Consider the following 54,837-nt stretch of genomic DNA (forward strand, 5'->3'; position numbering starts at 1 on the left):
TCATCGGCTCCATGTTCCAGTCGGAGATCACGAGGCCGTATTTCTTGTCGCGCATCTTCGAGATGGCGGCCGTGCCGTCCGAAGCATCGTCGACGTTCTCGAAGCCGAGCTGCTTCAGCAGGTTGCGGATGATGCGGACCATCGTCTGGTAGTCGTCGACGACGAGGATCGGCATGGACGGGTCGAGAGCCATTCTGATGCTCCAGGCATGACGGTTGCGGTGCTGGAAGATACCAGCGCCGTGCCGCTCGCCTGAGTAGATAGCTGCCGCGCCTTGCGAAGCGGTTAATCCGATTGCGAACTAACGTAAGGGCAGGTTGGTGCGCCGCACCAAAGTCCAATTGCGCTGATGTTGCGGTTGCGAGATGCTTAACTCGATTGCAGACAGGAGGGCACAGGCCCACGGGCCGCGCGGGACCCATGACAGTTCAGCCGATATCTGGCGGGCTCTACACCGTCCACGCTTTCGAGGATCTGGCCATCGGCCGCAGCGAAAGCCTGATGCGGACCGTCATGGAGCGTGACGTCGCGCTCTTCGCCGAACTCTCGGGCGACGCCAACCCGATCCATCTCTGCGACCATTTCGCCGCCGGGACCAAGTTCGGCCAGCGAATCGCCCATGGCATGCTGACGGCGAGCCTCATATCCGCCTTGCTCGGCACGCGGTTGCCGGGGCCGGGCGCCGTCTATCTCTCGCAGACCCTGACCTTCCTGGCTCCGGTCAAGATCGGCGATGTCGTCACAGCCCGCGTCGAGGTCGTCGAGCTGGTGGCCGAGCGCCGCCGGGTGCGCTTCTTCTGTGAATGCCTCGTCGACGGCAAGGCGGTGATGGAGGGCGAGGCCTGGGTCGCCATGCCGCCGAAGCCGCGCGGCTGAGGCCTTTTCGCGATCCGGCGACCTTGACGCCCCGCCGGCCTTCGCCGCAAAGACGGTCAACGCCCGTGTTTCAAGGGCAGGTGGACGTTCCCGATTGATGCCATCCCAAGCCGATGAGCCGCCGCGCCCCGAGCCGACGGCCGTGGTCCTCGACCTCGACAAGCCCGTTCCCGAAGCCTTGCGCGGCGCCGTCCTGGCGCTCGGCAATTTCGACGGCGTCCATCGCGGCCATGCTGAGCTTTCTCGTCGCGCCGCGTCGCTCGCCGCCGAGCGCGGGGCTCGGCCCGCGGCCTTCACCTTCGAGCCGCATCCGCGCAGCGTCTTCCGCCCGGAAGAACCGGTCTTTCGGCTGACCTCGCCGCAGCTCAAGCTCGAAGGGTTGACGGAGGCCGGTTTTGCTCAGGTCTTCGTCCTGCCCTTCGATCGCGACATCGCCGCGATCCCGGCCGAAAGATTCGTCGATGACCTGCTGATCGGCAGGCTCGGTGCCACCGGCCTCGTCTGCGGCTACGACTTTCATTTCGGCAAGGGCCGGACCGGCTCGCCCGAGATGCTGCAGGCCCACGGCCTGGCTGCCGGCATTCCGGTCGCGGTGGTGCCGCCTTTCAGCTGGAAGGGCGAGCCTGTCTCCTCGACGCTGATCCGCACGGCGCTGGAAGCCGGCGATGTCGCGCGCGCTGCGGAATTCCTTGGCCGACCCTGGCTGGTCCGCGGGCTGATCGCCCATGGCGACAAGCGCGGGCGCGAACTCGGTTATCCCACCGCCAACATGCAGCTCGCCCGCGACTGCAGGCTGCGCCATGGCATCTACGCGGTCCGGATGAAGATCGACGGCATCTGGCATGATGGTGTCGCGAGCTTCGGCCGCCGCCCGACCTTCGATGACGGTGCGCCGCGGCTGGAAACCTTCGTCTTCGATTTCTCCGGCGATCTCTATGGCCAGCGCGTCGACGTCGCCTTCGCCGACTGGCTGCGCGGCGAGGAGAAGTTCGATACGCTCGAGGCCCTGATCGCCCAGATGGACGCCGACAGCGCCCGCGCACGCGACATTCTGGCGAAGACGCCGGCCTTCCTTCCTTGAGCCGCGCCTGCTAGAAGCCCTCCATGCCCGCAGAACGCGCCATGCTGATCGATTTGTCCCGGCGAATTACGGGCCCGGCTGCCGCCTCGCGCTAGACAAGCGCGGGCGCTTGCGCAGTCCGGGTTGAAGACCGCTTTTCCCGTTTCAAGAGTGGACGCCCGAGGCCCCTGACCGGCCCGCCGTCCCGACTGTCCGAGCCGGATGATGACCGACAAGACCAACACCGCCAAAGCCTCCGAGACCGCTGCCGACGGCGTCGACTATTCCCAGACGCTCTTCCTGCCCCAGACCGAGTTCCCGATGCGGGCCGGCCTGCCGCAGCGCGAGCCGGAGCTGCTCGCCCGCTGGGCCAAGATGGATCTCTACCGCAAACTGCGCGAAGCGGGGCAGGGGCGCGACAGATTCGTGCTCCACGATGGCCCTCCCTATGCCAACGGCAACATCCATATCGGCCATGCGCTGAACAAGGTGCTGAAGGACCTCGTCACGCGCTCGCAGCAGATGCTGGGCTATGATTCCAACTATGTCCCAGGCTGGGACTGCCACGGCCTGCCGATCGAATGGAAGATCGAGGAGCAGTACCGCGCCAAGGGCCTGAACAAGGACGACGTTCCGGTCGTCGAGTTCCGTAGGGAGTGCCGCGCCTTCGCCGAGCACTGGGTCGATGTCCAGCGCGAGGAGTTCAAGCGCTTGGGCGTCGAGGGCGACTGGGCCAATCCCTACCTGACCATGGCCTACCCGGCCGAGGCGCAGATCGCCCGCGAGATTATGAAATTCGCCGAAACCGGCCAGCTCTATCGCGGCTCCAAGCCGGTGATGTGGTCGGTGGTCGAGAAGACCGCGTTGGCCGAGGCCGAGGTCGAGTACGAGGAGCATGTCAGCGACACGATCTTCGTGGCTTTTCCGGTGCAGCAAATGGTGGGTGATGGTCCTGGTTGGCCCCCGCTAGACGCGCTGCCTTTTGCGGGCGCGTCCGTTGTCATCTGGACGACCACGCCATGGACGATCCCAGGAAATCGCGCGATCTCCTACAGCCATAAGGTCGCCTACGGCCTCTATAAGGTGACAGCAGCGCCTGAGAACAACTGGGCCAAGGTTGGCGCGACCTATATCCTTGCCAAGAACCTCGCCGAGAGCGTCTTCAAGGCGGCCAAGGTCGAGGCCTTCGAACTCGTCGCGGATGTCACCGCCGAGCAGCTTGCCAGCTTGACCACCGCCCATCCGCTGCGCGGCCACGGCTATGATTTCGACGTTCCGCTGCTCGACGGCGACCATGTCACGGACGATGCCGGTACCGGCTTCGTCCACACGGCGCCGAGCCATGGTCGCGAGGACTTCGACGTCTGGATGGCGAATGGCCGCCAGCTCACCGAACGCGGCATCGAGACCCGCATCCCCTACACCGTCGACGCCGATGGCCGCTTCACCAAGGAAGCACCGGGCTTCGAGGGCGCGCAGGTCATCACCGACAAGGGCGACAAGGGCAACGCCAACGACGTCGTCATCAAGGCGCTGGTCGAGGCCGGCAACATCATCGCGCGTGGCCGCCTGAAGCATCAGTATCCGCATTCCTGGCGCTCGAAGAAGCCGGTGATCTTCCGCAATACGCCGCAATGGTTCATCGCCATGGACAAGCCGATCGGCTCCTTCCCTTCTCCCCTTGCGGGAGAAGGTGGCATCGCGTCAGCGATGACGGATGAGGGGTCTCGCGACGCTTCTGGTGAGGTCGGCGCGACCCCTCACCCCAACCCTCTCCCGCAAGGGGAGAGGGGGCAGGTCGCGCCGGGGCATAACGCCGACACGTTGCGCAACCGCGCGCTGAAGGCGATCAAGGAAACCGAGTGGGTGCCCGCCGCCGGCGAGAACCGCATCACCGGCATGATCGCCAACCGGCCGGACTGGGTCGTCTCGCGCCAGCGCGCCTGGGGCGTGCCGATCACCGTCTTCGTCCAGAAGGAAACGAAGGACATCCTGGTCGATGACCGCGTGAACGCGGCCATCGCCGAGGCCTTCGAGGCCGAGGGCGCGGATGCCTGGTTCACTGATCTCGACGGTGCCCGCTTCCTCAAGCCCTTCGGCTATGATCCGGCGCAGTACGAGCGCGTCACCGACGTGCTCGACGTCTGGTTCGATTCCGGCTCGACCCATGCTTTCACGCTGGAGAAGCGCGCCGACCTGCGCGCGCGCCGCCGTGGCGATGGTGGCAAGGACCGCGTGATGTATCTCGAAGGCTCGGACCAGCATCGCGGCTGGTTCCATTCGAGCCTGCTCGAGAGCTGCGGCACGCGCGGCCGGGCGCCCTACGACATCGTCCTCACCCATGGCTTCTGCCTGGACGAGAAGGGCGAGAAGATGTCGAAATCGAAGGGCAACGTCACCGCTCCGCAGGACATCATCAAGGATAGCGGCGCCGATATCCTACGCCTCTGGGTCGCGGCCGCCGATTATTCGGACGACCTGCGCATCGGCAAGGAAATCCTCAAGACCTTCGTCGAGACCTATCGCAAGCTGCGCAACACCATGCGCTGGATGCTCGGCACGCTCGCCCATTTCAGCGAAGATGTCCGCGTCTCCGACTTGCAGACCATGCCGGAGCTGGAGCGGCTGATGCTGCACCGCCTCGCCGAGCTTGGCCCGCAGGTCGAGGAAGCCTACCGCGCCTACGACTACAAGAAGGTCGTGTTCCTGCTCTCGCAGTTCATGAACACCGAGCTTTCGGCCTTCTATTTCGACGTGCGCAAGGACGCGCTCTACTGCGATCCGCTGTCGAGCCATGTCCGCAAGAGCGCGCTCACCGTCGTCGACCATCTCTTCCGCTGCCTGACGACCTGGCTCGCGCCGATCCTGGTCTTCACCGCCGAGGAAGCCTGGCTCGATCGCTACCCCGACCAGAAGGCGGGCGAGGGCTCGGTCCATCTCGAGCGCTTCGTCACGGCCAAGGCGAGCTGGCTCGATCCGGAGCTGGCCGAGCGCTGGGCCAAGATCCGCCGCGTGCGTCGCGTCGTCACCGGCGCTCTGGAACTGGAGCGTGCGGCCAAGCGCCTGGGCTCCTCGCTGGAGGCGGCGCCGCAGGTCTTCGTCTCGGACGCCGACCTCTACGCGGCCCTGTCCGGCGCCGATCTCGCCGAGATCAGCATCACCTCGGGCATCCGCGTCGAAAGCGGTGAGGGGCCGGCCGATGCCTTCCGCCTCGCCGACGTGCCGGGCGTCGCGGTCGTGCCGCATCGTGCGGCCGGCATCAAATGCGCCCGGTCCTGGAAGTATTTTGATCCGGCGACGGCCGACAAGGCTTATCCCCAGGTCACGCCGCGCGATGCGAAGGCGTTGAAGGAGCTGGGAGTGCGCGCCTGATGACGCCCGCCCGTCGCCTCGGCCTCGTCGTCGTCCTGGTCGTCTTCATCGCCGATCAGCTCCTGAAGTCGTGGCTGCTCTACAGCGTCGGGCTGGCCGAGAACGGGCCGTACGATCTGACGTCCTTCCTGACGATCGTACTGGCCTGGAATCGCGGCATCTCCTACGGCCTGTTCCAGCAGGGCACCGATCTCGGCCGCTGGTTCCTCGTCGTCATCTCCTTCGTCGCGGCGATCTGGCTCTGGCGCTGGATGTGGCGCGAGCCGCAGCGCTTCTCCGTGTTCAGCCTCGCGCTGATCATCGGCGGAGCGCTCGGCAACGGGGTCGATCGCGCCGTCTATGGCGCGGTCGTTGACTTCGTCCATTTCCACTGGGGCAGCTTCAGCTGGTATATCTTCAACATCGCCGACGTTGCGATCGTTGTCGGAGTGCTCGGCCTGCTATATGAGTCCTTCCGCCCAAGCGTGGAAAAAGCAGCTTAACGACGGTTTCGCCATTGTTTTGCCGTTCGTCTGGGGTTTGAGACGGGGCGAGATTGTCCGAAGGGAGTTTTGACATGGCCAAACGCATCCGCGTGGCTCATCTGCTCATCGCCGGCGGGCTTGTGCTCGGGGCGTCACCGGCCTTCGCGCAGGAAGGCTCGCTCATCTACAACTTCATGCAGGGCGTCTTCGGCAAGGGCGAAGGGGCCGATATCGACTATCGCGCTCGCGCGCCGCTGGTTGTCCCGCCGAATTCGACGCTGCCGCGCCCGCAGCAGGCGGCCAGCGAGCGCAACGCCGCCTGGCCGAACGATCCGGATGTCCAGCGCCGCAAGGATGCGGCCAATCCGGCGCCTTACGTGGAACCTCACGGCCTCCGGAACAACGCCCGCCTGTCGGCTGAGGAGATTCGCCAAGGTCGGACGACGCGTCAGTCGAGGGGACCTCTGTTTAGCGAAGACGACAGCAACTACAACAACATCATCAAGCCGATCGTGGTCGGTCGCGAGATGGCAGCGCGTCAGGCCAAGGTCGACGAGAACGCCGCCGCCTATGGCTCCGAGCCGCCGCGTCGCACGCTCGCGGAGCCGCCGGCGGGCTATCGTCGCCCGGCTGCGACGGCCGCCGTCGGCCCGGGTGCGCGTGGTCCGGTTGAAGATACGCAGGATCCCGGCATCCGCGAGTTCGCGGCCGGGCGTGGGCCGGTGATGCGGCCGTAGGCCGCCATCGGCGAGAGCGTGATCGTCTGCTGCGATCGCCCCTTGCCGAAGCAGGGTCGCCCGACCAAGTTGTCATGAAGGGCGGGCGCGTCGCGCTCGCCCTTTTTCGATCGAGGAGACGGCATCAGGTGAACATCCATGCGCACCGGACCGACCAGGCGGAGCCGGTCGAATCCTTCCGGTTGGCCAATGGCCTCGATGTCGTGGTGGTCAGGGACCGGCGTGCCCCGGTCGTCACCCACATGGTCTGGTACCGCAACGGTTCGGCTGACGATCCGGCCGGCAAGTCGGGCATCGCACATTTCCTCGAGCACCTGATGTTCAAGGGTACGAAAGCCTGGCCGGCCGGCGAGTTCTCCAAGATCGTCGCGGGTTACGGCGGTCAGGAGAACGCCTTCACCTCCTTCGACTACACCGCCTATTTCCAGCGCGTGCCGAAGGAGCATCTGCGCGCGATGATGGATTACGAGGCCGACCGGATGACCGGCCTCTCCTTCGACGAGAGCGTGGTCGCCCCCGAGCGCGACGTGGTGCTGGAGGAGCGGCGCATGCGCGTCGATTCCGATCCCGCCGCTCAGCTCGGCGAGGAATTCTCGGCGACGCTGTTCTTCCACCATCCCTACGGCACGCCGATCATCGGCTGGGAGCACGAGATCGAGCGCCTGAGCCGGGATGATGCCTTCGCTTATTACCAGCGCTTCTACACGCCCGAGAACGCGATCCTCGTCGTCGCCGGCGATACCGATGCCGCCGAGGTCCGCCGTCTCGCCGAGGAGACCTATGGCAGGATCGCGGCCCGCGGCGCGGCGCCCATCCGCTCCCGCCCGATCGAGCCGGAACCCCGCGCTTCGCGCCGCGTGCAGCTCAACGACCCGCGCGTGCAGCAGCCCTCTTTGCGGCGCGGCTGGCTGAGCCCGACCTATACGAGCGGCGAGCGCGACGAGGTGTTGGCGCTCGAACTCGTCGCCGAGATCCTCGGCGGGGGCACGACCTCGCGGCTCTATCGCAAGCTCTGCGTCGAGGACGAGCTGGCAGCCGGCGCCAGCGCCTATTTCATGGGCTCGATGGTCGACCGCGCCGCTTTCCAGATCTCTGCCAGCCCGCGCCCCGGCGTCGAGATGGCGGCAATGGAGGCGGGGCTGGATGCGGCGCTTGCCACCTTCCTGGCGGAAGGGCCGAGCGAACTGGAGCTGGCCCGTGCCCGTACCCGGCTGGTGGCGGAGACGGTCTTCGCCCGCGACAACCAGTCCTCGCTCGCCCGCATCTTCGGCTCGGCTCTGGCTGTGGGCGAGACCGTCGAGGACGTGCTCGCCTGGCCTGAGCGCATCGAGACTGTGAGCCGCGATGCGGTGATCGAGGCTGCGCGCCGCTATCTCAAGCCTGATCGCAGCGTCACCGGCCTGCTGCTGCCGGCCTGACGCCGCCGTCCCTCGTTCGAACGGGCGGGCCTCGCGTCCCGCCGACAGGAAGCGACATGAACGCCCCGATTCCGACGCCGAAGCTCAACACGGCCGGCCCCGCCATCGCCGTCCAGACCGTCCGCTCACCCGGTGGGGTCGAGGCCTGGCTGGTCGAGGAGCACAGCCTGCCGCTGATCGCGGTCGATTTCGCCTTCGACGGCGGCGCCAGCCGCGATCCCGAGAATGCCGCCGGCAGCGCCTATCTGATCTCCGGCCTGCTCGACGAGGGCGCTGGCGATCTCGACGCCGAGGCCTTTCAGGGCCGCATGGCCGACCACGCCATCAGCCTCGGTTTCGACGCCCGCCGCGACGATTTCCACGGCTATCTCCAGACGCTCTCCACGCATCGCGACACGGCTTTCGACCTGCTCGGGCTGGCGCTCAATAAGCCACGCTTCGATGCCGACGCCGTCGCCCGCGTCCGGGCCCAGATCATCGCCGGTTTGCAGCGCCAGGCGAAGAATCCCGAGGTGATGTGCCGCAACGCGCTCTATGCCGCCGCCTTCCCCGGGCATGCCTATAGCCGGCCCGAGAAGGGCGATATCGACAGCGTTTCCAGGCTGGAAGCTCCTGCGCTGAAGGCGCTGCGGCCCACGCTGATGGACCGTGCGGGCCTCAAGATCGTCGTGGTCGGGGATATCACCGCGGCCGAACTGGCCGGGCGGTTGGATGCACTCTTCGGTGAATTGCCCGTGGGCGAAGCGCGCCCGCGCCCCGCTCAGCCCCTGCCGATTCAGGGCCTCGGCCAGACCCATGTCATCGATCTCGACGTGCCGCAAACCGTGCTGCGCTTCGTCGGTCCCGGCCTGATGTGGGACGATCCGGATTTCATCGCCGCGAGCGTGCTGAACCACATCCTCGGCGGTTCGGCCTTCACCTCGCGCCTGTTCATGGAGGTGCGCGAGAAGCGCGGGCTTGCCTATGGCGTTTCCTCCAGCCTGATGCCGCTGCGCGAGAGCGCGATGCTGGTCGGCGGCACCGCCACCCGCAACGACCGCGCCGCGGAATCGATGAAGGTCATCCGTGAGGAGATGTTGAATCTGGCCGAGGAAGGCCCGACCGAGCACGAAGTCGAGGAAGCCAAGCGCTACATCATCGGCTCCTATCCGCTGCGCTTCGACACCTCGCCGAAGATCGCGGGCGAATTGCTGGCCTTGGCGCTGCGCGGCGACACGCCGGATTTCCTCGCCCGCCGCAACGGCCTCTTCGCGGCGGTGACGCTCGCCGATGTCAGGCGCGTCGCGCAGCGCTTGTTCGGCAACTCCGAACTGCTCGTGCAGGCGGTTGGCAGGCCTGTCGCCCTGGTCTGAACGCGAGCATCGGCCCGAAAAGTGGAGCGCGGTTTTCGGGAAGCCGATGCAGCATCAAAAAATAGAGCATCAGACTGAATATGATATTCAGTCTGATGCTCTAGCCTTCGTCTTCTCGTCGATACGGATAGGTCTACATGCTCCAGCAAAGCTTCGATCTCGCGCTCGAGTCCAAGGTCGGCAAGGGCGGCATTCCCGATGCGGCCTTCGAGACGGCGCTGGCCGATCTCAAGCCCGCGCTGGCGAAGTTGCAGGCGCAGGCGAAGGACGGTTCGCTCCCGCTGCTGAAGCTGCCGAGCGACACCGCTGATCTCGGTCCCGTGAAGGCCGCTGCCGAGCGGTTGAAATCCGGCGGCACGACCGACGTGCTGGTGCTCGGCACCGGCGGCTCCAGCCTCGGCGGCCAGACCTTGGCGCAGCTCACCGGCTACGGCATTGCCGGTCTCTCGCAGTTCGCCTCCGGCGTGCGCGTCCATTTCATCGATAATCTCGACCCGGCGACCTATGCGGCGCTGCTCGCCAAGCTGCCGCTCAAGACGACCAAGTTCGTCGCCATTTCCAAATCGGGCGGCACCGGCGAGACGCTGCTGCAATCGATAGCCGCGATCGAGGCCTTGCGCGGCGCGCATCTCTCGGATCAGCAGATCGGCGCGCATTTCGAAGGGCTTTCCGAGCCGGCCAAGCCCGGAAAGCTGCATCCCCTGCGCGCGCTGCTCGAACCCTTCGGCACGCCTTTCCTCGAGCATCATACCGATGTCGGCGGCCGCTATTCCGTCCTGACCAATTGCGGCCTGCTGCCGGCCGCCGTGCTCGGTCTCGATATCGAGGCGCTCCGGCTCGGCGCTGGCCGGGCGGTCGCGCCGCTCTTCGCCGGCAAGGACGTCCGCGAGACGCCGGCGGCGATCGGGGCCGCGCTGCATCTCGCCGCCATGCGTTCCGGCAAGAACATCGCCGTGCTGATGCCCTATGCCGACAAGCTCGCGCTGCTCACCCGCTGGTGGATGCAGCTCTGGGCCGAGAGCCTCGGCAAGGACGGGCAGGGCACGCAGCCCGTCGGCGCGCTCGGCCCCGTCGACCAGCATTCGCAGCAGCAGCTCTATCTCGCCGGCCCCAAGGACAAGTTCTTCACGGTCATCACCACCAGCGTCAAGGGCAAGGGCCCGCAGATCGACGCCGCCCTGGCGGAGAAGATCGGCCAGGCCGATTTCGCCGGCAAGACGATCGGCGACCTCGTCGCGGCGCAAGGCATCGCGATGATCGACACCTTCGCCAAGAACGGCTGCGCGGTCCGCCGCTTCCATGTCGAGCGCATCGACGAGACCAGCCATGGCGAGATGCTGATGCATTTCATGCTGGAGACGATCCTGACCGGCTACGCCATGGGCGTGGATCCGTTCGACCAGCCGGCGGTGGAAGAGGCGAAGCTCCTGGCCAAGCGCTATCTTGCCGAAGGGCGGGCCTGAGTCGCAGGCGCGCCCGTTGTCATTCCGGGGCGGTTCGCAGAGCCGAACCCGGAACCCACGACTGGGTGAGCCCTTTCCAGGCTAGCTGGATCGCCTTGCCCAGCCGTGGGTTCCGGGTTCTTCGCTGACACGAAGCCCCGGAATGACAAAGGTTGAGCGCTCCGCACCGTAACGACGAAGAAGCCATGACCGTCCGCCGCCTCGATCCCGTCCTGGTCGACCGCATCGCCGCCGGCGAGGTGATCGAGCGGCCGGCTGCCGCCGTGAAGGAGCTGGTCGAGAACGCGATCGATGCCGGCGCGCGTTCGATCGCCGTGACTATCCAGGGCGGCGGACGCGAACTGATCCGCGTCGTCGATGACGGCGCCGGCATGACGCCGGAAGACCTCGAACTCGCCGTCGACCGCCATGCCACCTCGAAGCTCCCCGACGGCGATCTCTTCGCCATCGACACGCTGGGCTTCCGCGGCGAGGCCTTGCCCTCGATCGGCTCGGTCGCAAGGCTCTCGATCGCGACGCGCCGGCGCGATGCCGCTCAGGGCTCGGGCCTCGTGGTCGAAGCCGGCGAGAAGGGCGTCGTCCGCCCCGTTGCCGCCGCGCCCGGCACGCGCATCGAGGTCTCGGACCTCTTCATCTTCACGCCGGCCCGCCTGAAATTCCTGAAGAGCGACCGGGCCGAAGCGCAGGCCGTCTCCGAAATGCTCCGGCGCCTCGCCATCGCCCATTCCGAAATCCGCTTCTCGCTCGAAGGCGAGCATATCAGCGCCTTCGACTGGCCGGCCGAGCCGATCGGGGAGGAGGGCCTGCTGCGCCGCCTCGGCCGCGCGCTCGGTCGTGATTTCCCCGAGAACGCGCTGCGCATCGAGGCCGAGCGCGAGGGCTTCCACATTTCCGGCTTCGCCGGCCTGCCGACCTTCCATCGCGGCACCTCGGCCGGCGTGCATCTCTCCGTCAACGGCCGCCCGGTGCGTGACAAATTGCTCCTGTCCGCCGTGCGCGGCGCCTATGCCGATGTCGTGCCCTCGGACCGCCATCCGGTGCTCTTCCTCGATATCGGCTGTGACCCGCGCTCGGTCGACGTCAACGTCCACCCGGCCAAGAGCGAGGTGCGCTTCCGCGATCCCGCTCTGGTCCGCGGCCTCGTCGTCACCGGCCTGAAGGCGGCGCTCGCCGCCGCCGGCCACCGCGCGACTACGACGGGCGGGGCGCGCACGCTCGATGCCTTCCGCGCCGTGCTCTCGATGGGCGGCAGCAGCAACGCGATCCCGCGCGCCTCTTTCCCGCAGGCGTCCGCCTGGAGTGCTCCTTCCCCGATCCCGACGAGCGCCCCGCAATCCGGCTTCTCCGATTTCGCCGCGCCGTCCGCCGATGCCCGCGCGCATCTCGCCGAGCCCTCGGCGGACGCGCTCGACCGGCCGCTCGGCGCTGCCCGCGCACAGGTCCACGAGACCTATATCGTCGCCCAGACCCGCGAGGGCGTCGTTATCGTCGACCAGCACGCCGCCCATGAGCGCCTTGTCTATGAACGCCTCAAGGCCGAGCGCGCCCGCAACGGCATCGCCCGCCAGCCCTTGCTGCTGCCGGAAGTGGTCGAGCTCGACCCCGTCGATGCCGACCGGCTGATAGCAGCGGGAGGCGAACTCGAAAGCCTCGGCCTCGTGCTTGAATCCTTCGGCCCCGGCGCGGTGCTGGTGCGCGAGGCGCCGAGCCAGCTTGCCGGCGGCAATCTCCAGCGCCTCGTCCGCGATGTCGCCGATGCGCTTGCCGAACATGGCACGGCCGGCTCGCTGGAGCGCCGGCTCGACCATGTGCTGGCGACGATGGCCTGCCACAACTCGGTCCGCGCCGGCCGCCGCATGCGTCCCGAGGAAATGGACGCGCTGCTGCGCGAGATGGAGATCACGCCCAATTCCGGCCAGTGCAACCACGGCCGGCCGACCTATGTCGAATTGAAGCTCTCGGATATCGAGCGGCTGTTCGGGAGAAGGTGAAGGGGGAGCGTCTGCTTTCGACCCGTTAGAGACTCTAGCGGATCGATCTTCGACGGCGCTCTCGAAACCATCCCCACAGTAACACCGCACCGCAAATAGCTATGAGCAAGTACGGAGTGGCCATGCCAAAGGCCGACTTCGCGATTGGATATGCAACCCACGCAACTATCGGGAATACAACGAAATAGCTCAAAAAAACCGTGCGGAGGCCGACGATATTGTGTTTGCCGGGCGATGGTGCCTCCTCCTGATCCGCCATGATCCCCTCTGGTCTGCCGAATATCAGATATCACCCGTTCCTAGACGAACAGCAATGTCTGCCTTCGACCCAAGCCGGCGGCACGGCTTCAACCTCACTTCAGCTTCGTCTTCGTTGTCGGGAAATCGCGCCAGAAATGCCCGCTGCCTTTCCGGATGACCACGTCCTGCGGCAGGATTTCGAAGGGCGTGTGGGCCGGCTGGGCACGCAATTCATCGAAGCGGCTGGCGAAATCGCTGCCCCTGAGCAGCTCGAACAGCTGCTCGAAGCGGTCGATGACGAAATAGCTCGCCTGGAAATCGTCGATGTAATAGCCGGTGCGCAGCACGCGCTCGAGATCGAAGGCGAGGTGGTGGGCGGAGGGATCGTCCACCACATATCTCGCTTCGCCGAAGGACGAGACGATGCCGGCGCCATAGATGCGGATGCCTTCGGGCTTGCGGATCAGCCCGAATTCGATGGTGTACCAGTTGAGACGGGCAAGGAACCTCACCCCCTTGGTCTCGACCGCGACAAGCCCGATGCGGCCGTACTCGTTCATGTAGTCGGCATAGGCGGGATTGGTCAGCAGCGGCACATGGCCGAAGACATCGTGGAAGATGTCGGGTTCCTCCAGATAGTCGAGCTGCTCGCGGCTGCGGATGAAGGTGCCGGCCGGAAACTGGCGGTTGGCCAGCATCTGGAAGAAGGGGCGCGACGGGATGAGCCCCGGAACTGCCACGACCTCCCAGCCGGTCAGCCGCCGCAGCCGTTGGTTCATGCGCGCGAAATCCGGCACGCCCTCGGGGCCGATGCCGAGCGCTGCAAGGCCGTCGAGATATTCCTGGCAGACATGACCCTTCAGGGTCCGCTGCTGACGTTCGAACAGCACGCGCCAGATGGCGTGGTCCTCGGGGGTGTAGCGCTCCCAGCCCTGGTCTATGATGCAGTCTTCGACGGTCTGCGCGTTCAGAAGAGCATGTCCGGACATCGCTTTCGCTCCTGAGAGCTGGCCCCGGCTCCAGCAGCGAGGCTCCGTATCGCCATAACGTCCGACACGGGCTCGCAGACCCGGCAGCGCCGCAATTGAAGCTACAATACCCCCTTGGCGGCTGGGCGCGAAGCGCGCCCCCGGTCAGCCCCTGCGATGGCGCTTTTTTGAAAACGAAGTTGCCACGCCCCTTGAAGCGTGGCCAGGTTCGGAAGGTCTGCCTGCGGTCAGGCGCAGAACTGTCAGCCGGCCTGCCGTGCCGTATTGGGGCCTATTCCTTGACCCGTAGCACGATCACCTGCGTCTCGCCGTAACTCCGCCGCTCCAGCTCCTCGAAGCCCTCCGGCAGGCTGATCTCGGCATCGGCAGCCTCTTCCAGCACGATCAGCGCATCCGGCGCCAGCCAGCCGCCTTCGCGGGCCGAGGTGAGCGCCTTTTCGCCCAGTCCCTTGCGATAGGGCGGGTCGCAGAAGACGAGGCCGAACGGCGCCATGCCGGTGATCGGGCCGAGCTTGGTCGCGTCGCGGCGGAAGATGCGGCTGAAGCCGGCGAGGCCGAGCGCCATCTGGTTCTCGCGGATGATGCCGCGCGCCTCGCTGCCGTCATCGACCATGAGCGCAAAGCCCGCCCCGCGTGACAACGCCTCGAAGCCGAGCGCGCCCGTGCCGGCGAAGAGATCGAGCACGCGCGCGCCATCGACCGCCTCGCCATAGGCATGGGCAAGCACGTTGAACAGGGATTCGCGCAGCCGGTCCGAGGTCGGCCGGATGCTGCCGATCCCCGGCTTCGGGCCGGCCAGAGGCCGGCCGCGCAGGCGTCCGCCGACGATCCGCATCGCTTAGCCGCGGTTGCCGCCACCGGGGCGGGGACCTTTGCCGCCGCCGCCGGGGCGCGGGCCTCGGCCGCCCGGACGCCCGCCGCCCGGCTTGCCGCCGAAGGGCCGTCCGCCGCCTGCCGGCCGCTCGGATGAACGGCCTCCGAAGCTCTTGCCACCCGGCTTGTCGCCGAAGCTGCGGCCACGAGGCCGGTCATCGCCCGGCCGGTCCGAAGACCGTCCGCCGAAGCTTTTGCCCCCGAAGCCCTTGCCGGCAGGCTTGTCACCGAAACTCCGGCCGCGCGGCCTCTCTTCGGATGAACGCTCGCGGAAGGCGCGGGCAGGGCGCTCAGCGCCGTCCCGAGGCGGACGGTCAGGACGCTCGCCGCGCGGCGCGCGATCCTCCCACGGCCGGTCGCCGCCGCGGTCGCGTCCGTCGTCCTCGCGGCGCGGACGCCGCGCCGGCCGTTCATCGCCACCGGTGCGGGTGAGGGGGCGCTGGGTGCGCGCCTCGTCGCCGCCACGCTCTTCGCGACCGCGCTCCTGGCGCGGCATGCGGTCGGGCCTGCGCTTGCTCTCCCGCTCAGGAGCGGCGCGCTCATCCGCCACCGGGGCGCGGACGCGCTCGACCAGCACGCGCCGGCCCTTCGGGTCGGCGATCGGCGTGTCGCGACGGCGCTTCACGTCGCCGGTCGCCTCGCGCTCCTGCCGCTCCAGCTTCGGATTGGCGCCGCGGCGTGGCGGGGCCTTGCGTTCGCGCTGCGGCTCGGTCTCGGCATCGCGCCAGACCGTGCGGGTCCAGGGCTTGTCGCCGCGCAATTCGCGCACCGCCTCGCGGCGGGTCTCATGCTCATCCTCGACGGGTTCGCGGCGGCGGCGCGGGCGGTCGTCGCCGCCCGGGGCCGGGCGCGGTGCGGCGGGCAGGGCGTCGCGACGCGGCGATTCGAAATCGGCACCGGCCTTGGCCGCGAGCTCGGTGCCGAGCTGGTCCTGCAGCACGCGCGAGCGAATCTCATCGACCTCGCCCTCTTCGAGCTCGCCGAGCTGGAACGGGCCGAAGGAGATGCGGATCAGCCGGTTCACCGTCAGCCCGAGATGCTCGAGCACGGTCTTGACCTCGCGGTTCTTGCCCTCGCGCAGATCGACCGTCAGCCAGGTGTTGAAGCCCTGCTGGCGCTCGAAGCGCGCGATCACTGGCCCGTAATGGACGTCATCGATGGTAACGCCGTCCTTGACCGTGTCGAGCACGTCCTGCGTCACCTCGCCGAAGGCGCGCACGCGGTAGCGGCGCAGCCAGCCGGTCTCCGGCAGCTCCAGCACCCGCGCCAGCCCGCCGTCATTGGTGAGCAGCAGCAGGCCTTCGGTGTTGATGTCGAGCCGGCCGATGGTCAGCACGCGCGGCAGGTCTTCCGGCAGCACGTCGAAGACGGTCGGCCGGCCTTCCGGGTCGAAATTGGTCGTCACCACGCCGCGGGGCTTGTGATAAAGCCACAGCCGCGTGCGCTCGCGGGCCGGTAGCGGCTCGCCGTCGATCAGCACGATATCGGTCGGCTTCACGTCGCGGGCCGGGCTGTCCAGCACAGTGCCGTTCACGCTGACGCGGCCTTCCGCGATCATCGCCTCGCTGTCGCGGCGCGAGGCGACGCCGGCGCGCGCCATCACCTTGGCGATCCGCTCCGGCTCGTCGGCCGTGATCAGCTTGCGCTCGGGCGCATCCTCGCGCGGGCGGCGCGGACGATCGTCATGGCCCTCGAAACGCGGCCCGCGCGGGCGCGAGAAACGCTTCTCGCCGTCGCGGCCCTCGCCACGCGGCGGCCGGTCGCCCTGCGGCCTGTCGCGGCCGGCAAAGGGACGGTCGCCCGTGCGGCGCGGACGCTCCTCACCGGAACGCTCGCGGAAACCGCGGCCTTCGCCCTCGGCTCTGGCGCGGACCGGCCGGTCGCCGTCGAAGCGGCGCGGGCGCGGGGCCTCGCCCTCGGCGCCGGCAGGACGCTCGAAGCGGCGGGCCGGGCGCTCGTCACCGGCAGCATGGCCGCGGAAGGGCTTGCGCTCGCCGTCACGGGGCGGCCGGTCATCGCCGCCCGAACGGCTGCGGAACGGCTTGCGTTCGCCATCGCGCGCGGGGCCGCGACCTTCGCCGCCTGAGCGGCCACCGAAGCCTTTGCCACCGGAGCCGGGTCCACGGCCGCCGGCGCCGCCGCCCTTGCGTGGGCCGCGGCCTCTGTTGTTGTCGTCGTCTTTCATGGTTGCTCCTGAGCCGGCCGAGCACAACCGCTTTGCGGGAAAGGCCTGGCTCGCTTATTCGCTATAACCGGCGCTTGTAGCAGAGGCTTTCCCTCGCTGCGAGCGCCAAAGCTGGGGTTCTTGATGTCGAAGCCGCAATCACCCTCCGCGTTAGACGCGATGGCGCTCGCCTTCGACGAGGCGAAGGCGGCTGCCTTGCGTGGCGAAGTGCCGGTCGGGGCGGTGGTGGTGCGGGACGGAACGATCCTTGCCAGCGCCGGCAACCGCACGCTGGAGCTGAAGGACCCGACGGCACATGCCGAAATGCTGGCGCTTCGGCTCGCCTGCGACGCTATCGGCAGCGAGCGTCTGATCGGCTGCGATCTCTACGTCACGCTCGAGCCCTGCCCGATGTGCGCGGCGGCGATCTCGTTTTCCCGGATCAGGCGGCTTTATTTCGGCGCTGGCGATCCGAAGGGCGGCGCGGTCGAGAACGGCGTCAGGCTCTACGAGAGCCCGACCTGCCACCATGCGCCGGAGGTTTATGGTGGCCTGCGCGAGACCGAGGCCGCGGGGCTGCTCCGGGATTTCTTCCGCGAGCGGCGCTGACGCTCAGGTATCCGACGAGGCGATGCCGAATTTCGCCGCAAGCTGCGCACGGTCCATGCAGGAGACGTCATAGGTCACCTGCCGGCCCTTGAATTCAGGGCGCTTGCCGAATTCCCGGGTCATCGTCCGGGCGATGTCGTCGATCCGCGCCTCGCAGGCTTGCGCCGTGGTGAAGCCCATTTCGCTGATGCGGCTGGTCGCGCAATGCGCCTCGCCGGCGACGCAGGCCATGATGACCATGGTGAAGGCATCCATGCGAGCGGCTCCCGTTGCTGCCGCTCGAGGCTGCGCCGGTATGGTTAGCGCCTGGTTAAGCCTGTGAACCGGTCCCACTTTGCGAAGCAAGGGCCGGACCATCAGGCAAGGCTGCGCCAGCAGAGATAGGCGCCGAGCGCCAGCAGTCCCGCGAAGAAACAGATTTTGAAGGTCGCCGGCGAGATGCGGCTGCGGATGAACTGCCCGCCGCCCATGCCGATCAGTGCCGGTACCAGAGCGAGCAGCGATTGCCAGGCGACGGTGCCGTTCAGCGCCCCGGCCCCGATCAGGCCGAAGGACAGCGCCAGCGTCGAGACGATGAAGGAGATGCCGAGCGCCTGCACCAGCTCGTCCTTGTCGAAGCCCAGCGCCTGCAGATAGGGCACGGCCGGGAGAACGAAGACGCCGGTGGCCGCCGTGACGACGCCCGTGGTGAAGCCGATGACGGGGCCGAGCCAGCCTTCCCAGCCGGGCGGGACGCGCAGTTTCGCCGCCTTCAGGCCGACCAGTGCATAGAGAATGAGCGCTGCGCCGAGCCAGAGCGTGGCGCTGCCGTCCTTCTGCTGCTGCAAAAGCCCGGCGCCAGCCCAGGTGCCCAGGCAGATGGTCGCGAGCATCGGCCAGAGCCGACGCAAGGTCGACAGCAGCTTCGGCCCGGTCGCGATCTGCCAGCCATTGGTGACGAGATTGGGTACCACCAGCAGCGCTGCCGCCTGGGCCGGGGCCATCACGACGCCGAGGATGCCGACCGCGATGGTCGGCAAGCCCAGCCCGATGACGCCCTTGACGAAGCCGGCGAGCACGAAGGTCGCGGTGACGAAGAGGAGAAGAGTCGTGTTGTCCATGTCCTGCTTGTGGCATTCCAGCGGATGGCTGTCGCGACCCGATGCTACGGCCAGCGCCGTAGCGTTCCCGCTTGCGGCAAGGCCGCGATGGCGCATCATGTGGCTATGAGTACGCAAGGTCCCTATCTCGCGGAGATCGCCCATCTGATGGGGGATCCGGCCCGCGCCAACATGCTGCACGCGCTGATGGACGGCCGCGCGCTGACGGCGAAGGAGCTCGCCTGGATCGCCGGCGTCGCGCCGCAGACGGCGAGCGGCCATCTCGCCAAGCTGATGCAGGGCAAGCTGATCGACGTCGCCGTGCAGGGGCGCCATCGCTATTACCGGCTCGCTGGCCCCGAAGTCGCGACGGCGCTGGAAGGCCTGATGGTGCTCGCCAATCTCGACGGCACCAGCCGGCGCCTGCCTTCGCGCGTCGGCGCGGAACTGAGTCAGGCCCGCACCTGCTACGACCATTTCGCCGGAAGGCTCGGTATCGGCATCCATGATGCGTTGATGACGGGCGGCCATCTCGCCGCGAGCGAGGGCGGCTATGCGCTGACGGCCTCGGGCAAGGCGATCTTCAGGGCGCTGGGGCTCGATCCCGACGCCACTGCCAGGAGCCGCCGTGCGGCACTGCGCCCCTGCCTCGATTGGAGCGAGCGCCGGCCGCATCTCGCCGGCCATCTCGCGGCCTCGCTTGCCTGCCGCTGCTTCGAGATGGACTGGGTGCGTCGTCGCAAGGATGGCCGCGCCGTGATCCTGACCGAGGCAGGGCGAGGGGTCTTGGAGGCTGCATTGCCCGGATTCCGCTGCGATGCTCCGGAGCCGGTCAGCCCGGCGCTTCGAGAGCCCGTTCCAGCGCTCGCTTGACCTCGTCCTTGGTCGGCTCGGCTGCCGCGAGGATCGCCTTGGCCTTGAAGAAGTCGAGCCCACCGATGCGGTCGGCGCCGGCCCGGATCAGGACATCCGGCGGCTCCTGCTCGATCAGGCGCTGGACCAGCGTCCGCGTCAGGATCTGCGAGGCGCCGACGAGCGCCTCCATCGCCCCGGGAATGCGCGCTTCGCCGGGCTCTGTCATGGGCGCGCTGACATCGACCGCGACCACGATGCGACCGGGCGCCAGCAACTTCCGATAGGGCAGGGGATCGATGGCGCCGCCATCGATCAGCACGCGCCCACCGAGCGCGACCGGCCGGATCAACCCCGGAATAGCAAGCGAGGCAGCAACCGCCGGCGTCAGTGGCCCGTCATGCAGCGTGACTTCGCTGTGGCGATGGTAGTCCGCGGCAACCGCTGTGAACGGGATCGTCAGCTCCTCGAAGTGATCGGGCACAGCTTCCGGCCAGAACAGGTCGAGCAGCCTTTCGCCGTCGATGAGCACGGGATTGCCGAGGCCACGCACGAGGTCGGCGAGTTTGCCGACGCGGCAGTCGAGCAGGCGCGCGATCACCCTTGCCCGGTCGCGGAAGGTCGCCAGCACATGCTCGCGCAGCTCCCGGCCGGAGAGCCCGGCGGCATAGGCCGCGCCGATGATGGCGCCGATCGAGCAGCCGGATATTCGCGCGGGCTTGAGGCCGAGCTCGTCGAACGCCTCGAGCACTGCGATATGGCTGAGACCCCGTGCTCCACCTGCTCCAAGCACGAGTGCAATCTCGGGCGCACTTCCGCTTGGCGGCGCTTCGGAGGGGCGGGAACGTGGCATGCCGATTGTTCCCCTGGACCGGCTCAGGCCGCAGCCCGCGCCAGGAACGGCTTAAGCGCCGCGAGCGTCGCCTGTGGGTTCTCCTCCGGCAGGAAATGGCCGCTGTCTATCGCCTGCCCTTCGGCCTGTGGCGCGAAAGTCTGGTGCCAGATGGCGAGCGGGCTTGCGCCCTTGGCCGGGATGCCGGCCTCGCCCCAGAGCACGAGCGTCGGACAGAGGATGCGCTTGCCCGCCGCGAGATCGGCCTTGTCGTGTTCGATATCGATGGTGGCGCCGGCGCGATAATCCTCGCAGGCGGCATGGCTGCGCGAGGGATCGCTGAAGGATTCCGCGTAGGATTGCATCGCCAGCGGGTCGAACAGGTCGAGAGTCTTCGCCCGGCTCCAGCTCGCGATGGTGCGGTCGAGCCAGCCGACCGGATCGGCCTTGAGCAGGTTCTCCGGGATCGGCTCGGGCTGGGCCAGGAAGGTCCAGTGATAGACCTGCATGGCGCGCGCCGCGTTCATGCCCTCCCACATCGAGACGGTCGGCAGGATGTCGAGCAGGACGAGACGCTCGACGCGGCCGGGATGGTCGAGCGCGAGGCGATAGGCGACGCGCGCGCCGCGATCATGGCCGATCACGCCGAAGCGGATATGGCCGAGCGCCTGCATCACCGCGACGATATCCTCGCCCATGCCGCGCTTGGTATAGGTCTCCCGGCCGCCATCGCCATGCGGCGCCGCCGACCAGCCATAGCCGCGCAGGTCGGGGCAGACGACGGTGTGCGTCTTGGCCAGCTCCGGCGCCAGCCGGTGCCATTCGGCATGGGTCTGCGGAAAGCCGTGGATCAGCACCAGCGGCGGGCCCTCGCCGCCGACGCGCGCGAAGACCTTGCCGACCGGCCCGTCGATCCAGTGCGCCTTGAAGCCGGGGAAGAGACTATCGATGTTCGCCATGCGCGGCAGCATAGCCCCCGTCACAGCGCTGTGTCAGCCTTGCTCGCGCTTGACCGCCTGCCAGCCGATGTCGCGGCGGCAGAAGCCGCCGGGCCAGTCGATCTTGTCGACGGCCTCATAGGCACGCTTCTGCGCCTCGCCGACACTCTTGCCGAGCGCGACCACGTTCAGCACGCGCCCGCCATTGGCGACGAGATCGCCATTCTTGAGTTTCGTGCCGGCGTGGAAGACGAGGACCTCATCCAGCGCCTCGGCCTTCTCGACGTCGCGGATGACGCTGCCGGTCTCCGGCTTGGCGGGATAGCCTTTGGCCGCGAGCACCACGGTCAGCGCCGCCTCGTCGCGCCAGCGCAGATCGACCTGGTCGAGCACGCCGTCGCAGGCGGCGAGCAGCGCCGGCACGATGTCGCTCTTCAGGCGCGGCATCAGCACCTCGCATTCGGGATCGCCGAAGCGTGTGTTGTACTCGATCAGCTTCGGCCCCTGCGCCGTGATCATCAGCCCGGCGAAGAGCACGCCCTGGAACGGCGTGCCGCGCTTCGCCATGCCGGCCAGTGTCGGCCGGATGATCTCGGCCATGACGCGCTCGGTCAGAGCGGGCGTCATCACGGGGGCCGGCGAATAGGCGCCCATGCCGCCGGTATTCGGGCCGGTATCGCCGTCGCCGACGCGCTTGTGGTCCTGTGCCGAGGCGAGCGCCAGCGCATGTGCGCCGTCGCAGAGCGCGAAGAAGCTCGCTTCCTCGCCGATCATCCATTCCTCGACCACGACCTCGGCCCCGGCCGCGCCGAAGCTGCCCGAGAACATCATGTCGATGGCTTCGTTCGCCTGATCCAGCGTCTCGGCCATGATCACGCCCTTGCCGGCGGCGAGGCCGTCGGCCTTGATCACGATCGGCGCGCCCTGCGTGGCGACGTAAGTCTTGGCGGAAGCCGCGTCGCTGAAGCGGCCGAAGCCGGCGGTCGGGATATTGAACTCGGCGCAGAGTTCCTTGGTGAAGCCCTTCGACCCCTCGAGCTGGGCGGCAGCCTTGGACGGGCCGAAGACCTTGATGCCCGCTGCCCTGAGATCGTCGGCGATGCCGGCGACGAGCGGCCCTTCCGGTCCGACGACCACGAGGTCGATGCCCTGCAACCGGCAGAAGGCGACGACGGCGGCATGGTCGGCGATATCGACCACGACATTCTCGCCGCAATGGGCGGTGCCGGGATTGCCCGGCGCGATGAACAGCGCGTCGCAGAGCGGCGAGGCCGAAATTGCCCAGGCGAGCGCATGCTCGCGGCCGCCCGAACCGATCAGAAGAATTTTCATGGCGCTCTCCGCTCCGTCACGGGCGCAATAGCGGCACCTAGCGCCATGGGCAACGCTTCTGCTGTCTCTTTCATCCCGCTATGGTCCGGCCATGACCAGCGAATCGCAGCAGACGACCGGCAATGCGCCCGAATGGAGCGTCTCGGACCTCTCCGGTGCGCTGAAGCGTACCATCGAGGACAATTTCGGCTTCGTGCGCGTGCGCGGCGAGATTTCCGGCTATCGTGGCCCGGTCGCCTCCGGCCATGTCTATTTCTCGCTGAAGGACACCAACGCCAAGATCGACGCGGTGATCTGGAAGGGCGTGTTCGGCCGGCTGAAGACGCGTCCGCAGGAAGGGCTGGAGGTCGTCGCCACCGGCAAGATCACCACCTTCGCCGGCAAGTCGAGCTATCAGATCGTCATCGATTCGCTGGAGCTGGCCGGGGCCGGCGCGCTGATGGCGCTGCTGGAGGAGCGCCGCAAGCGGCTCGCGGCAGAGGGCCTTTTCGCCGAGGAGCGCAAGCAGCTCATCCCCTATCTGCCCGCGGTCATCGGCGTCGTGACCTCGCCGACCGGCGCGGTCATTCGCGACATCCTGCACCGCCTTGAGGATCGCTTCCCGCGCCATGTCCTGGTCTGGCCGGTGCGTGTGCAGGGCGAGACCAGCGCGGCCGAGGTCGCCAATGCCATTACCGGCTTCAACGCGTTGCCGGCAGGCGGGCGCATTCCCCGGCCGGATGTCATCATCGTCGCGCGCGGCGGCGGCTCGCTCGAAGACCTGATGAGCTTCAACGAGGAGATCGTGGTCCGTGCCGCCGCAGCCTCGGAAATCCCGCTTGTCTCCGCCGTCGGCCACGAGACCGACTGGACGCTGATCGACCACGCCGCCGACCTGCGTGCGCCCACGCCGACGGGTGCCGCCGAGAAGGTCGTGCCGGTACGCGCCGAGCTGATGGGCTTCGTTGCCGATCTCGCCCGCCGCCATGCCGGGGCGATGCTGCGCCTGTCGGATCGCCGCCGCAGTGACTTGAGGGCTCTCGCCCGCGCCTTGCCGGGGCCGGAAGCCGTTCTCTCTGGCCCGCGCCAGCGGTTGGACCTCGCGGCGACGCGGTTGGCTCCAGCCCTTGCCCGCAATGCGCGCACGCATGAGCAGCAATTGCAGGCTCTCTCGCGTCGGCTGGAGGCGCGTTCGCCTCGCCTTGCACTCGTTCGCTTGCGAACGCAGCTCGACGGTTTCGGGCGTGCGCTGGCCGCCGCCAGAGGCAATGCCGTGTCCGGCGAACGCACCCGCATCGCCAATGCTCGCGATCGCCTCGCAACACTGGAGACGCGCGCGCGCAATGCCTTCGGCCAAAGCCTGGTCCAGCGCCGCGACCGCGTGGGCGGCTTGGCGCAGCGGGCCGAGCGAGCCTTCGGCCAGATCGTGCATCGGCGCGCCGACCGGCTCGCCTCGCTCTGGGCGCTGATCCGTTCGCTCGGGCCGGAGGCGGTGCTGTCGCGCGGTTATGCCCTGATCCGCGACGAGGCCGGCGCATTGGTGCGCAGCGTCGAGGCCGCCCAGCCGGGCAGGGCGCTTTCGGTGCAACTGGCCGATGGCAGCTTCGGCGTCACCGTTTCGGGCGGCGAAGCCGGCGGAGCGAAGCCGTCAGCGCCGCGCCCCTTGCGCAAGGCGCCGGTGCCGGGATCGCAGGGCGATCTGTTCTAGAACCTGCTTGTTTTCCGCGGAAACAAGGCGTCATCCCGGGCTTGACCCGGGATCCATGCCGGAGCGGACCCGATTGAGGTTCAGGAATGGATCCCGGATCTGCGCTTCGCTGCGTCCGGGATGACCCGCGTCGGTCAACGAAAGCCTATCGACTTCAAGGAGCGGTCAGGAAGGCCTTTACCCGCTTCAGCGCGTCCTCGCGTGCCGCCATATTGGTGCCGACCGTTGCCTTGCCGGTGCCGCTGGCGGAATAGGCGATATTCTCGCGTTCTCTTACCTCGAGGCGCGGATGGTCGAAATCGTGAAGGGCGCCGGGATAGAGGACGAGGCCGACCTCCTCGCCGCGCCCCTGCGCGGCCTTGGCGAGATGGCTGCAGGGCGCGGCCGGGGTCCAGTCGTCGGCATCGCCCATCAGGATCAGCAGCGGGATGCGGGCGGAGAAGCTCGGCGATTCCGACTGGCTGCGGCAGCTCGGATAGAAGGCCGCGGCGCGCTTGAAGTCCGGCTTGCCATCTGTCGGGGCCTGCTCCTTGCGGATCGCGGTCAGCACGGTCAGACCGCCGCTGGACCAGCCGAGCAGGGCGATCGAGTCAGGCTTGATGTTGCCGCGCTGCTGCAGCCAGGTCCGGGCCGCCGCGGCATCGGCGACGCGCTCTCGCCCGGCCCGGACCGTCAGGTCCTTCACGCCGCATTGCGAGCCGAGCCCGCGCGAGCCGTAGCTGTCCGGCATCAGCACGGCGAAGCCGGCGGCGGCGAGGCGCTCGCCCCAATCGGCATGCCGCATCGAGAGCTGGCCTTGAGAGCGCCACAAGCCGCCGCAACCATGCAGGGCGATCACCGCCGGGAAAGGCCCCTGGCCGGCCGGCAGATAGAAGAGACCCGTCAGCGTTCCCTGCTCGGAGGGAATGGCCACGCGCTCGTAGCCACCGGCGCGAGCAGCCGGTGTTGCGAGCAGCGCAAGGCTCATCAGGCACGCCATGAGGCGCAGGAGACTGGACATCGCCGACCAGAGGGTTATCACAAACCTCGGAGTATCCCGGCTTTCCGTTTCCCGATCAATGATTTGATGCAATTTTGATGAATATCAGCGAGCGTCTCCCGCCTCATGGCCCCGAAGCCGTCGTCGACTACCGCGCCGGCGACTTCCATGTCGTCAAACCGGGCGCCTTCGTGCGCTGCGCCGTGACGGGCGCGCCGATCCGTCTCGACGATCTCCGCTACTGGTCGATCGAATGGCAGGAAGCCTATTCCTCGTCGGAAGCCGCGCTGCTCAGGCTGCGCCGCGCCGGCCGCGCCTGACGACAACTCAGCTCGCCTTGCCGAGGGCGGCAAGCAGGTCGCTGATCGCAGCCGGCTCCGCGAAAGCCAGCGTAACCGGCACCACGACCAGCACGTCGCGCGCATTCCCGGGCCAGAGCGGCGCGAGCTTGGTCCAGTCCTTCTCCGTCGTCGCGATCAACGCAGCGTGTTCCCGGGCGATCGCGAGCGCAGTCGCGACATCGCTTTCCAGATAGGCGTGGTGATCGCCATGGGCCTGTTCGGCCGCGATGATCGCCCCAGCATCCCGCAAGGTCGCAGCGAATTTTTCCGGCCGCCCGATCCCTGACAGCGCCACGACCTTCCGCCCGCGCAAGCGCTCGACGGCGGTAGCGGCGGGCTTGAGGGCGGCTGCGAGAACCGGCTTCTTCGCCGCTCGCGCGACGGCGGCGACGCGTTCTCCTGCATCCCCGCCACCGATCACGATGACGGCGTCTGCCTCGCTCATCTGCTCTGCAAGCGGAGCACGCAGCGGTCCGGCAGGAAGGCACAGGCCGTTGCCGGCTCCGCTCGACCCGTCGACCACCGCGAGCTTGAGATGCTTGACCAGCGAGGGGTTCTGCAGCCCGTCATCCATCACGACGACGCTGGCGCCGAGCCCTCGCGCCAGCCTCGCGCCGGCCACGCGATCGCGGGCGATGACGGTGCGGGCATGGCGCGCCATCAGCAGCGGCTCGTCGCCGGTATCGGCCGCGCGATGCCGGTCGGGATCGACCTCGATCGGCCCGGCGAGCCGGCCGCCATAGCCGCGCATCAGCACGAAGGGCTTTTCGCCCCGCGCGTCCAGCAGGCGGGCGATGGTGATCGCCGTCGGCGTCTTGCCGGCGCCGCCGGCGATGAAATTGCCGACGCAGATCACCGGAAGGCCGGCTTCGGTTCCGGGCTGCCGCATCCGCTGCAAGGTGATCCGGCCGTAGAGGAAGCCGAGCGGCTGGAGCAGCCGGGCGAGCAGCGTTGGTGTCTCCCGCCACCAGAAGCGCGGGGCGCGCCGCAGCATCAGGGCGCGCTCTCGCGCTGGCCGATCGCGACCCGCATCAGCAGGGGCTCGATTGCATGGAGCGTGCGGTTCAGCGCGCCGCCGAGCTCGGTCGCGGTCTGCGCGGCGGCGCGCGCCGCCTGCCGGGCCTCGGCCGGGTTGTTCAGCCAGCGATGGGCTGCGCCGGCCAGCGCCTGCGCATCGGCGACCGCGCGCGAGCCGCCGTCGCGGTCGAAGGCGGCGAAGATCTCCGCATTGTTATGGACATGAGGGCCGTGCAGCAGGGCGCAACCGAGCTTCGCCGGCTCGATCGGGTTATGCCCGCCAATGCCTTCGACCAGCGAGCCGCCGAGGAAGGCGACCTGCGACAAACGGTAGAACAGCCCGAGCTCGTTGACGGTATCCGCGACATAGAGGTCGACATCGCGCTCGGGGCTGCCCCCAGTCGCGCGGCGCGAGACGGCGACGCCGTTCGCTTCCGCCAGCGCCTCGATCTCCGGGCCGCGTTGCGGGTGGCGCGGCGCGATGATGGTGAGCAGCTTCGGCAGATAGGGCTTGATCGCGAGATGGGCGGCGAGCACCAGCTCGTCCTCGCCGGGATGCGTGCTGGCGGCGATCCAGACCGGGCGGCCGGTCGTCTGGCCGTCGAGGATGGCGAGCGTGTCGGGGTCGGCGGGCGGGGCCGGCACGTCGAATTTCAGGTTGCCGCTGACGCTGACGCGCGGCGCGCCGAGCTGGGCCAGACGCTCGGCATCGCCCTGCGACTGCGCGAGGCAGGCCTCGAAGCAGGAGAGCAGGAAGCGCGAGGTCTTCGGCATCTTGTACCAGCGCGCGAAGGAGCGCTCCGACATCCGGCCATTGACCATCACGACGGGGATATCGCGGCGCTGCGCCTCGATCAGCAAATTCGGCCAGATCTCGGATTCGCAGATCAGGCACAGGTCCGGCCGCCAGTGATCCATGAAGCGGCGCATGTAGCGGGGAACGTCGAGCGGGATGTACTGGTGAATCACGCCGCCCGGCAGCCGCGCCGCCATCAGCTTGGCGGAGGTGACGGTACCCGAGGTCACCAGCACCGCGAAGCCGCGCTTCTGCAATTTGGCGATCAGGGGCAGCAGGGTCACGGTCTCGCCGACGCTGGCGCCGTGCAGCCAGACCAGCGGCTTGTTCGGGCGCTTGACGCCCGGATGGCCGCGCCGCTCCGCGAGGCGCGTGGCATCCTCCTTGCCGCGCCGCTGGCGCCAGAGCAGGAGCCCGGCTGCCGCGGGCTCCAGCAGGGAGGTCGCGTAGCGATAGCTGCGGAGGATCGCGCCCTTGCCGCTCATGCCGGGGCTCCGGCAGCGAGCTGCTTTTCACGCAGGCCGGCGCCCGGATCGCTGCTGCCGACCAGCGCATAGCCGCGGGCATGGACGTCGTCGAGGCTGGCCTGAACCGCAAGGCGCGCCGCCTCCTGCGCCGCCTCGTCGGCGTCGCGCGCGACCAGGATCGGCTCGCCGACGACGATGGCGCAGCGCCCGAAGGGCAGGCCGATCGAGGCACGGTCCCAGCTGTTGAAATCGATGCGGCGGCTGGTGACTACGGCGACCGCGCGGATCGGCCGCCCGGAAGCCCGGGCCAAAGCGATGATGCCGGGGCCGACGATACGGGCGCGCTTCGGCACGTCGGCCGTCAGCACCATGGTATCGCCCGCCGCGAGCCTGCGGACCATCGCGAGGAAGGCGCTCGCGCCGCCTTTCTCGCGGATCTTCTTGCCGAGAGCGCCCGAGCCGCGGATCGCGCCGATGCCGAGCTCGCGCAGCGCCACCGCGTTGAAGCCGCCATCGCCATGGCGCGAGACCAGCGAGCAGGCGGGCATCCAGTCCGGCCGGGCGAAGGGGATCATGATGTGCTGGCCGTGCCACATCGCGAAGATCAGCGGCAGGTCCGGCCGGACATGGTCGTAGATATCGGCAGGCTCGAAGACGATCCGGTTCGTGCGCTGCACGAGGCGCAGATAGCCGGCCAGCAGGCGGCCGAGCGTTTCCTGCGCCACGCGCGTCTTGAGGATCGAAAAGCCCATAGGTCCTGTCGTTCTAAGCCTGTCTTGGCTCAGCTCTTGGCGGTCTCGGGGTCGAGCAGCCGGTGAAGATGGACGATGAAATAGCGCGTCTGAGCCTGGTCGACGGTCTGCTGCGCCTTGGCCTTCCAGGCGGTGTGGGCGGTGGCATAGTTCGGGAAGACGCCGACGATGTCGAGCTTCGCCAGATCCTTGAAGGTAATGCCGTCGAGCGAGGCGAGTTCGCCACCCAGCACGAGGTGAAGAAGCTGTTTCTGTTCCGGTTCCGCGCTCATCGAACTCTCCTGCAGGGGCTGCTTGGCGCCCCCATAAGCCATCCCGGCGGTCCATGCGAGCGGGCCGCGCGGAAGCGTTGAAAAAAATCGTCAGACGGGCTGCGTCCGTCCGTCGCGCAGCCGCTCGATCGCGCCCTGCAAAGGCGTGGCAAGCCTGCCGTTGCTGGCCGCAAGCATGCCATGGACCGGCATCGCACGATTGTACACGACCGGGCGCCCCTCGCCGTCGGTGAGCCGCCCGCCGGCTTCGCTCAGCACGAGATCGGCAGCAGCCAGATCCCAGTCACGGGCATCGGGCGAGATCAGACCGGCATCGATCGTGCCGTCGGCGATGCGCGTCAGGCGTAGCGCCAGCGACGGAATCCGGCCGACTGCCTCGAAGCTCTCGAACTGCGCAAGCGCATCGAGCATCGGCTTGGGGCCGGCGATGCGAGCGCCGGCCAGCGTGTTCGCGGATGAGGTCTGGATGATCTCGCCGTTGAGCGTCGCGCCGCCGCTGGCGAGCGCGCGGTAGGTGGCCTGGCAGGCCGGCGCATGGACGATGCCGAGGACGGGCGCGCCCTGGTCGAGCAGCGCGACGCAGACGGCCCAGTCCGGCGAGCCCTGCATGAAGGCGCGCGTACCGTCGATCGGATCGACGACCCAGACGAAGCGGTGCGACAGCCGCTGCGCATCGTCGACCGTTTCCTCGGACAGCCAGGCGGCTTCCGGCAGCAGTTCGGACAACCGGATCCGCAGAAAGGTGTCGACGCCGATATCCGCTTCGGTGACGGGCGATCCGCCGCTCTTCGACCAGGTCCGCGCGGCCGTCGTCGCGCCCGGCCGGAACAGCTCCAGGGCGATCGTGCCGGCTTCCAGGCAGCTTTCACCGACGGCCTTCAGCAGCTCGGCCGCGATCGGTAGCGTGATGGCGTTCATGGCTTTCCTATCGGCCGTGAAAGTCGCTGTTTCAAGCCGAAAATGCGGCCACGGATCGAAAGATTCCGTCAAGCATCCGGCGGGAAAGAGCTCGTTTCGGGCCGGATCGGGGCGAAAACACCTTCCTTTAACCCAACCCCTTAAGCGCTCGGACACGGCTGGCGGCCATCCTCACAGGGCAAGCACGAGAACCCCGGCATCGACAGAGGGCTCCGTTGCAGCAGGGATTAGAGAGAGGCGTTATAACCGATGGCCAGCGTCACGCAGGCTGCCGGAGAGAGCGGTTTTGTGCCTGCTCTCTCCGGCGCTCCGACCACCACAGCGATCGTTTCCCGCAACCCGATGCCGGCCCGTCCGGTCGCTCCGGCGATCGAACGCATCGGTTCGGTGCGGATTCTGCGCGGCAAGGCCAATTGGCGCGGCGTCGCGCTGCGGCTGGCCAATCCTGCCGGTGACGACGAGCGTTTCGAACTGGCCCTGACCGCCGGCGATGGCCGCTCCATCGTCGTGGCTTCCGTGGATCAGGAGGATGCGGTTGCGCTCTGGCGGGACTTCGGCAGGACCAGTGGCCTGCCGCTCTTGCTCGAAGGGGCCGATGGCGTGGTGACGGAGCCCTATCCGCAGCTCGGCCGCGTCGCGCTGGGGGCGGTCCGCATCCGCCGCCGTCACGGCCTGCTCAACGGCCGCCGCCCGCGCTTCCTGACACGCCGCAAGACCGGACGTCTGCCCGAACTGCCGGTGATCGTCAGCGGCGACCGGATGACCGACTGATCCTCAGAATATCGAACGACTCATCGCATCGAGCGCGAACCCGGCCGCCAGCAGCAGGCCGGCGTCGCGATTCGAGCGGAATATCCTGAGTGCTTCGGGCGCTGTCGCGCCGTTGATGCGGGTAACCTGCCGGCCGAGATGCAGGACGAAGGCGGCAAAGCCGAGCCAGGCGGCCGGCCCGCCGCCAACCAGCCAGATCGCGATGCCCGTGAGCACGGCCGCCAGCGCGAAGCAGAGCGCCACGGCCTCGCGCGTATGGTCGCCGAAATAGCGTGCGCTCGAGCGGATGCCGGCGATGACGTCGTCTTCCAGATCCTGCATCGCGTAGATCGTGTCGTAACCGACCGTCCAGGCGATGGAGGCCGCGTAGATCAGGTACGCGGGTGCGTCGAGCCGGCCGAAAACGGCGCTCCAGCCCATCAAGCCGCCCCATGAGAAGGCGAGGCCGAGCACGAATTGCGGCATGTTCGTTATCCGCTTCATGAACGGATAGATCGCGACGATCACGAGCGAGGCGATGCCGAGCACGATCGTGAAGCGGTTGAATTGCAGCAGCACGACCAGACCGAGGAGCGCTTGCGCAACCATGAACAGGGCGGCTGCCTTCGCCGTCACCTGCCCGGACGGCAGAGGCCGGCCGCGTGTGCGCGCCACCTCGGCGTCGAGCTTGCGGTCGATGATGTCGTTGAAGGTGCAGCCCGCGCCGCGCATCAGCACCGCGCCGACAAAGAAGAGCAGGCAGTGCCAGGGATTGGGATAAGGCTGGCCGGCAGCGATGGCGGCAAGTCCCGCCGCCCACCAGCAGGGCATGAGCAGGAGCCACCAGCCGATCGGCCGCTCGATGCGGGCGAGTTTCAGGAACGGTCTGGTCGCGAAGGGAGCCCGCGTGTCGACCCAATGCCCTTTGAGCGCATCGGGCAAAGGTGCGTCAGGAAGCGGGGCGTCGCGCCCCGGCATCGTTCCTGCGGGTGTCGGCTCGGGCATGGCGCCTTGGCGCCGGTTAGAGCGCGCCCTGCGGGACGCGCATCCCGCCGCCGACGCCACTGGTGATGGAATCGGCGCCGCCGAACGGGCTGGAGCCCTGTGCCTGCTGCTGGGCGCGGCGCATCATCTGTGCCTGCTGCTTGACGGCGTTGCAGGCCTGGGTGCGGAAGCCGGCCACCTTCTTGTTGTCGGCCTGCATGCCTTCGATGAAGGTCGCGGGAATCTGGCACCAGTCCTGGTTGGCCGTGGCGAACTTGATCGCGGCGTCGCCGTTGCTGACGAGGCGGCCGAAGGAGCTGCAGGCTTCCTGCGGCGTCATCTTCTTCTTGGCCTTCTGGGCGGCCGACAGCCGCGACACGATCGATTGCCGCTCGGCGAGCAGCTTCTGAATCTGCTCGCAGCCCGAGGCCTGCGCATGTGCGGGGGCAGCCGCCAGGAACGGGGCCACGGCAAGGCCGAGCACCGCGATAACGCCTGAAGCCATCCAACGCCGCATGGTGTCCTTACTCCGGATTGCCGGCCCGCCCGGCCGATCGTTAGATACGTCCTTAACAGCAGGCGCTGTTAACGCCAACGACTCTTGCGAGTCCATGGGTGGCCTTCTGGGGTGCCGCGCCTGCTACAGGGGGATTGTGGCGTTTTTCGCGCTGTCCTCACCGCTATCATCGACGCCTGGAGGCGCCTGCGCTCATGTCCGTTCCCGATTTCGCCCGGCACCGGCTCTTCATCGACCAGCCTCTCGCTGCGGCCGCGATTCTCCCGCTCGAGCGCGAGCAGGCCAACTATCTGCTCAATGTCCTGCGTTTGCGGGCCGAGGGCACGGTGCTCGTCTTCAACGGGCGTGACGGCGAATGGCTGGCGCGCCTCGTGCCGGAAGGGCGCAAGCAGGCGAATCTGGAGCTTGTGCGCCAGACCAGGCCGCAGCCACCGGCATCCGACCTGCATTATCTGTTCGCCCCGTTGAAGCATGCACGGCTGGATTACATGGCGCAGAAGGCGGTGGAGATGGGGGCGGGCGTGCTGCAGCCCGTCCTGACCCGGCGCACTCAGGTTTCGCGATTGAACCTCGACCGGATGCGCGCCAATGCCGTCGAGGCGGCCGAACAATGCGGCATCCTGAGCCTGCCGCAGATCGAGCCGGAGCGGCCGCTCGAAGCCGCGCTCTCGGGCCTGGCGCCGGAACGGGTGCTGATCTTCTGCGATGAAGGCCTGGCGGAGGCGAGCCCGATCTCGGCACTGGCGGAGTGCAAGCCCGCGCCGCTTGCCGTCCTGATCGGACCCGAAGGTGGCTTCGACGAGGCCGAGAGGAACCTGATCCGCGCGCGGCCCAACACGCTGCCGATCTCGCTCGGCCCGCGCATCCTGCGGGCGGACACGGCCGCGGTCGCGGCCCTTGCACTGGTTCAGGCGGTTCTCGGCGACTGGCCTCGCGTCTGACGGAAGGATAGCAGGCCTGTCGCCAGCGCCGGTCGCCTTTGCACGAATGCACGGTTCCGGTCGTTGTGGAGCGCCCGGCGCTCGCCTATGTCTGTGCATCCTCTGCCGGCTTCCTCCGCACCTTCGGTGTCGGGGCCGGTCGTCTTGCCTCATCTGCCGGAGCGCCCATGGCTCGCGACGTGTCCGATTCGACCCCGGTCGATTCCAAGGCCGAACTGATTGCGTGGATCGCCGACGGCGAGAAACCGGCCTCGTCCTTCCGGATCGGCACCGAGCACGAGAAATTCCCGTTCTATCAAAGCGATCTCGCTCCCGTCCCCTATGAGGGGCGCGCCGGCGCCGGTGGCATCCGTGCCTTGCTGGAGGGCATGCAGCAGCGGCTCGGCTGGGAGGCGATCGTCGATGCCGGCCATATCATCGGCTTGGCCGGGCCGGATGGCGGCGGGGCGATCTCGCTGGAGCCGGGCGGACAGTTCGAATTGTCCGGCGCGCCGCTGGAGACGCTTCACGAGACGCAGGCCGAGCTTCAGGCCCATCTCGCCGACGTCAAGGCGGTGGCCGCTCCGTACGGCATCGGCTTCGTCGCGCTCGGCGCCTCGCCGCTCTGGACCCGCGCCGAGACGCCGGTGATGCCGAAGGGCCGCTACAAGATCATGGCGAACTACATGCCGAAGGTCGGCACGAGGGGCCTCGACATGATGTTCCGGACCTGTACCGTCCAGGTCAATCTCGATTTCGCCAGCGAAGCGGACATGGTCCGCAAGCTCAGGGTCTCGCTGGCGCTGCAGCCGCTCTCCACCGCGCTGTTCGCTTCCTCGCCCTTCCTCGAACGCAAGCTCAACGGCTTCCAGTCGATGCGCTCCGAGATCTGGCGCGATACCGACAACGCCCGCTCCGGCATGCTCGCCTTCGCCTTCGACGAGGGCATGTCCTATGAGGGTTATGTCGACTGGGCGCTCGACGTGCCCATGTATTTCGTCAAGCGCGGCGACACCTATCACGACGTCGCCGGCGCATCTTTCCGCGACCTTTTGGCCGGACGCCTGCCGCAGTTGCCGGGCGAGAAGGCCACGATGTCCGATTGGGCCAACCATCTCTCGACGGTCTTCCCCGAAGTCAGGCTGAAGCGCTTCCTGGAGATGCGCGGCGCCGATGCCGGCCCGCCCGACATGCTCGCCGCGATGCCGGCCTTCTGGGTCGGGTTGCTCTATGATGCGACCGCGCTCGACGCGGCCTGGGACCTCGTCAAGAACTGGAGCGCTGCGGAGCGGCAGGCGCTGCGCGATGCGGTTCCGCGCGAAGGATTGGCCGCGACGATCGGCGGGCGCAAGCTCGGCGAGATCGCCGGCGAAGTGCTGGAACTGTCGCGGGCCGGTCTCGCCCGCCGGGCGCGCCTGAATGCCGCTGGCACGGATGAAAGCGCCTACCTCGCTCCCCTGCACGGGATCGTGGCGCGCGGGCAGACGCTCGCCCAGCATCTTGCGGCGCGCTATCGCGGCGAATGGGGCGGCACCGTCGAGCCGGTCTTCACCGAATTGGCGTTGTAGGCTCGGGCGTCCCGGAAAATCGTGATACCCGCCGCATTGCAGCGGGTAGATTAACGATTTGGCCGCAGTTTGCGGCGATAAACTAGCGGCATGGATCAGCTCCGCACCAGCTTTGCTGTTTTTCTTCGCGACGAACGCGGCGCGACGCTGATCGAGTACGGCTTTGTCGTCAGCCTGATTTCGTTGACGATCATCACGAGCGCCGTGCTCATCGGCGAGTCGGTCGTCCGCTTTTTCAAGTCCATGGCGGCGGGTTTCACGCCCTGAGGCCTACGGGGCCGGCGCGTGAGCCGCTTCCCTTGCCTCGATGCCGGACCGGTCGGCGTCTATTCCGCTGCCGTCTTGAAGCTCGCGAGATTGTCGAGGCTCTGGATGATGTGCTCGGCCAGCGCATTCGACAGCACCGACGGGTCGAAGCGGGTCCGCAGCAACCCGATCTTGCATGAGGGCAAGGTGGCGAAGCCGTCGGACGGGCCGAGGATGCGCATGCCCGGCCTGACCGCGCTCTCCGGCAGGACCGAGATCGCGAGCCCAGCCAGCACGGCTGCGCCGACCGCCGTGGAATTCCAGCTCGCATAGAGCACGCGGAAGCGGCGCCCCTTCGATTCAAGCGCGTCGACCGCGGCCTGCCGCCAGTTGCAGGTCGGCCGCCCGAGCGCGAGCGGCAGCGGGTCCGTCTCATGCACGCTGTGGCGCGCCGAGGTGACCCAGAGCAGCGGCTCGATGCGGATGATCTCGCCCTGGCCGCGGCTCTCGACATGGGTGATGATCGCCAGGTCGATATCGCCGGTCGCGATCCGCTCGGCCAGCATCGGCGTCGGCTCGCAGACCACCGTAACCTCGGCGCGCGGATTCGAATGGGCGAAGCGCGCCAGGATTTCGGGCAGGTAGCGATCGGCATAATCGTCGGGCACGCCAAGGCGGATGCGACCCTTCAGGTCGGCATCGGCGAAGGAGGCGACGCATTCGAGATTGAGCCGCACGATCCGGCGGGCATAGTCGAGCAGGCGCTCGCCATCCTCGGTCAGCTTGGCATGGCGACCGTCGCGGCCGAACAGGGGCCGCCCGACCCGCTCCTCGAGCCGCTTCATCTGCATGGAAACGGCCGATTGCGTCTTGAAGACGATCTCGGCGGCGCGGGTAAAGGAACCGGTATCGGCGATCGCGACGAAGGTCTTGAGCTGATCGGCATCGAGCACATGGGCCATTGGCGATCCCCGTCACTGTCCATCAATATCAGTGTTGCGAGACATCATAACCATTCGTTTGGCTGATGACCAGAGCCTCGCTAAGGTCCGGATGCACTCCAGATTTCCTGTCAATGGCGCGTCCGGGCGGGATGGAGAGGCTCAGATCCACGTTCCGCACCGCCAGAGGAGGCCGTCATGCTGCTCATGACTATCACTGCGAAGTCGCTCTCGTCCGTTTCGGCCGGCGTCACGCGTGTTGCCACCATCGGAGTGAACGGAACGATTCAACTCGTGCGCGCTCTCGTCCACCGCCGCGAAGTGATGCGTCTTTCCGCCGAGCTCGACGAGCGCGGGCTCAAGGATCTCGGCCTCGTCCGTTCGGATATCGACGGCGCACTGGCCACCTCCTGGCTGGAGGACCCGTCCGCCGTGCTGGCGGAGCGCTCGCGCTCCGCGTCGAGCATTGCCTCTGCGCGGCGGGAACACGCCCTGCGCCATGCCGGGTCGACGTCGATGCTGGCGAAGAAGGCCGATATTGCGGTTGCACGCTGCGCCTGACCCCTTGGCGTCAGCGTCCCTGCGGGCGGGAGCTTCGTGCTTCCGCCCTTTTTCATGTCTTCAGCAGATGAGGAGCTGAATCCGCCTCAGCGGCGGCCCTGTCCGCCGCCGAGCATGGCGTCGAGGATCGATTTCAGTGCGTTCTGATGGTCGTCCTGGATCTGGCGGCCGTGCTCGAACATCTGGTTGAGCGCGTCGAGGCCGATCGAACCCGGTCCGTTGGCCGAGGGTGAGGGCGCGGCCTCCTCGGGCTCGGGTTCCGGTGCGGGCGCGCGCCGCGGCGCGCTGCGTGGAGCGGGGGCAGGCGCGGGTTCGGGTTGCGACGCCATGCCGCCGAACATGCCGCCGAGAATCTGGCCGAGAGCACCGCCGAACGGGTCGGACGGAGACGCCTGCGGACTGGGCTGCGGCGGGCCGGCCTGGCCGAACATGCCCTTGAGGATCGCCTCGAACGGATTGGCCGGCATCTGCGGCTGCGGCGCCGGCTGCATGCCGGGCATCTGGCCGCGCATCATCTCGGCGAACTGGCCGAGGATGCCGCCCAGCCCCTCGTTGCTCGATGTCTTGGACAGGCCGCCCATCAGCATCGCCGCGATGACCGGCAGCATCTGCTTCAGGATCGCCTGCGAGACGCCGCTGGTCGCGGCTGCCTGCGCGGCGATCGCCTGGCTGACCTCGCGCGAGCCGAAGAGTTGGCTGAGCACGTCGTTGCCGGCATTCTGGGCGCCGGCCGGAATGCCGTAGCCGCCGGCCTCGAAGAAGCGGGCATAGGGCGAGGCGGTCATCATCTGGGCCAGCGAGCCAAAGGCATAGGGGTCGCGCGTCTGCCGCTGAAGCCCCATCGAGAAGGCCGGCAGCAGGGCATCGAGCGCTGCCTGCGTCTGCTGCAGGCTCAGGCCATATTGCTGGGCGAGGTTCGGCAGCGCCTGGCCGTGCTGGGCCGACTGCATGATATCGAACAGGTTCATCATGGGCGCTTCTCCCCGGCCGGCCTTTGGCTCCGTACCTAGGGCGACGATAGCAGGGTGTCCTTGCCTGGCAAATCGGTTGCGGCCTGGCGCTGCGCGGCCCGCCGCTCCAGCCGGGTGATGCCGCGATAAGCGAAGACGAGCGCCAGCACGCCGAATGCGACGGCGCCGAGCGCCGAGCCGGCCATCGCGCCCTTCGGCCCGGCCAGATGCGCGCCGAGAATGGCAAGCGGCATCGTGCCCAGCGTGGCGCGGCCCCAGCTGAACAGTGTCGACAGGAACGGCATGCCGAGATTGTTGAAGGCGGCATTGGCGACGAAGAGCATGCCGACGAAGATCCACATCGGCCCGGCGATCAGGCAGAAGAACAGCACGAGCTCCGCCGTCAGCCCCGTCGCATGGAAGGCGGAGACGATGGCGCCGCGAAAGCCGAAGAGCAGCGCCCAGGAAACGAGGACGGAGATGCCGGCGAAGATCGCTGCGTCGGTCAGGCCCCGGCGCATCCGGTCGAAGCGCCCGGCGCCCCAGTTCTGGCCGAGGATCGGCCCGACCGCGCCCGACAGCGCGAAGAGCACGCCGAAGGCGACCGGGACCAGCCGGTCCATGATCGCGAGTGCCGCCACGGCTGCATCGCCGAAGCGCGCGACGACGCTGGCGAAGACCGCGTTGGCGATCGGGTTCGAGAGATTTGTCAGGATCGCCGGGCCGGCGATGGAGAAGGTCCGGGCGGCGTCCTGCCGGATGAAGGAGAGACGTGGGCGCTCGATCATGTCGTGGACGACAACGCAGCCGTGGAAGCCGATGGCGCAGATGATGATTCGCGCCAGCACGATGGCGATCGCGGCGCCGTCCGGCCCGAGCCCGAAGCCGAAGATCAGCAGCGGGTCGAGCCCTGCGGTGACGATGCCGCCGCCGAGCGTGACGAACATCGCTCGTTTCGCGTCACCGACCGCGCGCAGGATGCCGGAGAAGCCCATGCCGATCGCCATCAGGATGTTCGACGGCAGCACGATGGTGAGGAAGGAGAGGGCGACGGCATGCGATTGGTCGCGCGCGCCGAGCAGGCTGAGAAGCTTCGGCAGGAAGGGCAGCGCCGCTAGCGACAGGACGAGCGCCACCAGCGCCGACAGGGCCATGGTCGAGGCCGCGATGCGCCGCGCCGCCGGGCGATCGCCCGCACCGATGCTGCGCGAGGTCAGCGCCGTCACTGCGATCATCAGGCCGACATTCACCGAGACCATCAGGTAGAGCACGATGGTGGCGAAGCCGACGCCGGCCGTCGCCTCCGGGCGGCCGAGCCAGGAGACATAGAGCAGCGACAGGAGGTCGACGACGAAGACCGCCATCAGACCGACCGAGCCCGTCGCGGTCATCACCGCGACATGGCGCATCAATGGGCCTTCGAGGAAGACGGCCTGTGGCCGGGCCGAGGCCTCGCTCATCGTTCGGGTTCTCCGACGCCGCCGACCGCGACCTCCGCCCCGCCGTCCTCGATGACGTGCCGCGTCTCGGCCGTGAGCGGCTTCGACTTGACCTTGGGCGGAACCAGCGGCTCCGGCGAGACGCGCGGCACGCGGTTGATCGCTGCGGTGAGCCCCTCGTGGAACTGGATCTCCATGCGCTGGGCGTCGCGGTCGCGGACATGGTCGATCACGAGATCGGCCTCGTCGCGGGTCAGGCCCAGCGTCTCCAGGGTAACGCGCCCGAAGCCCAGCGCCGATTCGAAGGTCTCGCGCATCTGGAAATCGACATTCGCCTTCATCAGTTCGATCGCATGGATGCGGTCATAGGCCCGCACATGCAGTCGTGCGCTCGGGAACTCGGCCTTGACCATCTCGACGATCCTGAGCGCCGCCTGCCTGTCGTCGACGCAGATGCAGATGACGCGGGCCTTGCCGGCGCCGGCCGCGCGCAGCACGTCGAGCCGCGTGCCGTCGCCATAATAAATCTTGAAGCCGAACTGCGCGGCCGAGCGGATGCGCTCGACATCGGAATCGATCACGGTCACGTCGATATGCTGGAGCAGCAGCGCCTGCGTCACGATCTGGCCGAAGCGGCCGAAGCCGATCACCATCACCGGGCTGTCGCCGACGCCGTCATAGTCCTCGTCCATCGTCGCAGGCTTGATGCGGGCCAGCAGCACCGCGTCGATCAGCTTGGCGACGATCGGGCCGAGCAGCATGCTGATCGCCGCGAGCGCCGTGACCATCGCCGCTTGCTGGGCGGTGAGCAGCCCGTTCGCGAGGCCGAGCGGCAAGAGCACGAAGGCGAATTCGCCGGCCGGCGAGAGCAGGGCGCCGGCCCGGACCGCTTCGAGCCAGGACGAGCAGGACAGCCGCAGGATCGAGGTGACGACCGCGATCTTGAACAGCACCAGCAGTGGCGCGGCGAGCGCCAGCAGCAGCCAGTTGTCGGCGACGAGCTTGAGGTCGAGCGACATGCCGACCGCCATGAAGAACAGGCCGAGCAGCACGCCGCGGAAGGGCTCGATATCGGCCTCCAGCTCATGCCGGAAATGCGAATCGGCCAGCATCACGCCGGCGAGGAAGGCGCCCATCGCCATCGAGAGCCCGACATGTTCCATGAGCAATGCCGCGCCCAGCACGATCAGCAGGGCGGCGGCCGTCATCACGTCCTTCGCGCCGGTATGGGCGAGGATGCGGAAGAACGGGTTCATGACATAGCGCCCGGCCAGCACGATCAGCACGAGTGCGAGGAGTGCAATGCCAAGGCTGGCGAGAGCCATCATCGGGCTGCCGGCTTCTTGTCCGCCCGTGGTCGCAAGCAGCGGCAGCAACGCCAGCACCGGCGCGATCGCCATATCCTGGAACAGCAGGATCGAGAAGGTGCGTCGGCCATAGGTCTCGTTGCCGTCGCCGCGCTCCTCCAGCAATTGCAGCGCGATCGAGGTCGCCGACAGCGCGAGCGCCACGCCGACGGCGACCGCGCCTGCCACCGACAGGCCGAAATACCAGCCGAACAGGCCGATGCCGCCGGCGCTGAGCGCCATCTGCGCGAGGCCGGAGCCGAGGATATCCTTGCGCATCGAATAGAGCCGCGAGGGCTGCAATTCGAGGCCGACGAGGAAGAGCAGCAGCACGACGCCGATCTCGGCCGTGCCGCGGATCGCGTCGGGGTCCTTGATCACGCCGAGGATCGAGGGACCGATCACGATGCCGGCCGCGAGATAGCCCAGCACCGCCGACTGACCGAGCTTGCGGAAGAGCGGAACGGCAATCACCGCCGCAGCGCAGAAGGTCAGGATCGGCGGCAGAAAGCTGACATGCGAGGCGGCGTCGGCCATGCGGAACTCGGGGCTTTGGAAACGGGCTTGGCGGTCCGGCGCGACGCGCGGCGTGGCGGGCCGTGGCTCTATCTAGGCTTTCGACGGCGATCCTGCGAGGGGCAATCGGCATGGCGGCCAAGCCTTCGGGCGACATGGGCAACTGCGGGGCGCGCTTCCGACCAGGGCCACCCTTGTCATTCCGGGGCTTCGCGCAGCGAAGAACCCGGAACCCACGACTGGGTGAGCGGTTGGCAACCGGCTCTCGAGTGTCCCGCCCCGTCGTGGGTTCCGGGTTCGCGCCTATGGCGCGCCCCGGAATGACAGATGTGTCGGCCTGCGCCGCTTCGCTTCCTTGACATCGCCCCGATCCCGCCGAAAGAAGACGCGGACCGATCGGAGTTTCCCCTGCGCGTGACCAAGCCGCCGCTCGACATCCTGCTCTGTGCCCCGCGCGGCTTCTGCGCCGGGGTGGTGCGCGCCATCGACGCCGTCGAGAAGGCGCTGAAGCTGCATGGCGCGCCGGTCTATGTCCGCCACGAGATCGTCCATAACAAATACGTCGTCGAATCCCTGAAGCGGAAGGGCGCGGTCTTCGTCGCCGAGCTCGACGAGGTGCCGGACGAGACGCGGCCGGTGATCTTCTCGGCCCATGGCGTCGCCAAGGCGGTGCCGGCGGCGGCGAAGGCGCGCAATCTCTTCGCCATCGACGCGACCTGCCCGCTGGTCACCAAGGTCCATCGCGAGGCCGAGGTCCATCACAAGCGCGGCCGGCATATCCTGCTCGTCGGCCATGCCGGCCACCCCGAGGTCATCGGCACGATGGGGCAGCTCCCCGAGGGTGCGATCACCCTGATCGAGACCTTGGACGACGTCGCGACGCTTGAGGCGCCGGAAGGCCAGCCGCTCGCCTATGTCACCCAGACCACGCTCTCGGTCGACGACACCCGCGAGATCGTCGAGGCCTTGCAGGCCCGCTTCCCGGAGCTGATCGCCCCGCATAAGGAAGACATCTGCTACGCTACGACCAACCGCCAGGAGGCGGTGAAGCGCGTCGCGCCGCTGGTCGACGGGCTGATCGTCGTCGGCTCGCCCAATTCCTCGAACTCGCAGCGCCTGCGCGAGGTCGCCGAGCGCGCCGGCTGCCCGGTCGCACGGCTCGTGCTGCGCACCGACGAGATCGACTGGTCGGTCTTCGGGAACATCCGCAGCCTCGGCATCACCGCCGGCGCGAGCGCGCCCGAGGTGCTGGTCGAGGAGATCATCGACGCCTTCGCCGCGCGCTACGATGTCCGCGTCGAGACCGTCTCGACCGCCGACGAAAACGTCTTCTTCCCGCTGCCGCGTGAGTTGCGCGGCGAGGCGGCGCCGGACGCGGCGGAATAATCCCAGCAGAAGAGTGCAAGCGTGGCCGTCTATACCGAAGTGCCCGATGACGAGCTGGCTGCCTTCGTGGCGCGCTACGGCATCGGCGATCTCCTCTCCGTCAAGGGCATCGCCGAGGGCGTCTCGAACTCAAACTTCCTGCTGCACACGACCAAGGCCTTCTACATTCTCACGCTCTATGAAGAGCGGGTGGACGAGACGGAGCTGCCCTTCTTCATCGGGTTGATGGACCATCTCGCGCGGCGCGGCCTGATCTGCCCGGTTCCGCTGCGCATGGATGACGGCGCGGCCGTCGGCCGTTTGGCCGGTCGCCCGGCGGCGATCGTCACCTTCCTCGACGGCCTCTCCGTCCGGCGCCCGAACGTGACGCATTGCGCCGAGCTCGGGCGCGGACTTGCCCAATTGCACGAGGCCGGCGCCGATTTCGGCATGGAGCGGGTCAATTCACTGTCGGTGCCGGGCTGGCGCCCGCTGGCCGAGCAGGCGGGGGCGGCGGCGGATACGGTTTCTCCGGGGCTGGCGCGGCGCGTCATGGCTGAGGTGGAGGTCCATGAGCGCTCGTGGCCGCAGGATCTGCCGCGCGGCGTGATCCATGCCGATCTCTTTCCGAACAATGTCTTCTTCATCAAGGACAAACTGTCCGGCCTGATCGACTTCTATTTCGCCTGCACCGATGCCTTCGCCTATGATCTGGCGATCTGCCTGAATTCCTGGTGTTTCGAGGCCGATGCCTCGTTCAACCTGACCAAGGGCCAGGCACTGCTCGCCGGCTATGAGAGCGTGCGGCCGCTGACGACGGCGGAGGTCGAGGCGCTGCCGCAGCTCTGCCGCGGCTCGGCCTTGCGCTTCCTGGTGACGCGACTGGTCGACTGGCTGAATGTGCCGCCGGGCGCGCTGGTCAAGCCGCTCGACCCGCTCGAATACGACCGCAGGCTCGTCTTCCATCAGCGCATCACGGACGCCCGCGAATACGGGCTGAAGCGATGAGCAGCGATACGGTCGAAGTCTGGACGGATGGCGCCTGCTCGGGAAATCCCGGCCCCGGCGGCTGGGGCGCGATCCTGACCTTCAACGGCGTCGAGAAGGAACTCTCCGGCGGCGAGGCGCAGACCACCAACAACCGCATGGAATTGATGGCGGCGATCGCCGCGCTGGAAGCGCTGAAGCGCCCCGTCACGGTCGCGCTCCACACCGATAGCCAGTATCTGCGGCAGGGCATCACCGGCTGGATCCATGGCTGGAAGAAGAACGGCTGGAAGACGGCTGACCGCAAGCCGGTCAAGAACGCCGAACTCTGGCAGCGCCTCGAAGCCGCACTCGGCCGTCACAAGATCGACTGGAAATGGGTCAAGGGCCATGCCGGCGACGAGATGAACGAGCGCGCCGACGCGCTGGCGCGCGCCGGCATGGCGCCGTTCAAGAGCGGCGGTCGCTGACCGTCTGTCCGGCCTCAGCCCGATGCTCGTGCAAGTAGTGGGTCAGGCGCAAAAGCGGTTTCATACCGAGCGCCTCGGCCAGCCGGATCGAAGCGGCATTGTCCTCGTGAACCTGATAGCGGGCGATCAGCCCGCGCCGCGCCAGTTCGCCCAGTGCCGCGGCGACCACGCACGATCCGAGGCCGCGCCCGCGCTGGTCGGGCCGCGTGACCACGCCGCCGATCTCCCAGACGCTGCCATAGCTTTCGAAGGCGAGGCAGACGGAGAGCGGCTCGTCGCTTGAGCCGATTACGCATGTAAAGGCGCGTCCGCCGGCCAGAAGCGGCGAGAGCCAGTCCCGTTCATGATCCTGCATCCGGTAGAGCGCGTACATGGCGTCCGTGGCGCTGGTCGCGACGACAACTCCTTCACGACCGCTGGTGCGATCTGGCGATGTGAACGACAGGAAGCTGGTCTTGCGCACGAGCGGGTAGCGCCGCTGGACGACATCATGCTCGGCCGCGCTGCCGAGCTTGAAGACGATGCCTCCATCGGCCGGAAGCTCGTTCAGCAGAGCTTCCGCCAGCGCGTTATCGTCGCTGCGGATGAGGGCGGTATGGGCGGCCGTCGGATAGGTCTTGCGGTCGTAATCGCTTGCTGCGGTGTCGAGCACGACAAGCGTTGCCATACCGGCCGACGAGAGACGCTGAAACGCCTGCGTATGCCGCGGGAAGGCTTGCAGATGCTTCAGCAGCACGACATTGGCGAGCGGCTCGGCACCGAGCCGCTCGATGATCTCATATCTGTCCCGGATCGCGATCACGGTCGCCCCGGTCTGGTCTCTCAGCCCAGAGGCTGGCGGTAGACGATGAAGCCGGACTTGTCGGCGACCTTGTCGTAGAGCGCCTGTCCCTGCAGGTTGGATTCATGCGTCTGCCAGTAGACGCGGTAGCAGTTCTTGGCGCGCGCCATCTGGTTCACCGCCTCGATCAGCTTGCGGCCGACGCCGGTGCCGCGCGATTCCGGCACGGTGAACAGATCCTGCAGATAGCAGATCGGCTTGTCGCTCCAGGTCGTGCGGTGGAGCACCCAGTTGACCATGCCGAGCGGCTTGTCGCCCTCGAAGGCGAGGAAGCCACCCATCGGCTCCTCGCCGCCGGTCAGGCGCCCGAACGTGATCGCGTCGATCTCCGGCGGCAGCGTCGCCTTGTAGAAGGTCAGGTAACCATGCCAGAGCGGCGTCCAGGCCTCCCGGTCGGTCGCGGCAAGCGGGCGAATGGTGATCTCGGCCATCGGTATTCTCCTCCGACCCGGAAGCTAGCCGGGGCTTGCCGGCTTGTCTCATGACAAGCGCAGATCGGATCGATCAGTTGGGCTGGTCTGATGCCAGGAAGCGCTCGACAGCGCTGGCGCTCAAAGCCTGAGCGGAATCCTCCCTCCAGAGATCGAGAATGATGCCTGCCAGGCGAGCTCTCGCCCGCCTCTGCTGCTGGCCACCGACGGTGTTCACGCTGTTCACCGCCATCCAGGCGGCGTCGAAGGCGCGCGCCAATTTTGCCAGCTCCGCAGGTTCGACAACGACGCCTTGAAACGGCATGTCCTCTCCCCATACGCCAGAGAATTGGAGCAGTTTAAGAGGCAGCACACTCCTCGCAATGTCAAAAGCTGGGTCCGCTTGCGTCCCATTGCCGGAACAGTTGAGGGAGGCGGCTAAACCGCTGCCTTGGAGCAAAGTAACGTTGCCTCGGCGAAGCTCGGGCTCACGGGCTTAAAATCCGTGCCGATGCCACAGCCTAAGCCGTAGAAGCTCCACCAGGCTTTATGAATTCGACGCCGATGTCCTTTTGCCTCCGCCACCGCAGGCGTACGCGCGTACGTTCACCCCCGTAGGACAGCAGCAAATCAAACTCATCGGGGAGCACCAAGCTCTCGGCAATTCGCAGCCGTGCCCCACCGCGTGAAACATCAAGGACTGTGCATTCGACGGATGCGTTTAGGTGGTCCAGGAAACACTTGGCCCGTGTATGGACAGACTGTCGATCTCCGCCCCGGCGTTCATGTTGACGCCTTCGGCGACGAGCCATGGAGTATCGTAGCGGCAGGCCATCTATACCGGGGCCATCAATATGATAGCTGACTTGCCTGGCGATTGCTCGCTTAAGGGATGTGTCCGTGCGCTCAACTGCGGATAGGGCCTCCTCAACGATACTTGGGTCGCAGGCCCCGGTCACACATTCGATCCTGAAATCGAGATCGCTCACGGTCGCCAGGAAAGTGACTTCGTTTGCGATCTGATTAATTTTCATTTCGAGCCCAGCAGTCGTTGCGACAGCGTTCAGCGCGACTACGAATGTAGAGTCCGGCCTTCGGCAAAAATACCCCGAGTCTGAAATCGCCAGGATAAGCCGCTTTGCGAATTCACGCGTCAGTTCCTCGACAGCGACGAGCCCGAATTTCCGCGCGAAGTAACCGACATCAACGATCTGCATCGAGGCAACGCCAATCGTTCCCCTCGACTCGGAAATATCTTCATCAAGTTGTTGTAGCAATTCATGAGGAGAAAGGAGCCGTGCTTGGTTTTTGGGCAGGTGCATGCAAGCAGTCTCATCACGGCAAGCTGACTGCTGATTACGTTAGGTCATGGATAAATTCCTTGATTTGGATCAAGGCTGGGCCGCTCAGATTCAGCAGCCTGTCAAGATTGGCGCAGTCGCGTAGGCTTCTAATGCCGGCTTCCGACCCTTTGCAGATATTTGCCCTATCCGGCCAGCCAACAAAAAAGCCCGCGCAGCGCCTGCGCGGGCTCCAATCTCTCTTCGTGCCCTTAAGGCTCAGAGCTTGGCGAGCATCGCCTCGGCGCCGGAGGCTTCCGCCTTGCCGGCGGCTTCCTCGACACTGAGCACCTTTACGGTGCCGTCCTCGACCAGCATCGAGTAGCGCTGCGAGCGGGTGCCGAGGCCGAAGCCCGAGCCGTCCAGCGAGAGACCGATCTCCTTGGCGAAATCGGCATTGCCGTCCGAAAGGAACTCGATCACGCCGGCGCCGCCGGTCGCCTTCGACCAGGCGTCCATGACGAAGACGTCGTTGGTGCTGGTGACCATGATGGCGTCGACGCCCTTCGCCTTGATCTCGGCCGCCTTCTCCAGATAGCCGGGCAGGTGGTTGCGGTGGCAGGTCGGGGTGAACGCGCCGGGCACGGCGAAGAGCACCACCTTCTTGCTGCTGAACAGGTCGTCCGTCGTGCGCGCGGCGGGGCCGTCGGCGGTCATGACGCGGAACGTCGCCTGGGGAAGCTTGTCACCCACCTTGATGGTCATGAGCCTGTCTCTCCGTGAAGCCTGCGGCCAGAGGGGCCGCCCGGCTTGAGGGATTAGGGCTTTGAGGCGGGGATGTCGAGGTCGAGCCGCGTCTCGATCGGCCGGGGCGTGCCGCGAACGGTGAAGATCAGCGGAACCGGGCCGGCCACGCCCTTCGGCCGCTCGTCGATGCGGATCTGGGCTAGGACCGTGCCGTCTGCCTGCGGCGTCAGGCGGGATTTGCCGAAGGACCACATGCCCGAGCCCTCGACGAAGATATCCTCGATCCGGCCCTCCGTCGGCGGTTGCAGGATCAGGCGCAGGCCCGGGTCGACCACGCTGTCATCGAGACCGGCCTCGACGATCGCGATCTTCTCCTTGTGGGCGCCCGGCTTGACTGGGACCGGCACGCGCGCCTCGAAGCTTTCGAGCCGGGGCGAGGACACGGTCGTCACGCCCGGCTCGAGCCAGAGGCTCGCTTCGCCCTTGGCGGGAATGCAGATCTTCTCGCAGACCGCATAGTCGAGCTTGAGCACGACGAGGACCGGTCGCGACGGGTCGACCGGCTGGACCGAGATCGGGATCACGACCTCGCCGACATAGCCGATGGAATAGCCGGCCGAATCCTGGAAGCGCTCCGGCACCGGCCAGCGCACGTCGAGCCCGCCGATATTGGTCGAGCCCGACCAGTCGAAGGCCGGCGGCACGCCGAATTGCCCGGGGCTGCGCCAATAGGTCTTGTAGCCCGGTGACATCACGATCTCGACGCCGACGCGCTGCTTGCCGGTCGATGTCGTCGGCCCGGCGATGAGGCGCAGCTTGGCATGCTCGCTCGCGGACCACGGCGAGGTCGCGGCCTCGTTCGCCACGTCCTGCGCACGGGCAGCGGGGCCGAGCGCCAGAGGCAGCAGGGCCAGCAGGGGAAGAATGCGGTTCACGGGCCCAGCCTTTACCGATTGCGAGCCTGAAAAGCGAACAAAACCTGTCTTCCTCGGCCGGTCGGCGCCTGAACGATCTCGCGGTAACGTCGCGCAAGAATGGGGCGCAATCGCGATAGCGGCGGCATTGTCCGACGTTGCCCCTCCGGCGCACGCGAACGTGATCCGAAATGCTGGCGGGATTGCGGCCCGGGCTTGGGTCTGCGGGAGAGGGGCCAAGCCAAGTCTTGCCGATACGGCCCGACAGCATCTAGCATGGACCTCATGAAGATCGGCTCACAATCGCGCGTCGGCGGCCGCAGCTATCTCGATGGGCAATGCCTGATCGCGATGCCCGGCATGGCCGATTCACGTTTCAGCCGCAGCGTTGTCTATGTCTGCGCCCATTCCGAGGACGGGGCGATGGGCATCATCGTCAACAAGCCGGCGGGCGATACGAAATTCCCGGAGCTGCTCGTCCAGCTCGACGTGATTCCCTCCGAGGAGGTGATCCGTTTGCCGAGCCGGGCCGAGCGCATGCAGGTGCTGCGCGGCGGGCCGGTCGAAACCAAGCGCGGCTTCGTTCTGCATACCGCCGACTTCTTCCTGGAGTCGGCGACCCTGCCGATCGACGAGGGCATCTGCCTGACCGCGACGCTGGATATCCTGCGTGCCATCGCCACTGGCGAGGGACCGGAGAGCGCGGTGCTGGCGCTGGGTTATGCGGGCTGGGCTGCGGGGCAACTGGAGGCCGAGATCCAGTCGAACGGCTGGCTGCACTGCGCCGCCGATCCCGAGCTGCTCTTCGACGAAAGCGTCGAGACCAAGTACAATCGGGCACTGCACAAGATCGGCATCGACCCGGCATTTCTCTCGCGCGAGGCCGGGCACGCCTGAGGGCGCTCCCCTTGTCATTCCGGGGCTTTGCGCAGCGAAGAACCCGGAACCCACGACCGGGTGAGCCGCCGGCAACCACGGATCAAATGTCTCTCCCCGCCGTGGGTTCCGGGTTCGCGCTTGCAGCGCGCCCCGGAATGACAAGGGTGGCGCCTGGAACCTCTGCGGTCAGGTATCGATAGGCCTCAAGCCGCCTCGGTCGCCGCCGCCGCCGCGCCCATCAGGCGCCGGGCTTCCGCCGCCGTCATCGGCTGGCCGAAGATGTAGCCCTGCGCATATTGGCAGCCGAGCTGGTAGAGCTCGATGGCGTCCGACTCGCTCTCCGCACCCTCGGCGACGACATCCATGTGGAGGTCGGCGGCGAGCTGCACGATCGAGCGCAGGATCACCGGCGGGCGGCCATTGCCCATCTGGCGCACGAAGCTCTGGTCGATCTTGATCGTGTCGAAGGGGAAGCGCTGCAGATAGGACAGCGAGGAATAGCCCGTCCCGAAATCGTCGAGCGAGAGGCCGGCGCCGAGATCGCGGATACGCTGCAGCATCTGCGCCGCATATTCCGGGTTCTCCATGACGAGGCTCTCGGTGATCTCGAGCTTGAGCGTTCCCGGCAGCACGCGGCGGCGGCCGAGCACGGTCTTCACGTCATGCAGCAGGTCGTGGCGCAGCAATTGCCGGCTGGAGACGTTGACGCTGGCGAAGATCGGCGGATCGACTTCGAGCGCCGCCTGCCAGGCTTCCAGCTCGCGCGCGGTCTTGTCCATGACGTAGACGCCGAGATCGACGATCAGCCCGGTTTCCTCGGCGATGGCGAGGAAATCCTGCGGCATCAGCCGGCCTTCGCGCGGATGGTCCCAGCGCACCAGCGCCTCGAAGCCGGCGATGGTGCGGTCCTCAAGCCGGACGATCGGCTGGTACATGACCTGGATTTCGTTGCGTTCGATTGCCCGGCGCAGGTCGCTTTCCAGTGCGAGCCGGTCGTTGCGGTCGGTCCGCATCGCCGGCACGAAGACCTCGATCTTGTTGCCGCCCTGGCGCTTGGCATGGGCCATGGCGAGCTCGGCATTCTTCAGCGCGTCTTCCTTGCGCGAGGCCGGGGCCGGGTCGAACAGGGCGAGCCCGATCGAGGGCGTCAGCACGATCTCGCGCTCGGCATAGGTGATCGGGGTCGAGACGGCGCGGCGCACCAGTTCAGCCAAAGCCAGGATGCGCTCGGGATCACGCTCGGAGACGAGGATCATCGCGAAGGTGTCGCCGCCGATGCGGGCGAGCGTGTCCTGTGCCCGGAGCAAACGGCCGAGCCGGCGCGCCAGCGTCAGCAGGATCGAATCGCCGGCCGAGAAGCCGACGGACTCGTTGACCTGCTTGAAGCGGTCGACATCGATGACGAGCACGGTCGGGCGGATATTGTCGTCGGCACGGGTGAAGCCGAAGATCGCCCCCAGCCGGTCCTGGAACAGCTTCCGGTTGGGCAGGCCGGTCAGGTTGTCATGGACGGCGTCGTGGAGCAGGCGCTCCTGCGCGGTGCGCTGCTCGGTGACATCGGCCAGCGTGCCGATGACGCGGATAACCTCGCCGTCGGAGCCGATGACGGGCCGCGCCTTCACGTTGATCCAGTGATAGGCGCCGTTCGCGGAACGCAGGCGCAGGTCGAGATTGAGCTTGCCGCGGCGCTGCTCCAGCACGGCGTCGAGCGTGACGCGGTAGCGGTCGCGATCGGCGACATGCATGTGCTCCAGCCAGCGCGCGGCCGAGCCTTCGAGCGCGCCCTTGGGCAGGCCGAGCAGCGTCTCGATCTGCGGGGAGACGAAGATCTTGTCGGAGCTGACATCCCAGTCGAAGACGAGATCGCCCGAGCCGGAGAGCGCGAGCGCCCGGCGCTCCGTATCCGAAACCAGCCCCTGCGAGATCGCGCCGCCGGCAAAGGCGTGCTGGATCACGGTAAAGCCGATCAGCAGCACGATCAGGACGAGGCCGCCCAACAAGGCAGGCGCAACCAAGTCGCGCTGGAACTGCCCGGTCACGGTGAAGCTCGCGGCGGTCACCCAGACGGCGAGCAGGAACCAGGTCGGGATCAGCATCACCGCGCGCTCGTAGCCATGCGTCGCCAGATGCACGACCAGGATGAAGCCGATCGCCGCGACGGCCGCGATCGAGATGCGCGCGATGCCGGATGCCATCGGCGCATCGAAGACAGCAAGCCCGATCAGGCCGGCGAGACCCAGGATCCAGAGCAGCGTGACGTGGCCGTAGCGCACATGCCAGCGTGACAGGTTGAGATAGGCGAAGAGGAAGACGAGCAGCGTCGCCGCCAGCACGACCTCGGCACCGGCGCGATAGATTCGCTCGATCGCAGGCGTCAGAGGGAACAGGCGCTGGAAGAAGCCGAAATCGAGGCCCGCATAGGCCAGCACCGCCCAGGCCAGCGCTGCGGCGGCCGGGAAGATGACCGCGCCCTTGACCACGAAGATGATGGTCAGGAACAGCGCCAGCAGGCCCGCGATGCCGATGATGATGCCCTTGTAGAGCGTCAGGCCGTTGGTCTTCTGCCGGTAGGCCTCGGCTTCGTAGAGATAGAGCTGCGGCAGGTTCGGCGATTTCAGCTCGGCGACGAAGGTGACCGTCGTGCCGGGGTCGAGCGTGATCAGGAAGACGTCGGCATCGGGGCTGGGCTCGCGATCGGGCGAGAGGCCCTGGCTCGCCGTCACCGCCTCGATTCGCTTGTCGCCGAGATCGGGCCAGATCACGCCGGAGCCGATCAGCCGGTGGAATGGCGCGACCAGCAGGCGGTCGATCTGCTCGTCGGAATCGTTGGTGAGCGCGAAGACGATCCAGTCGGGGCGCGCGCCGGCTTCGCGGGCCTTGACGGCGATACGCCTGACGATGCCGTCCGGTCCCGGCGCGGTCGAGATCTGGATGACGTCGCCGTCGGATTTGTTGCGCTCGACGACATTGGTCAGATCGATCACGGGGGCGTCGACGGGAACGCGGACCGCCTCGACGGCCTGGGCCGGCAGGGCCGCGGCGCAGAACCACAAGACAAGGCCGGCCAGGGCGAGGCCGGCCCGGAAGATGCGCTCGGAAATGGACAAGCTGTGCTCGGCTATCAGGCGGGAAGCGATCGTTCGAAGTTTAACGAAAAGCCCTATCGGCCGCTCATGGCAAGGGCAAGGCGGAGCGGGGCTGTGGTCAACCGCCGCAGTCACGGTCTGCTTCCAGGCAAGGTGTCGGTGGAGAGCACGGCATAGAGCAGGTGGTCGGCCCAGTTGCCGTTGATCTTGAGGTAGGCTCGCGCCAGTCCCTCGTGCTGGAAGCCGACACGCTCCAGCAGGCGCCGCGACGGCTCGTTACTGGGCAGGCAGGCGGCCTCGACGCGATGCAATGCGAGGTCGGAGAAGGCGAAGCGCACGGCGCCACGCACCGCTTCCGTCATATGCCCCTTGCCGGCATGGCGCCGGCCCATCCAGTAGCCGAGCGTGCACGCCTGCGCGACGCCGCGCCGGATCAGCCCGAGCGTCAGCCCGCCGATCAGGGTTTCCGTGCCGGTCTCGAAGATGAAGAGCGAATAGGCCTCGTCGGTCGAAATCTCGCGGGCGGCGCGCTTGGCACGCAGGCGGAACGAGGCGCGGGTGAGGTCGTCCTCGTTCCAGGTCGGCTCCCAGGGCGTGAGGAATTCGCGGCTTTCCATGCGCAACAGCGCCCAGGCCGCGTGGTCGCTGGCCTGGGGCGCGCGCAGATAGAGATTCGGCGTCCGGATCAGCGGGCGGCTCGGCAGCTCGCTCGGGAAACGGAAGAGCGCCATCGCCGGTCAGTCCGCCGCCCGGGCCGCATGACGCAGGCGCTTGGCCGGCGGCAGGCCATGGGTCGGGCCCACCGCCGCGATCGTCGGCTGGTGCCCCAGCAGGGAGCGGCCGGCGGCGCGCACGTCGTCCAGCGTGACCGCATCGAGCCGGGCCGCGAGCTCCTCGCGCGGGATCGCCCGGCCGAAGAGCAGCACCTGCCGCGCCATCTGCTCAAGCTTGCCGCCGGGGCTCTCGAGCGAGGCCAGCAAGCCGACCTTCATCTGGGCGCGGGCGCGGGCGACTTCCGCCTCGCTGACGTCTTCCGCCGCCTGGCGCAGGCAACCGAGCGCGACCTCGATCAGTTCGCCCGCATCCTCAGGGGCCGTGCCGGCCCCGATGCCGAAGACGCCGCAATCGGAGAAGGGCCAGTGGAAGGCATCGATCGCGTAGGCCAGGCCGCGCTGCTCTCGCACCTCCTGGAACAGGCGCGACGACAGGCCGCCGCCGAGCACCGAGGCGAAGATCTGCAGCGCGTAATGCGCGCCGCCCTTGAACGGCAGGCCGGGCAGGCCGAGCACGAGATGGATCTGCTCCTCGTCGCTGCCGATGCGGGCCTCGCCGCCGCGATATTCGCCGGCTTCGCGCGGAACCGGCTTGGCGGGAGCAGCCGACAGCTTCGAAAGATGTTCCTTCGCCAGCGCGACCAGCTCGTCATGGTCGACCGCGCCGGAGGCCGCGAGCACCATGTTGCCGGCATGGTAGTTGCGGGCGAGATAGGCGCGGATCGCGTCGGGCGTGAAGCTCTTCACCGTCTTGGCGGTGCCGAGGATCGGCCGGCCGATCGGCTGGTCCGGGAAGGCCGCCTGCAGGAAGCGGTCATAGACGAGGTCGTCGGGCGTATCCTGGACCGCCGAGATCTCCTGCAGGATCACGCCCTTCTCGCGTTTCAATTCCTCCTCGGTCAGCGACGGCGAGGTGATGATGTCGGCGAGGATATCGACGGCGAGGCCGAGGTCCGAGCCGAGCACGCGGGCGGTGTAGCAGGTATATTCGACGGAGGTCGCGGCGTTGAGGTCGCCGCCGACGCTCTCGATCTCCTCGGCGATCTCCAGCGCGCTGCGCCGCGCCGTGCCCTTGAACGCCATATGCTCGAGCAGATGGGCGAGCCCGTGCTCATTCGCCAGCTCGTCGCGCGACCCAGCCCCGATCCAGATGCCGAGCGAGACGGTTGCGGCATGGTCCATGCGCTGCGAGACGATGCGCAGGCCAGACGGCAGCGTGGTCAGGGCGACATCGGGATCGTGAGGCCCGTCCGGCCGCGCGGGCGCGGCCAGCTCGTGCTCGTCCACCGGAGCGGTCGCGCTCACGCTGCCGCCCCGCGCACGGCCCGCGCGTGCTCGCGCACGAAGGTCTCGATCTTGCCGAGGTCGTTCGGCAGCAGCGTCACACGCTCCTTGCGCTCCATCAGGTCGGCGAGATGGGCCGGAAGCGCCGGCTCGATCCCGCTCGCGGCCTTCACCGCGGCCGGGAACTTGGCCGGATGGGCCGTGCCGAGCACGATCATCGGCGTCGCGGGATCGCGCTTCAGTGCCTGCCGCGCCGCGCCGACGCCGATGGCGGTATGCGGATCGAGCAGGTAGTCGGCCTCGGTCCAGCTCTTCCTGATCTCGGCCGCGATCTGATCTTCGCTCTGCGCGGCGGCGTCGAACTCGCTGCGGATGCGCTGGAGCGGCCCGGGCGCGATCTCGAAGCGGCCGGATTGCTGCAGCGATTGCATCAGGCGGCGCACGGCAGCACCGTCACGGCCATGCGCTTCGAACAGCAGGCGCTCGAAATTCGAGGAGATCTGGATGTCCATCGAGGGCGAGGTCGTCGCCGCGACGCCGCGCATCTCATAGGCGCCGGTTTCGAGCGTGCGCGCCAGGATATCGTTGCTGTTGGTCGCGATGCCCAGCCGCTCGATCGGCAGGCCCATCTGCTTGGCGACCCAGCCGGCGAGAATGTCGCCGAAATTGCCGGTCGGGACCGTGAACGAGACCTTCCGGCCCGGCCCGCCGAGCGAGACGGCGGCGGTGAAGTAATAGACCACCTGCGCCGCGATGCGCGCCCAGTTGATCGAGTTCACGCCCGAGAGCCCGATCTCGTCGCGGAAGGCGTGATGGTTGAACATCGCCTTCACGAGGTTCTGGCAATCGTCGAAGGTGCCTTCGACCGCAATGGCATGGACGTTGTCGGCATCGACCGTGGTCATCTGCCGACGCTGCACGTCGGAGACGCGGCCTTGCGGGTAGAGGATGAAGACGTCGACGCTCTTCAGGCCCTTGAAGGCGTCGATGGCAGCGCCACCCGTGTCGCCCGAGGTTGCGCCGACGATGGTCGCGCGCTGGCCGCGCTGGCCGAGGACATGGTCCATCAGGCGGCCGAGCAATTGCATCGCCACGTCCTTGAAGGCGAGCGTCGGGCCGTGGAACAGCTCCAGCACGAAGAGATTGTCGCCGATCTGCGTCAGCGGGCAGACGGCCGGGTGGCGGAAGCCGGC

At 67.6% G+C, this 54,837-nt stretch carries 53 protein-coding genes (2 of these 53 running past the window's edge); 22 read left to right on the plus strand and 31 right to left on the minus strand.

Translation table 11 applies throughout. The features are described from left to right. A protein-coding gene (locus tag ACODTJ_RS01865) for a response regulator (RefSeq protein WP_454657954.1) crosses the window boundary here: on the minus strand, positions 1–193 show its start. Its footprint begins 194 nt before the window's first position; only the first 193 of its 387 coding nucleotides appear in the window; its start codon is at positions 191–193; its stop codon lies off the left edge, out of view. A 227-nt stretch (positions 194–420) separates the two neighbouring features. On the opposite strand from ACODTJ_RS01865, the gene ACODTJ_RS01870 reads away from it, so the two are divergent. The 9 genes from ACODTJ_RS01870 to mutL all read left to right on the plus strand — a co-directional run bounded on the left by ACODTJ_RS01870 (position 421) and on the right by mutL (position 12,733). Next, on the plus strand, positions 421–876 hold the full coding sequence (locus ACODTJ_RS01870; protein WP_454657953.1) for a MaoC family dehydratase: 456 nt from the start codon (positions 421–423) through the stop codon (positions 874–876). Between the two features lie 97 nt (positions 877–973). Continuing rightward, positions 974–1,957, plus strand: a complete 984-nt coding sequence (locus tag ACODTJ_RS01875; protein WP_488847503.1) for a bifunctional riboflavin kinase/FAD synthetase — start codon at positions 974–976, stop codon at positions 1,955–1,957. A 204-nt stretch (positions 1,958–2,161) separates the two neighbouring features. Further along, the gene (gene ileS / locus ACODTJ_RS01880) at positions 2,162–5,308 is read left to right on the plus strand and encodes an isoleucine--tRNA ligase (RefSeq protein ID WP_454657951.1); all 3,147 of its coding nucleotides are present in this window, start codon (positions 2,162–2,164) and stop codon (positions 5,306–5,308) included. Next, positions 5,308–5,790, plus strand: coding sequence for a signal peptidase II (lspA, locus tag ACODTJ_RS01885; protein ID WP_454657950.1), 483 nt, complete (start codon positions 5,308–5,310; stop codon positions 5,788–5,790). The genes ileS and lspA overlap by 1 nt, the downstream gene beginning before the upstream one ends. 74 nt (positions 5,791–5,864) lie before the next feature. Continuing rightward, positions 5,865–6,509: a hypothetical protein gene (locus ACODTJ_RS01890; protein ID WP_454657949.1), complete on the plus strand. Its 645-nt coding sequence runs from the start codon at positions 5,865–5,867 to the stop codon at positions 6,507–6,509. A gap of 128 nt (positions 6,510–6,637) precedes the next feature. Next, positions 6,638–7,927 (plus strand): M16 family metallopeptidase, encoded by a 1,290-nt coding sequence (locus ACODTJ_RS01895; protein WP_454657948.1) that lies wholly within the window; start codon positions 6,638–6,640, stop codon positions 7,925–7,927. Between the two features lie 56 nt (positions 7,928–7,983). Continuing rightward, entirely contained in the window at positions 7,984–9,279 is a 1,296-nt protein-coding gene (locus ACODTJ_RS01900; protein ID WP_454657947.1) for a M16 family metallopeptidase, read from the plus strand. Positions 9,280–9,416: 137 nt separating this feature from the next. Continuing rightward, positions 9,417–10,742 carry a glucose-6-phosphate isomerase gene (locus ACODTJ_RS01905; RefSeq protein WP_454657946.1) on the plus strand — a complete coding sequence of 442 codons (1,326 nt, stop codon included), beginning with the start codon at positions 9,417–9,419 and terminating at the stop codon, positions 10,740–10,742. A 185-nt stretch (positions 10,743–10,927) separates the two neighbouring features. Next, positions 10,928–12,733, plus strand: a complete 1,806-nt coding sequence (gene mutL, locus ACODTJ_RS01910; RefSeq protein WP_454657945.1) for a DNA mismatch repair endonuclease MutL — start codon at positions 10,928–10,930, stop codon at positions 12,731–12,733. A 353-nt stretch (positions 12,734–13,086) separates the two neighbouring features. On the opposite strand, the gene phhA is transcribed toward mutL, so the two are convergent. The 3 genes from phhA to ACODTJ_RS01925 all read right to left on the minus strand — a co-directional run bounded on the left by phhA (position 13,087) and on the right by ACODTJ_RS01925 (position 17,020). Further along, complete coding sequence (gene phhA / locus ACODTJ_RS01915) at positions 13,087–13,962, minus strand: phenylalanine 4-monooxygenase (RefSeq protein WP_454657944.1); 876 nt, start codon at positions 13,960–13,962, stop codon at positions 13,087–13,089. Between the two features lie 271 nt (positions 13,963–14,233). After that, a complete protein-coding gene (gene rsmD / locus ACODTJ_RS01920) occupies positions 14,234–14,797 on the minus strand; it encodes a 16S rRNA (guanine(966)-N(2))-methyltransferase RsmD (protein ID WP_488847504.1) in 564 nt (187 codons plus the stop codon). A 3-nt stretch (positions 14,798–14,800) separates the two neighbouring features. Next, positions 14,801–17,020: a pseudouridine synthase gene (locus ACODTJ_RS01925; protein WP_454657942.1), complete on the minus strand. Its 2,220-nt coding sequence runs from the start codon at positions 17,018–17,020 to the stop codon at positions 14,801–14,803. A 123-nt stretch (positions 17,021–17,143) separates the two neighbouring features. Here ACODTJ_RS01925 and ACODTJ_RS01930 point away from each other — a divergent pair, with 123 nt between their 5' ends. Then, positions 17,144–17,608: a nucleoside deaminase gene (locus tag ACODTJ_RS01930; protein ID WP_454657941.1), complete on the plus strand. Its 465-nt coding sequence runs from the start codon at positions 17,144–17,146 to the stop codon at positions 17,606–17,608. Positions 17,609–17,611: 3 nt separating this feature from the next. Here the strand turns inward: ACODTJ_RS01930 and ACODTJ_RS01935 are convergent, their stop codons facing one another. Continuing rightward, positions 17,612–17,863: a hypothetical protein gene (locus ACODTJ_RS01935; RefSeq protein ID WP_454657940.1), complete on the minus strand. Its 252-nt coding sequence runs from the start codon at positions 17,861–17,863 to the stop codon at positions 17,612–17,614. A gap of 101 nt (positions 17,864–17,964) precedes the next feature. Further along, complete coding sequence (locus ACODTJ_RS01940) at positions 17,965–18,708, minus strand: sulfite exporter TauE/SafE family protein (protein WP_454659033.1); 744 nt, start codon at positions 18,706–18,708, stop codon at positions 17,965–17,967. A gap of 105 nt (positions 18,709–18,813) precedes the next feature. Here ACODTJ_RS01940 and ACODTJ_RS01945 point away from each other — a divergent pair, with 105 nt between their 5' ends. Continuing rightward, positions 18,814–19,560 (plus strand): ArsR/SmtB family transcription factor, encoded by a 747-nt coding sequence (locus ACODTJ_RS01945; RefSeq protein ID WP_454657939.1) that lies wholly within the window; start codon positions 18,814–18,816, stop codon positions 19,558–19,560. Here ACODTJ_RS01945 and ACODTJ_RS01950 read toward each other — a convergent pair. Genes ACODTJ_RS01950 through purD form a run of 3 tightly spaced genes read right to left on the minus strand, consistent with a single transcriptional unit; the run spans position 19,520 to position 22,641 of the window. Beyond that, positions 19,520–20,392 carry a patatin-like phospholipase family protein gene (locus tag ACODTJ_RS01950; protein WP_454657938.1) on the minus strand — a complete coding sequence of 291 codons (873 nt, stop codon included), beginning with the start codon at positions 20,390–20,392 and terminating at the stop codon, positions 19,520–19,522. The two genes, ACODTJ_RS01945 and ACODTJ_RS01950, sit on opposite strands and share 41 nt — an antisense overlap. A gap of 23 nt (positions 20,393–20,415) precedes the next feature. Beyond that, positions 20,416–21,330 carry an alpha/beta fold hydrolase gene (locus ACODTJ_RS01955; RefSeq protein ID WP_454657937.1) on the minus strand — a complete coding sequence of 305 codons (915 nt, stop codon included), beginning with the start codon at positions 21,328–21,330 and terminating at the stop codon, positions 20,416–20,418. Positions 21,331–21,363: 33 nt separating this feature from the next. Further along, positions 21,364–22,641 (minus strand): phosphoribosylamine--glycine ligase, encoded by a 1,278-nt coding sequence (gene purD, locus ACODTJ_RS01960; protein WP_454657936.1) that lies wholly within the window; start codon positions 22,639–22,641, stop codon positions 21,364–21,366. 91 nt (positions 22,642–22,732) lie between these two features. On the opposite strand from purD, the gene xseA reads away from it, so the two are divergent. Beyond that, positions 22,733–24,328, plus strand: a complete 1,596-nt coding sequence (gene xseA / locus ACODTJ_RS01965; protein ID WP_454657935.1) for an exodeoxyribonuclease VII large subunit — start codon at positions 22,733–22,735, stop codon at positions 24,326–24,328. A 154-nt stretch (positions 24,329–24,482) separates the two neighbouring features. On the opposite strand, the gene ACODTJ_RS01970 is transcribed toward xseA, so the two are convergent. Next, positions 24,483–25,295 (minus strand): dienelactone hydrolase family protein, encoded by an 813-nt coding sequence (locus ACODTJ_RS01970; RefSeq protein WP_454657934.1) that lies wholly within the window; start codon positions 25,293–25,295, stop codon positions 24,483–24,485. Positions 25,296–25,405: 110 nt separating this feature from the next. Here ACODTJ_RS01970 and ACODTJ_RS01975 point away from each other — a divergent pair, with 110 nt between their 5' ends. After that, positions 25,406–25,627 (plus strand): DUF2093 domain-containing protein, encoded by a 222-nt coding sequence (locus ACODTJ_RS01975; protein WP_454657933.1) that lies wholly within the window; start codon positions 25,406–25,408, stop codon positions 25,625–25,627. 7 nt (positions 25,628–25,634) lie between these two features. Here ACODTJ_RS01975 and lpxK read toward each other — a convergent pair whose 3' ends face one another. The 5 genes from lpxK to ACODTJ_RS02000 all read right to left on the minus strand — a co-directional run bounded on the left by lpxK (position 25,635) and on the right by ACODTJ_RS02000 (position 29,870). Next, entirely contained in the window at positions 25,635–26,642 is a 1,008-nt protein-coding gene (lpxK, locus tag ACODTJ_RS01980) for a tetraacyldisaccharide 4'-kinase (protein ID WP_454657932.1), read from the minus strand. Next, on the minus strand, positions 26,642–27,946 hold the full coding sequence (locus tag ACODTJ_RS01985) for a 3-deoxy-D-manno-octulosonic acid transferase (protein WP_454657931.1): 1,305 nt from the start codon (positions 27,944–27,946) through the stop codon (positions 26,642–26,644). The genes lpxK and ACODTJ_RS01985 overlap by 1 nt, the downstream gene beginning before the upstream one ends. Next, complete coding sequence (locus ACODTJ_RS01990) at positions 27,943–28,680, minus strand: lysophospholipid acyltransferase family protein (RefSeq protein ID WP_454657930.1); 738 nt, start codon at positions 28,678–28,680, stop codon at positions 27,943–27,945. The genes ACODTJ_RS01985 and ACODTJ_RS01990 overlap by 4 nt, the downstream gene beginning before the upstream one ends. Before the next feature lie 29 nt (positions 28,681–28,709). Beyond that, positions 28,710–28,952, minus strand: a complete 243-nt coding sequence (locus ACODTJ_RS01995) for a DUF4170 domain-containing protein (protein ID WP_257732430.1) — start codon at positions 28,950–28,952, stop codon at positions 28,710–28,712. 90 nt (positions 28,953–29,042) lie between these two features. Next, a complete protein-coding gene (locus ACODTJ_RS02000; protein WP_488847505.1) occupies positions 29,043–29,870 on the minus strand; it encodes a 3'(2'),5'-bisphosphate nucleotidase CysQ in 828 nt (275 codons plus the stop codon). Positions 29,871–30,119: 249 nt separating this feature from the next. On the opposite strand from ACODTJ_RS02000, the gene ACODTJ_RS02005 reads away from it, so the two are divergent. After that, complete coding sequence (locus tag ACODTJ_RS02005; protein ID WP_454657928.1) at positions 30,120–30,641, plus strand: DUF6101 family protein; 522 nt, start codon at positions 30,120–30,122, stop codon at positions 30,639–30,641. A gap of 3 nt (positions 30,642–30,644) precedes the next feature. Here the strand turns inward: ACODTJ_RS02005 and ubiA are convergent, their stop codons facing one another. Both ubiA and ACODTJ_RS02015 read right to left on the minus strand, forming a co-directional pair. Beyond that, on the minus strand, positions 30,645–31,625 hold the full coding sequence (ubiA, locus tag ACODTJ_RS02010) for a 4-hydroxybenzoate octaprenyltransferase (protein ID WP_454657927.1): 981 nt from the start codon (positions 31,623–31,625) through the stop codon (positions 30,645–30,647). A gap of 16 nt (positions 31,626–31,641) precedes the next feature. Next, positions 31,642–32,088 carry a hypothetical protein gene (locus ACODTJ_RS02015; protein WP_488847506.1) on the minus strand — a complete coding sequence of 149 codons (447 nt, stop codon included), beginning with the start codon at positions 32,086–32,088 and terminating at the stop codon, positions 31,642–31,644. A gap of 227 nt (positions 32,089–32,315) precedes the next feature. Here ACODTJ_RS02015 and ACODTJ_RS02020 point away from each other — a divergent pair, with 227 nt between their 5' ends. The 3 genes from ACODTJ_RS02020 to ACODTJ_RS02030 all read left to right on the plus strand — a co-directional run bounded on the left by ACODTJ_RS02020 (position 32,316) and on the right by ACODTJ_RS02030 (position 34,876). Next, the gene (locus ACODTJ_RS02020) at positions 32,316–33,062 is read left to right on the plus strand and encodes a 16S rRNA (uracil(1498)-N(3))-methyltransferase (protein ID WP_454657925.1); all 747 of its coding nucleotides are present in this window, start codon (positions 32,316–32,318) and stop codon (positions 33,060–33,062) included. A 167-nt stretch (positions 33,063–33,229) separates the two neighbouring features. Then, the gene (locus ACODTJ_RS02025; protein WP_454657924.1) at positions 33,230–34,609 is read left to right on the plus strand and encodes a glutamate--cysteine ligase; all 1,380 of its coding nucleotides are present in this window, start codon (positions 33,230–33,232) and stop codon (positions 34,607–34,609) included. A 90-nt stretch (positions 34,610–34,699) separates the two neighbouring features. Beyond that, positions 34,700–34,876, plus strand: coding sequence for a Flp family type IVb pilin (locus tag ACODTJ_RS02030; RefSeq protein WP_454657923.1), 177 nt, complete (start codon positions 34,700–34,702; stop codon positions 34,874–34,876). 59 nt (positions 34,877–34,935) lie between these two features. Here ACODTJ_RS02030 and ACODTJ_RS02035 read toward each other — a convergent pair whose 3' ends face one another. After that, positions 34,936–35,817, minus strand: coding sequence for a LysR substrate-binding domain-containing protein (locus ACODTJ_RS02035; RefSeq protein WP_454657922.1), 882 nt, complete (start codon positions 35,815–35,817; stop codon positions 34,936–34,938). Positions 35,818–35,994: 177 nt separating this feature from the next. Between ACODTJ_RS02035 and ACODTJ_RS02040 the strand changes: the two genes are divergently transcribed. Beyond that, complete coding sequence (locus ACODTJ_RS02040) at positions 35,995–36,357, plus strand: DUF1127 domain-containing protein (protein ID WP_454657921.1); 363 nt, start codon at positions 35,995–35,997, stop codon at positions 36,355–36,357. An 86-nt stretch (positions 36,358–36,443) separates the two neighbouring features. Here ACODTJ_RS02040 and ACODTJ_RS02045 read toward each other — a convergent pair whose 3' ends face one another. Genes ACODTJ_RS02045 through ACODTJ_RS02055 form a run of 3 tightly spaced genes read right to left on the minus strand, consistent with a single transcriptional unit; the run spans position 36,444 to position 40,629 of the window. Continuing rightward, complete coding sequence (locus ACODTJ_RS02045; protein WP_454657920.1) at positions 36,444–37,328, minus strand: DUF937 domain-containing protein; 885 nt, start codon at positions 37,326–37,328, stop codon at positions 36,444–36,446. A gap of 35 nt (positions 37,329–37,363) precedes the next feature. After that, positions 37,364–38,767, minus strand: a complete 1,404-nt coding sequence (locus ACODTJ_RS02050; RefSeq protein ID WP_454657919.1) for an MATE family efflux transporter — start codon at positions 38,765–38,767, stop codon at positions 37,364–37,366. After that, entirely contained in the window at positions 38,764–40,629 is a 1,866-nt protein-coding gene (locus tag ACODTJ_RS02055) for a monovalent cation:proton antiporter-2 (CPA2) family protein (protein ID WP_454657918.1), read from the minus strand. The genes ACODTJ_RS02050 and ACODTJ_RS02055 overlap by 4 nt, the downstream gene beginning before the upstream one ends. Before the next feature lie 393 nt (positions 40,630–41,022). Between ACODTJ_RS02055 and ispH the strand changes: the two genes are divergently transcribed. The 3 genes from ispH to rnhA are packed head-to-tail and all read left to right on the plus strand — an operon-like array spanning position 41,023 to position 43,430. Further along, entirely contained in the window at positions 41,023–41,994 is a 972-nt protein-coding gene (gene ispH, locus ACODTJ_RS02060; protein WP_454657917.1) for a 4-hydroxy-3-methylbut-2-enyl diphosphate reductase, read from the plus strand. Positions 41,995–42,015: 21 nt separating this feature from the next. After that, positions 42,016–42,981, plus strand: a complete 966-nt coding sequence (locus ACODTJ_RS02065) for a homoserine kinase (RefSeq protein WP_454657916.1) — start codon at positions 42,016–42,018, stop codon at positions 42,979–42,981. Continuing rightward, complete coding sequence (gene rnhA / locus ACODTJ_RS02070; RefSeq protein ID WP_454657915.1) at positions 42,978–43,430, plus strand: ribonuclease HI; 453 nt, start codon at positions 42,978–42,980, stop codon at positions 43,428–43,430. The genes ACODTJ_RS02065 and rnhA overlap by 4 nt, the downstream gene beginning before the upstream one ends. Here rnhA and ACODTJ_RS02075 read toward each other — a convergent pair. The 6 genes from ACODTJ_RS02075 to ACODTJ_RS02100 all read right to left on the minus strand — a co-directional run bounded on the left by ACODTJ_RS02075 (position 43,411) and on the right by ACODTJ_RS02100 (position 47,643). After that, positions 43,411–44,232, minus strand: a complete 822-nt coding sequence (locus ACODTJ_RS02075; protein ID WP_454657914.1) for a GNAT family N-acetyltransferase — start codon at positions 44,230–44,232, stop codon at positions 43,411–43,413. The genes rnhA and ACODTJ_RS02075 overlap by 20 nt on opposite strands. Positions 44,233–44,252: 20 nt before the next feature. Beyond that, positions 44,253–44,702: a GNAT family N-acetyltransferase gene (locus tag ACODTJ_RS02080; protein ID WP_454657913.1), complete on the minus strand. Its 450-nt coding sequence runs from the start codon at positions 44,700–44,702 to the stop codon at positions 44,253–44,255. Positions 44,703–44,775: 73 nt separating this feature from the next. Further along, the gene (locus ACODTJ_RS02085) at positions 44,776–45,006 is read right to left on the minus strand and encodes a hypothetical protein (RefSeq protein ID WP_454657912.1); all 231 of its coding nucleotides are present in this window, start codon (positions 45,004–45,006) and stop codon (positions 44,776–44,778) included. A 196-nt stretch (positions 45,007–45,202) separates the two neighbouring features. Beyond that, on the minus strand, positions 45,203–46,003 hold the full coding sequence (locus ACODTJ_RS02090; RefSeq protein ID WP_454657911.1) for a PilZ domain-containing protein: 801 nt from the start codon (positions 46,001–46,003) through the stop codon (positions 45,203–45,205). Between the two features lie 237 nt (positions 46,004–46,240). Beyond that, positions 46,241–46,726 (minus strand): peroxiredoxin, encoded by a 486-nt coding sequence (locus ACODTJ_RS02095; RefSeq protein WP_454657910.1) that lies wholly within the window; start codon positions 46,724–46,726, stop codon positions 46,241–46,243. Between the two features lie 53 nt (positions 46,727–46,779). After that, on the minus strand, positions 46,780–47,643 hold the full coding sequence (locus ACODTJ_RS02100) for a protein-disulfide reductase DsbD domain-containing protein (RefSeq protein WP_454657909.1): 864 nt from the start codon (positions 47,641–47,643) through the stop codon (positions 46,780–46,782). 255 nt (positions 47,644–47,898) lie between these two features. Here ACODTJ_RS02100 and ACODTJ_RS02105 point away from each other — a divergent pair, with 255 nt between their 5' ends. Further along, positions 47,899–48,519, plus strand: coding sequence for a YqgE/AlgH family protein (locus ACODTJ_RS02105; RefSeq protein ID WP_454657908.1), 621 nt, complete (start codon positions 47,899–47,901; stop codon positions 48,517–48,519). Positions 48,520–48,704: 185 nt separating this feature from the next. On the opposite strand, the gene ACODTJ_RS02110 is transcribed toward ACODTJ_RS02105, so the two are convergent. The 4 genes from ACODTJ_RS02110 to thrC form a co-directional block, all read right to left on the minus strand. Continuing rightward, positions 48,705–51,602: an EAL domain-containing protein gene (locus ACODTJ_RS02110; protein ID WP_454659032.1), complete on the minus strand. Its 2,898-nt coding sequence runs from the start codon at positions 51,600–51,602 to the stop codon at positions 48,705–48,707. 116 nt (positions 51,603–51,718) lie between these two features. Next, positions 51,719–52,318 carry a GNAT family N-acetyltransferase gene (locus tag ACODTJ_RS02115; protein WP_454657907.1) on the minus strand — a complete coding sequence of 200 codons (600 nt, stop codon included), beginning with the start codon at positions 52,316–52,318 and terminating at the stop codon, positions 51,719–51,721. Between the two features lie 6 nt (positions 52,319–52,324). Continuing rightward, entirely contained in the window at positions 52,325–53,632 is a 1,308-nt protein-coding gene (locus tag ACODTJ_RS02120; RefSeq protein ID WP_454659031.1) for a M16 family metallopeptidase, read from the minus strand. Positions 53,633–53,661: 29 nt separating this feature from the next. Then, on the minus strand, positions 53,662–54,837 hold the 3' portion of the coding sequence (thrC, locus tag ACODTJ_RS02125; protein ID WP_454657906.1) for a threonine synthase. It continues 240 nt past the right edge of the window; the window shows 1,176 of its 1,416 coding nt (coding positions 241–1,416); its start codon lies off the right edge, out of view; its stop codon occupies positions 53,662–53,664.

The sequence above is a fragment of the Allobosea sp. FG18 genome (assembly GCF_057809495.1).

Bases quoted from the DNA above. Each gene is read 5' to 3' on its own strand.
- xseA (WP_454657935.1), top strand. From the start codon at position 22,733: ATGACCAGCGAATCGCAGCAGACGACCGGCAATGCGCCCGAATGGAGC.
- ACODTJ_RS01900 (WP_454657947.1), top strand. From the start codon at position 7,984: ATGAACGCCCCGATTCCGACGCCGAAGCTCAACACGGCCGGCCCCGCC.
- purD (WP_454657936.1), bottom strand. From the start codon at position 22,641: ATGAAAATTCTTCTGATCGGTTCGGGCGGCCGCGAGCATGCGCTCGCC.
- ACODTJ_RS01945 (WP_454657939.1), top strand. From the start codon at position 18,814: ATGAGTACGCAAGGTCCCTATCTCGCGGAGATCGCCCATCTGATGGGG.
- lspA (WP_454657950.1), top strand. From the start codon at position 5,308: ATGACGCCCGCCCGTCGCCTCGGCCTCGTCGTCGTCCTGGTCGTCTTC.
- ACODTJ_RS02050 (WP_454657919.1), bottom strand. From the start codon at position 38,767: ATGAGCGAGGCCTCGGCCCGGCCACAGGCCGTCTTCCTCGAAGGCCCA.
- mutL (WP_454657945.1), top strand. From the start codon at position 10,928: ATGACCGTCCGCCGCCTCGATCCCGTCCTGGTCGACCGCATCGCCGCC.
- ACODTJ_RS01930 (WP_454657941.1), top strand. From the start codon at position 17,144: ATGTCGAAGCCGCAATCACCCTCCGCGTTAGACGCGATGGCGCTCGCC.
- ACODTJ_RS02045 (WP_454657920.1), bottom strand. From the start codon at position 37,328: ATGATGAACCTGTTCGATATCATGCAGTCGGCCCAGCACGGCCAGGCG.
- ACODTJ_RS01995 (WP_257732430.1), bottom strand. From the start codon at position 28,952: ATGAGCGCGGAACCGGAACAGAAACAGCTTCTTCACCTCGTGCTGGGT.
- phhA (WP_454657944.1), bottom strand. From the start codon at position 13,962: ATGTCCGGACATGCTCTTCTGAACGCGCAGACCGTCGAAGACTGCATC.
- ACODTJ_RS01975 (WP_454657933.1), top strand. From the start codon at position 25,406: ATGAATATCAGCGAGCGTCTCCCGCCTCATGGCCCCGAAGCCGTCGTC.
- lpxK (WP_454657932.1), bottom strand. From the start codon at position 26,642: ATGCTGCGGCGCGCCCCGCGCTTCTGGTGGCGGGAGACACCAACGCTG.
- ACODTJ_RS02080 (WP_454657913.1), bottom strand. From the start codon at position 44,702: ATGGCCGAGATCACCATTCGCCCGCTTGCCGCGACCGACCGGGAGGCC.
- ACODTJ_RS02105 (WP_454657908.1), top strand. From the start codon at position 47,899: ATGGACCTCATGAAGATCGGCTCACAATCGCGCGTCGGCGGCCGCAGC.
- ACODTJ_RS02000 (WP_488847505.1), bottom strand. From the start codon at position 29,870: ATGAACGCCATCACGCTACCGATCGCGGCCGAGCTGCTGAAGGCCGTC.
- ACODTJ_RS02035 (WP_454657922.1), bottom strand. From the start codon at position 35,817: ATGGCCCATGTGCTCGATGCCGATCAGCTCAAGACCTTCGTCGCGATC.
- ACODTJ_RS02095 (WP_454657910.1), bottom strand. From the start codon at position 46,726: ATGACCATCAAGGTGGGTGACAAGCTTCCCCAGGCGACGTTCCGCGTC.
- ubiA (WP_454657927.1), bottom strand. From the start codon at position 31,625: ATGCCCGAGCCGACACCCGCAGGAACGATGCCGGGGCGCGACGCCCCG.
- ACODTJ_RS01950 (WP_454657938.1), bottom strand. From the start codon at position 20,392: ATGCCACGTTCCCGCCCCTCCGAAGCGCCGCCAAGCGGAAGTGCGCCC.
- ACODTJ_RS02090 (WP_454657911.1), bottom strand. From the start codon at position 46,003: ATGCACCTGCCCAAAAACCAAGCACGGCTCCTTTCTCCTCATGAATTG.
- ACODTJ_RS01890 (WP_454657949.1), top strand. From the start codon at position 5,865: ATGGCCAAACGCATCCGCGTGGCTCATCTGCTCATCGCCGGCGGGCTT.
- ACODTJ_RS01970 (WP_454657934.1), bottom strand. From the start codon at position 25,295: ATGAGCCTTGCGCTGCTCGCAACACCGGCTGCTCGCGCCGGTGGCTAC.
- ACODTJ_RS02030 (WP_454657923.1), top strand. From the start codon at position 34,700: ATGGATCAGCTCCGCACCAGCTTTGCTGTTTTTCTTCGCGACGAACGC.
- ACODTJ_RS01905 (WP_454657946.1), top strand. From the start codon at position 9,417: ATGCTCCAGCAAAGCTTCGATCTCGCGCTCGAGTCCAAGGTCGGCAAG.
- ACODTJ_RS01955 (WP_454657937.1), bottom strand. From the start codon at position 21,330: ATGGCGAACATCGATAGTCTCTTCCCCGGCTTCAAGGCGCACTGGATC.
- ACODTJ_RS02020 (WP_454657925.1), top strand. From the start codon at position 32,316: ATGTCCGTTCCCGATTTCGCCCGGCACCGGCTCTTCATCGACCAGCCT.
- rsmD (WP_488847504.1), bottom strand. From the start codon at position 14,797: ATGCGGATCGTCGGCGGACGCCTGCGCGGCCGGCCTCTGGCCGGCCCG.
- ACODTJ_RS01985 (WP_454657931.1), bottom strand. From the start codon at position 27,946: ATGAGCGGCAAGGGCGCGATCCTCCGCAGCTATCGCTACGCGACCTCC.
- ACODTJ_RS02005 (WP_454657928.1), top strand. From the start codon at position 30,120: ATGGCCAGCGTCACGCAGGCTGCCGGAGAGAGCGGTTTTGTGCCTGCT.
- ACODTJ_RS02085 (WP_454657912.1), bottom strand. From the start codon at position 45,006: ATGCCGTTTCAAGGCGTCGTTGTCGAACCTGCGGAGCTGGCAAAATTG.
- ACODTJ_RS02025 (WP_454657924.1), top strand. From the start codon at position 33,230: ATGGCTCGCGACGTGTCCGATTCGACCCCGGTCGATTCCAAGGCCGAA.
- ileS (WP_454657951.1), top strand. From the start codon at position 2,162: ATGACCGACAAGACCAACACCGCCAAAGCCTCCGAGACCGCTGCCGAC.
- rnhA (WP_454657915.1), top strand. From the start codon at position 42,978: ATGAGCAGCGATACGGTCGAAGTCTGGACGGATGGCGCCTGCTCGGGA.
- ACODTJ_RS01870 (WP_454657953.1), top strand. From the start codon at position 421: ATGACAGTTCAGCCGATATCTGGCGGGCTCTACACCGTCCACGCTTTC.
- ACODTJ_RS02055 (WP_454657918.1), bottom strand. From the start codon at position 40,629: ATGGCCGACGCCGCCTCGCATGTCAGCTTTCTGCCGCCGATCCTGACC.
- ACODTJ_RS01875 (WP_488847503.1), top strand. From the start codon at position 974: ATGCCATCCCAAGCCGATGAGCCGCCGCGCCCCGAGCCGACGGCCGTG.
- ACODTJ_RS01940 (WP_454659033.1), bottom strand. From the start codon at position 18,708: ATGGACAACACGACTCTTCTCCTCTTCGTCACCGCGACCTTCGTGCTC.
- ACODTJ_RS02040 (WP_454657921.1), top strand. From the start codon at position 35,995: ATGCTGCTCATGACTATCACTGCGAAGTCGCTCTCGTCCGTTTCGGCC.
- ACODTJ_RS01925 (WP_454657942.1), bottom strand. From the start codon at position 17,020: ATGAAAGACGACGACAACAACAGAGGCCGCGGCCCACGCAAGGGCGGC.
- ACODTJ_RS02115 (WP_454657907.1), bottom strand. From the start codon at position 52,318: ATGGCGCTCTTCCGTTTCCCGAGCGAGCTGCCGAGCCGCCCGCTGATC.
- ACODTJ_RS01935 (WP_454657940.1), bottom strand. From the start codon at position 17,863: ATGGATGCCTTCACCATGGTCATCATGGCCTGCGTCGCCGGCGAGGCG.
- ACODTJ_RS01990 (WP_454657930.1), bottom strand. From the start codon at position 28,680: ATGGGCTTTTCGATCCTCAAGACGCGCGTGGCGCAGGAAACGCTCGGC.